This window comes from Pseudomonas poae (genome assembly GCF_001439785.1).
In the GTDB taxonomy this organism is placed as follows: Bacteria; Pseudomonadota; Gammaproteobacteria; order Pseudomonadales; family Pseudomonadaceae; genus Aquipseudomonas; species Aquipseudomonas poae.
This window is the reverse complement of sequence record NZ_JYLI01000002.1, coordinates 112000-168683: the sequence shown is the minus strand read 5'-3', so window position 1 is coordinate 168683 and position 56684 is coordinate 112000. Positions and strand designations below refer to the sequence as shown.

The window sequence follows — 56684 nt, the reverse complement described above, 5'->3', positions numbered from 1 at the left end:
GGCTGCAAAGTTATCCACAGCGTGTACCGGTAGCTTTTTATCCACAGCCGCGCTGGCGATTGCCTGCGACACCGGGTGGTCGGAACGCCCGGCCAGGCTGGCGGCAAGCGCGGGGGCGCTGTTTTCGACGGTGGGGAACAGCGCAAGGTAATCGGTTTGCACCGGTTTGCCGTGGGTGAGGGTGCCGGTCTTGTCCAGCGCCAGGTAGTCGAGCTTGTAGCCGCCCTCCAGGTACACGCCGCCCTTGATCAGAATGCCTTTGCGCGCTGCCGCCGCCAGGCCGCTGACGATGGTCACCGGGGTGGAGATCACCAGCGCGCAGGGGCAGGCCACCACCAGCAGCACCAGGGCGCGGTAGATCCAGTCGAACCAGGCGCCGGCCATGAACAGCGGCGGGATGATCGCCACACCCAGGGCAAACAGGAACACCACGGGGGTGTAGATCTTCGAAAAGCTGTCGACAAAGCGCTGGGTCGGCGCGCGGGCGCCCTGGGCCTGCTCCACGGCGTGGATGATCCGCGCCAGCGTGGAATTATTGGCTGCAGCCGTCACCTTGTACTCCAGGGAACCGGCCTGATTGATGGTGCCGGCGAAGACTTTGTCGCCCACGGTCTTTTCAATGGGCAGGCTCTCACCGGTGATCGGCGCCTGGTCGATGGTGGACTGGCCGGCGGTGACTTCACCGTCCAGGCCGATGCGCTCGCCGGGTTTAACCCGCACGATGGCGCCTAGATCAATACCTTTGACGTCCTTTTCGACCCAGCTGCCGTCCGCCTGCTGCACCGTCGCCTGCTCTGGCGTCATCTGCATCAAGCCGCTGATGGCATTGCGCGCGCGGTCCAGGGATTTGGCTTCGATCAGCTCGGCCACGGTGAACAGGAACATCACCATCGCCGCCTCCGGCCACTGGCCGATCGACACGGCGCCGGTTACCGCGATGCTCATCAGCGCGTTGATGTTGAGGTTGAGGTTCTTCAGGGCAATCCAGCCCTTTTTGTAGGTGGTAAGGCCGCCGCTGAGGATCGAGACCAGGGCCACCAGCGCAATCAGCCAGGTCGGCGCCACGCCGGAAAAATGCAGCACCTCGGCGCCCAGCGCACCGACGCCGGACAACGCCAGCGGCCACCAGTGTTTCTTCGCTGGCGGCTCGGCAACCGGCGCGCCCTCTTCAATCGGCTCGGCCTGCATCCCCAGGGATTTGATCGCTTCGACGATTGGCGCGGTGCTCGGCAGGTCGTGGGTGACGCCAAGGATGCGGTTGATCAGGTTGAATTCCAGCTGTTGCACGCCGGCCAGCTTGCCCAGTTTGTTCTGGATCAGCGTCTGCTCGGTGGGGCAGTCCATCGCTTCGATACGAAAGGTGCTCAGGCGCGAGCCTGCGGTGGGTGCCCCGCTCAGTTGCACCCGCGCCGGGGCCGGCGTGCCGGAACAGCAGGCGCCGCCGTGGTTGTGCACGGGCGTGAGTTTTTGGGGTTCGTGATCGTGGGTGTGCAGGGAGTCGCTCATTCTGTCGCGTCCATAAAGGTGCCTGTTGCCAAGTAAAGACCCTGTAGCCACTATAGGGTCAAGCACCCATTTGGAGATTGCTGCCATGAAGATCGGCGAACTGGCCAAACACACCGACTGCGCGGTGGAAACTATCCGCTACTACGAGAAAGAAGGCCTGCTGCCGCCCCCGGCGCGCACCGAAGCCAACTACCGCGTGTACACCCAGGCGCACACCGAGCGGCTGGTCTTCATCCGCAACTGCCGCAGCCTGGACATGACCCTCGAAGAAATCCGCAGCCTGCTCGGCCTGCGCGACAGCCCGAAGGACCAGTGCGAGAACGTGAATGCGTTGATCGATGAGCATATCCACCATGTAAAAGCGCGGATCGACGGGCTGCTGGCGTTGCAGGAACAGTTGCTCGACCTGCGCCAGCGCTGTGGCGGCGGGCCGGAATGCGGGATTCTGCAAAGGCTGGAGGTGAGCGGGAGTGTGCAGACCAGCGAAGCCGAGCCTTCACATGTGGGACGCAGCCACGGGCACTGATCCAGAACTGCACATCCAATAAAAATGTGGGAGCTGGCTTGCCAGCTCCCACATTCCTTACCAATACATCGCGCTTAAATAGCGACGTCAGCCTTGATGCTCGGATCGGCGTCGTAGCCCACGATCTCGAAATCTTCAAACCTGTAATCGTAGATCGACGCAGGCTTGCGCTTGATCACCAGCTCCGGCAGCTTCTTCGGCGTGCGTGCCAGCTGGGTGCGGATCTGCTCCATGTGGTTGCTGTAGGCGTGAGTGTCGCCGGTGGTGACGATGATCTCGTGGGGGATCAGGTCGCACTGCTGAGCCAGCATGTGAGTGAGCAACGCCAGCGCGGCGGTGTTGTACGGCAGGCCGAGCAACTTTAACCCTTGGACATTCTGCACATTACCGCTAGCTTAAGCTTGTTCCGAGCTGCTTAGCATATGTGAATTATAACTATCTGCACATTTCCTTGCAAGCGTTTCATTGAAAAAATTCATCATCGCCCGTGTAAGGTGATTCGTTTCAAATTACGGTGATTGGAGGTGCGGGTGAAGATAGCTAGCCGGATATGAGAAACCAGTGACAACCCATGATCTTTGCGTTCCCCAACAGGCCCCGCTATGTAGTCTAGATCCCCTCAGATTCACATTTCGATGGAGCGTGAGGCCAAGGGGCTCGCGCGCCCCTCCTAGAGGGACGGCTGTCGTGAACCGGGCCCTACGGGCCTCCATCCTCACTCCTTCGAGCTTGCGGCCTGGCGCTCCGCTTGCCGCCCACTGGCCAACGATCATGGACTACCTCCCTAGGCTTCGGCTAACCTCGTGTAGACAGGTTGAACGGGAGAGAGATGGTTGGCGGTTTCGGGGGCTTGGAAATATCCACTTGCGCTAAACATCGACACCGAAAGCCGACATGTCCGCGCCGACTCAGCCCTCCATGCGCATTCACAGTTCCCACAGAGCACTGGCCCGCCTCCCCCTTTCGAGAGCCTATCTTGAATCAGCACTCCATCTTGGCAATCGGGCCCATCACGGTCGCCAGGTTTCGGAAAAGACCTATGGTTTTTGGATTGCGCACCGCCCTGAAGTCCTTAAGCTTGCCCTAGATCACTTTTTCAGTGATCGGGAATTCACTTTAGGATGAAAACATGCAGAAACCGGGTCTCCCTCGTCAGCTCTTCTGGGTAGCTTTGCTAATCGCCTTCGCAGGCGCCTCTTTGGCGATAGTCAGTCGCTTCCGGCTGGATGCGACCGTCAACACGATCTTCAAGGCAATCACGCTCAACAATCAGAGTCTCATCGAGCATTTCCTTTCATCCCTGGCCTCGTCTGGGATTGCGTTGCTCATGATTGCGCTGTTCTTCGCCAAGGCCAGAAAGCTACCCTTTCGCAAGAGCTTGATTCGCGCTCGGTGGATAACCGGGGTGCGCAGACAGGTTCTACCCCTCATTTCCGAAGTGTTCATCACCCAGTGGCTGGTGGTGCTTGTTTCGATGTACGTAGCAGCATCATTTCGCTGGGAGTACGCCCAGATGCAGACACGTGGCATCTTCCAAGGCGGGCAGTTCTCAATGGACGTACTGGGCAGCGTGGTGTTTTGCGGTGCCGTATGGTTATGCGTGCGAAAAAAGTATGCCCATGCGCGTATGCGCCGCAAGTTATCATTCGCCTGACCATCGCTAACAGATAAATATTAGGGCCCGTCTCTGATGCAATAAGCGTAGTGAAACAGACGGTAAAAGAACTCGCGCTTGCGTACCCCTCCAGGGACGGCTGTCGCAAGCCAGGCCGCCGGCCTCGCCGTCGTCCTGGCCCTTTGGGCTTATATCCTCACACCTTTGGGCTCGGGGTTTGTGCTCCGCTTACCCCACTCATACTCCTTGAACCTACCATTCTCAAGACACGCTTAACTCGCGTAATCAAGGCATCCGCCCCACTATCCCTTAACCACCACAAGCTATCTCGCATCCTCATATTCGATAGCCATTTGCCACACACCAACGTATCTTTTACGTTTCTTTTCAGCCTCACCGCACTGCGGTTTCAGCTACTAATATTACGCCTCCTCGGCTGCCAAGCAGACAGCGCCTGGGCGTCCACACCGGCAGCCGCATCAGATACAAAGGACTGTATGGATATTCTGAGTTTTCAAAGTGAAAACCCCGCAGAGATCGATGCCTTCAAGGGCGCGAGTCATGACCGCGTTGCTACGGCGATCAACAACTATCTGCGAGACCCGAAAAACCACAAGGTAATCGGCCTGGATGGTGAGTTCGGTTCGGGTAAGAGCTCGATCCTGCAGATGCTGGAGAAAAAAATCACAGCCCAAGACCCGGCGACCAGGCTGTGGCTTTTTGATTGCGAGCAAAATTACCAAGGCTCAATAAAAAGTAATTTCATCGAGCTGTTCACAGATCAGGTGCTTGCAGCAATCCCCGCTCGTGAGAAACCTTCGGTAAGAGATCGCGTGCTGAAGAGCAGAGACATCGCGCTCGGTCGACATGTCAGTTACACCAAAGACACCCGAAGCCACATCAGCCTCTGGGCCATCCTACTGATCGCAGGCGGGGTGCTCAGTCCGACACTGCTTCGTGACTACCTCGGGCAACTCCATCAACAGTTACCCCTGGACACCTGGAAGCACTGGGCCTATGCACTCGGCATACTGTTTCCAGGCCTGGTTCTCGGTGCTGCAATGATCGCCAACCGCTGGAAAGGCAATAAAGGCAAAAAGCGGTGGAATCTGTCGAGCATTCTAAAAGGCAGCTCCGATGATCACATCACCGAGACTATCGAGATCAGCAAAGAAGTCAGCCCGCTTGACCTCAAGCGAACCCTTGCTCAACACCTGGCGGCGGTCTCGGGGACTCATTTCATCATTGTGATCGACAACCTGGACAGGCTTCCTCGCGAGACTTTGCGCTCAGTCTGGAGTGACCTTGAGATTTTCACGTCTGTCTCGACCAGCACCAACCTGAGCATCATCGTTCCGTTTTGCTCGACCAAGGTGTCGAAGTACCTCAATGGCGACGAAGAGAAAAGCTACGATTCGAAGGACTTCATTGCTAAAAAGTTCCCTGTCGTGTTCAGGGCACCTCCTGTCATTACATCGGGATGGAAAGATGCCTTCCGCTCTCTTTGGGTACAGAGCTTCGGGTCAGTGTCACTTGATCAAGCTGACGCCTGCAGCTTGATCCTGAAGCGACACAGCCCTATGGCGAACGGCTTGGTCACCCCGAGGCTGCAGAAGCGTTTTATTAACGATCTGGCCACAACCGTTCTTGTGACGGCAGGTGAGCCGAAGTTAGAGGTCATCGCAGCCTACATCGCTGTCTGCAAGTACAACGCGGTGCCTATCGAAACGCTGCTGCGCACAGGGACTGAAAACCTGGCAGCCGATGAGCAGGCCCAGAGCACGGAAAACGATCCTGTCAGCGCCGAGAGCCTGCGCAAGACACGTCAACTCCTTACCAGCCTTTATGGCCTGGATGTAGACCACGGGTGGCCGATTCAAGTACTGCAGGTGCACTTCCAGACTTCAAAAGACATCGCGGTCGCGGAGCTCATAGACCAGCCACTGGCAACTGCGATCGAAGCACAGGACGGTAAGAAATTCGTAGAACTCACCCACTTCTTTGGTTTCATGGATTCCTTCAACCGCTATCTGGAGGGAGATGTCTCTGTCAAAGAATTCCTGCTGACACTGCATCAGGCCTTGCTGGTGGAGGGTTTTGATGCTGCTCCATATTTGGCGAAGGCTTCCATCCGCTTGAGCGGTGATGCCCGCCTGAACACGATCCAAGGCGATGATGCCTACTATTCGGCAATCAAGGCTCTGACAAAGGCGGGGCTGAATAAGGCGCTCTTCAGGGACAAGCTGCAAGCCTTGGCATCAGAATTTGATGCGTTGCACGGATTCACGTATGCCCCAGAAGAAGCGGATGGGATGACCGCGACCATTTCGACCTATGATGCCTACCTTGACGCTCTTGAAGCGCCATTTGAACCTCGAACACTCAGTAACTCCGAAATTCTGTTCCACCTTATCCTCAGTCGTGAGGATCTGAAGGTCATTGATGTTGCAGAGCTTGCGCTCGATGATGATGGGATTGGGGACGCGATCCGCCAGGTCAGCTCAACAGCCGCTATTCCATATGACCTGACACCGCTCGATGACAATGCATGGGAATCCTGCTTCGTGGAGTATTTTGGCCGACTGAAGCTGGAAGGTCGCGACAGGAGTTTCCAATTTGACGAGACCCAAGTACTTCAGATCATCACCCATCTGCCTACAAACATAACTGATGACAGATACTGGGTAGCGTTGGCCTTCTATAGGAAATACGTCATCCAAATTGGCGCTACGGTTGCTGCTCACATCGGGGCCATCAAGTCCACCCGGAGCAAGCTCGCTATCGCGACCATTTTCCTTCGCCAGGGGATGTTCACAGAGTTGGCGGGTATTCCAGGGATCGAGGATGCTCTCTCCAACTCCCCTGACTTTTTCAACGCACTGGTCAGGTCTAACGTGACTAGCGGCGAGCTCATCGAGGCCTGCCTGAAGTCCGAGGTTGTCAACCTGATGGCACCGGTAATGGTACGACAACTGAGGGCAGGCAAGATTGCATGGCCGTATTCACGACCGGTGTACAACCATTATGAGGCGCTGACCAGGATCCTTGACACGTTTGGCTACAGCGAAGGGGACTTTCTCAAATGGTTTGCCGGCAGGACGTTGGCGACAGCTAACCTTCCCGAATTCAAAGATATTGACCCTCTGATCCTCACCAGAATCCTGGATGGTGACTATCCATCGCTGGTGAAAATGCGGGAGTTCGTCTTCGATGAGCGCTTTGCCAAACTTGATGCTGCGGGCTGGAGCAATGTCATCACCGAGGATTTGGCACAAAGAACTCAGGCGTTGGTTCGGATGATTGAGTTGGATTGGCCGTTCAGCACAACCAACCACGCCTACGACGCAATGCTTGCGCACCTTTCGGGTGTCGCCAAGCAAGCGCCCTTCACTGTCCCGCCTTCTCACCAGATTGATGCGCTGCGTCGTGTGTTGAAACTTCTGCCCGAGAATGACCGTGCTGTGTTGGGTACTCAGCTCCGTTCAATATTTTACGAGCCTGAGTGCACTCCGGCGGCAGGGCTATTCCTGCTGGGGTATTTCGGATCACTGATCCCGACATTCACGCCAATCAATGAAGTCGAGGGCGGTCGTTTGCTTCAAGTCTTCAACTTGATCGGAACGCAGGCTCCTTGCAGTGAAGAGGCAGCCCAATTCCTGGATAGTCGTCACCAGCAGCTGACTCTATGGGCCCCCGGAGATCTGGTGGACGCTTACATGACGGTTGTGACCACGCGCAAAGAGGATTTGCCGAATCTGTACGCAGGCTTGGCCAACAAAAAAGGAATCAAGCGGAAAATGAAGCAGATCGCTGCTGCTCTGTTCTCCTGATGGGCCTCCGATGATTTAGTAACAAGGCACCGGGCGGGCTGCCGCAGCTAGTCTTAGATAGACTCTGCGGTCTATGAGGACGATGGGGTACCACGGTGGGTGGTGAAAAACACAGGTGGCGAGTCTAGCAGCGATGAAGGAAACACCTTGTGGCACGAGGGAACGATCCTATCGAAAAACCATGGCAGGATCGTCGTGCTTCCCTATATCAAGGAGAACGGGGAGAAGGTTCAAGGTCACACGAAGAACGCACCGCACGATGGAAACGCGCTGCCTCGGCATCCTGACCAGTACGTCACCCTGCCTTCTGAGATTCTGAACGGCGACCTCATGATTGGACTATTTGGTGAGCTCCACTATGAGTAATGCACCGACTAATCGGACATGCCATTCACCTAAGGAGAGCAGATGATCACGAAGATCAAAATCCAGGGCTATCGGATCTACTCAAGACTGCTCGAACTGCCGGGCAAGGAAACGAAGCACTGCGTGTAAATTCTCAAGCCCTTGCGGGGAGAAGATGCCCGCGCGTGCTCCCGCTTTATGGTACTGCTCGGCGAGATACAGCCCATACTGATCCTTGCTGGGCAATGTACTCAAGCTCAGCTTGTCTTGGACAATCCTGAGACTGTCCTCACCCACAAGGAACTCCAGCGCTCCGGTCTCATAGGCCGTATCAATATCGGCATAAGTAATGACGAGCCGATCAGGTAGGAGATACTTTTTCCGGTATCGCTCACGCTCTTGTCGACCGGCTTTGTCGTCATCTAGGAGAACGATGAATTTCTCGTCTCGCCCCATCAGAAAGCTGATCAGATTCCCAAGCGCACTCGAACCGACGCCAGGGACGATCGTGAATTTTATCGGGATGTCACACGTGACCGATGCCGTTTTGAAGGCGTAGTAATCCGAGATTCCCTCCAAAATTACGAAAGGGGCTGAGCCGACTATCTCTGGAACGACATATTGCAGCCTCTCCAAGACCGGCTGGAAGTGATACGTCCGGCCCGGAAAATTGTTTATGAACTGTTTGTACTTGATCGCGGCGATTTTTGCCGGCAGGAACTCCAGATCATATCCGTCTGCTTCATCATGCTTGGCTGACTGGTTCTCAACGATGTAAGCGCCTGAGAGCCACCTCGGATCGACCATATGATGACTGTGGGTGGAGTAGATGATTTTGTCTCCACTGCCGACCATCTGATCAAAATATTTTAACAGCTCAGCTTGCGCACGGCTGTGCAAGTTGGCGGCAGGTTCATCGAACACATAAATTGTCTTTTGCTTGCTGCTTTCACCCTTGAACTGTGTCAGTAGCAGGAAGGTGAAAAACCATCTGAAACCAATCGAACGCTCACTGACTTTGTAATCGGAGTCTCCATTGCTCACAGCAAATGAAACCATTGCCGTGGGTGTGTCAGCCCCCGTAACAGACCACTGCAGTTCGATTCGTCTTGCTGTCGTCTCGCGCGAAAACACACGCTGCCAGCCACCTATGACCTCAGTTGTCAGCGCTTGCGAGACCTTCTTGAACACTGCGTCGATCTGATTCTTTTCATGGCTTCGATAAAAGGTATCGAGCCATTGAGGGCCATTTTTCTCACGGTACTGCGCAATGCGCCTGTTGATATGTTCGTCTACATCTTGACTTGTAGACGCTATGATCTTTGCTAGGATCTCCCGATAGTGCCGTTGCTCATAACTTTCCCCTTGAAACGGGGCCAGTTCAATTTCCTCAGGCACATTGATCAGGAATGTTGGAAAGTAGGCGACCGTTGGCACACCCTCAACCACCAGCTCGGCGACCCGCTCCCACAAATCCTCGTCAGGTTTATCAGGGTGCGCATAAGGCTCAAACTCAGATTCCCTTGGCCGTTTGGCATTTAGCTCCAAGCCGAGGCTGCCCGTGCTTTCGCCTTTCGGATTCTTCGCAAAGCTGATTTCTTTGGTGATCCGAAACTTTTTGCCCAAAGCCTCTCTGTCGACTAAAAGCCCGAATTCTTCTGCCATCTTCTCGATCGCAGTTATTTCGTCTTCGTCCAGCTGCACCGTGGCAGCGACAGAAACGGTTCCCTTGAACGAGCCCTTCTGGCTGGCGGGAATGAAGGTGAACTCTTCGTTATTCTCAGGACTGAATTCGTAGAGACTGGAGACCGACTTATCGCTGCTGACGAACTGCGATATCGCTTCGAGAATGGTAGTTTTACCACTTTCGTTTAGGCCGATCAGCATCACAATCGGCGTATCACTCTTGCCTGAGAGCTCAATGCGCGTACTGACTATGCCTTTGTAGTTCTTAATCTCAAAATCGAGGATTTTCGACATCAGCAAACACTGCCCTGTGTTAGCACGAACTGAGCCATGCTAGCGTTCACCGCTGAACTTGGCATGCTTGAGCCCTGAGCGTAACGCCAACAGCTTTCGGTAGCCTATTGGCAAATTGGAGCCGGCAGGGTTAGAGTGCTGGCACTCTAGCATTAGTCATCCCGCTGTCAACAGCCATCGGTTTGACGCCAAGATTAGCTGCGTTGTTTCACATAGGGATATTGGGGAACGTAATGTCAGGTTCAGATGGCAAGCTTTTCCGGGACTATATAGCGGGAGCTCCGACAGAGACCGCCTGTGACAGGCTCTACCTTCAGACTCACCTTGCTTCTCCGAAGTCCGATGTGGTTGAGCAGATCAAAGTCGGCGACACCCTGCAAATGACAGTAGGCGTCGCAGGCAGTGAACTTTCCGCCCTTGCTGTCTGGAATGGACACGTTGCAGGAGGTATCGCATCCCCGAAAGCGATTCGGCTGATCGCCTGCATTCAAAACGGTACGCAGTACCGCGCGCTTGTCACGTCCAAAGTGGGTGGCCAGATTGCGCTCAAGATCTCTCCGGTCAAGCAGGAGTGACTTAATGATCAACGTCGTTGGCGGGGTTTACTACGAACAGTGCATGTGCCCCACATGGCAGGAACTCTTCGGCTCGGGCGGTCGAGGCGCTACAGCGATAGCGCGCCTGGGCGGAACGGTTAACCTCACGACCTATGTAGACAGCACCGCAGAGTCGATTCTTCGCCTGAGGTCGGCTTTGGAAGGCTTCACGCTAGAGCCCCATGCCATTGATCGCAGCCTGCAATTCCGCTATACCCACGGACTGTCTCATCCATCTCTACATCCCTCGCCCAAGCAACAGCACAGCCTGCAAGTATGTGCAGCAAACGTCGTACGCTTTGGCTTCCTGGAAGGTGACTGCGTTGTGGATGCACGCCAGGCGGTGTATGACCCACAGAGCGCCACCGCCCCAGCGCCGTTCCATGAGAACGGCTCCAAGGCAGAGCGACTGGCACTTGTCCTAAATAGAAACGAAGCTGAAGCGTTGCATGACAGCAGTGATCTGAGCGCAACTGACTTGGCCCGCGCCCTTGCCAAGTCGCAGCGCGCCGAAATCGTCATCATCAAGATGGGCCCAGCCGGCGCACTGCTGTTGCATGAAGATCGGACACACCACATCCCCTCATTCGTGACGCCTAAGGTCTGGAAGGTCGGGTCAGGAGACGTCTTCGTCGCGACCTTTGCCTACTTCTGGATTGAGGAGGCGCTGCCCCCACTGGACGCGGCGATGCTGGCTTCACGGGCAACCGCCTTTTATTGTGAGTCCCAAGGCTTCGCGTCGAAGGCTGAACTCAGCGCGTACAACCCCGACGCGGCCAGCATGCCGAAGAAGTCGAAAAGCGGTAGAGCCCCTCTGGTATATCTGGCAGGCCCCTTCTTCTCGTTGTCACAGCTTTGGCTGGTCGAAGAAGCGCGGAGTCAGCTCCTGGCGATGGGGCTGAATGTGTTCTCTCCGGTGCATGACGTCGGGCACGGGCCCGCAGAGGAAGTCGTGCACCAGGATCTTGAGGCCATTCATGAGTGCGACCTCATGCTCGCTATCGGTGATGGTCTCGACGCCGGCACGATCTATGAGATCGGCTACGCGCGAGCACTCAAGAAGCCCGTCATCCTGTACGTGGAAAACGAGTCGGAGGAGGATCAGAAAATGATGGCCGGATCCGGCTGTATCATCTCCGATGACTTCGTGACTGCCATTTACCAGACCGCTTGGGAGGCAGCAGAACTATGAAGCGCGCTCTTCTATTGTCAGGTGGCATGGACTCACTCGCCATCGCCTGGTGGCTGCGTCCCGAAGTCGGTATCACGCTGAATTACGGCCAGTTGGCCGCAGAGGCCGAGATCTCCGCCTCCACCACCCTCTGTAAACAGCTCGGTATTGAGCACCATGTCATCTCGATCGATTGCCGCGCTGTCGGCTCCGGCGACATGGCGGGCGACAAGGCTGATGCACATGCACCTGCAAGTGACTGGTGGCCCTATCGCAATCAGCTGCTCGTAACACTGGCGGCGATGAAGGCAATCAGCCTGGGTGTGAACACGCTCTACCTGGGCACTGTGAAGTCGGATGGCTCACACCGCGACGGCACACCGGAATTCATCGCGGCGATCAACCAGCTGATGGTCATCCAAGAAGGTGAGATGACCGTCGAGGCGCCTGCGATTCATCTGAGCACGTTCGAGTTAGTCAAAGAAGCCAACGTCCCATCCTCAATGCTCGCCTGGGCTCATAGCTGCCACAAATCAAACGTGCCCTGTGGTAACTGCCGAGGCTGCTACAAGTATTTTGAGGTTTGGCACGAGATCGAGCATGGACTGGATCACGCTGAGTAGCCCAACCGTAAGGCCAGAGCCAGGGCACTATCAGCCGTACGCCTGGCCTGATGGCCGTTTTCATGCGTTGCCCGAGGTAGAAGGTGTCCGCGAGCGGGACATCTTCTACCTTCTGGAGAACAGACGCACCAGGCGAACGTTCCAGGCCTTGAGCGATGATCAGCTGAGCCAGCTACTGTGGCGCAGTACACGTACACAAGCCATCGCCGAATCCGACTACGGCTTCGATCTGGAGCTTCGGCCCACCCCATCTGCCGGCGCTATCCACCCCATCCACATCCTGGCCCACCTCCCGGGCGCGGCGAACTGGTGCCGCTACGACAGTCGCCGGCACGGCCTCGTTGCGATACCAGGGTCATTGGAGGCCCTCGCAGGATTGACTGAGCAGTGTCAGCAAACCCTGCCCAGCGAGCAGGCGACGCGGTTGCTTCTGGTGGCCGAGCTTGGGAAAACAGCTGCCAAATACCAACACGGCGAAAGCCTGATCTGGCGGGATGCCGGGGCACTGTTAGCGGTGATGGCAGTGGTAGCTGAGGCATTAGACTGCGTGCTCTGCCCACTGGGTATCACGGGGGAGCCCTGGGCCAGTCGACTTGCCCCGCCAGGGGTGCTTACCGGCGTGGGACTTGTCCTAGTGGGCGGGCCGACACTGAGGGACTAGGCTGCCTTCAAGCCGGTCTGGTTCAGCAGGCTGTGCACGACGGAACGCGCGGACATCATCTGGTACCACATCAGCGCGTCGAGCTTGGATGGCCGAACCTCAATCGCTTTGCTCAGCGCAAGAAACTCTGCTTCCAGCTTCAGGTAGTGCCGCTCCACCGTGAGGCCAGGCGTAAAAAAGCCCGCTAACGCCCCTGCGCGCAAAATGTGGATATCCAGGATCGCGACATCGTCGGCATCGAGCCAGTTGCGAGCAATCCAAGAAGCGGTTTTGTAGCCAATGCCCGGCAACTTGAGTAGCCAGTCCCGAAGCGCCCGCCCGGAACTCAAGGGATAGCCCCCTGCGGCCAGAGCAGCGAGCGCAGCGTGCAGGTAACGCGCTTTCTGTTTGGCAAAACGGTAGCGTACCGAGCGGCTACCGATATTCAACGGAACGGTTAGCCACGCCTGCAGCTGCTCCTCACTAGGCAGGCCCCCTTCAAAAGCGCCATGGTTTCTCAGGTGGGCGAATGCTGCCAGTCCGACGTTCGCTGGAATTCCGTGGCCGCCCAGTACGCATGCACCGACCTCCTCTGCCAACGTGGCTCCCAGCTTGTAGTTGAGCGGCTCAGGTTCCTGGTCGTTTGCCCATACTTGATAGGCCCAGTAAGCGGGGGACGGGAATGCTTCGATCAATCCCCACGCAACGCCCGGGAGCACTTCGATCTTGGCATCAGGAAAGTCGCGCTGGTACAGCGTGGACTCAACAAACACTACGCCGCTTTGCATCATCGTGCCTCCTGAGCGGGGCCATAGGTCTGCGCGATCCAGTGCAAGAAATCGTTGCGTTCCACGGACTCCATCGCCGCGATACGATCACGCAGTCGTGACTGACGCCTGGCGATGGTCTGACGCTCCCGGAACGTATCGCCCAGGTAACGGCTATCGTGCAGTTCCTGAGGGGCAGCGTAGTTCATCCATACGCATTCCTCCCGCAGATCCGTGTGCGTTTTGGCCGTAAACGTGACCTTCCTCCATCCATGGAGCATGTCGTTGTACAAGGCGCTGTCGTAGCCGGAGATCATCACCTTGCACGGCACGCTGCACAACGTACACAGCAGCTGTTCATGCTGGCTCTGATCATATTCGTACCGGTAGATCTTGGGGCGACGACGCGTCTCTGTCACATACGGAGGATCAGCATAGATCAGCTCGCTGCCGTCGTAAGTGAAACTGTTCAGATAGCTCGACGCGTCACCCAGGATGAGCTCAAGGCCTTCAATCTGGTGATCAGTCCACGTGTCATGAACGGCAGGATCAACGTCCACCGCGATGTTTCGAGCTGCAGTTTTTTTGTGACGCAGGACTGCGCCCGCACCCAAGTGCGTCTCGATGTAGGTCTGATGCGGAGGCATCAAATTGATCAAGCGCTGATAGCACTTGCCCTTCCCGCCTGGATATCTCATGCCCCCATCATCGTCAAAAGTGACGATGATGTCAATCGAAGGCTTGGGTTGGGCGAGTCTCGCGATTGCGAACATTGAGAAGACGCGCCCTGGTGAGCGCCCGCAGTCCCTCAGCGAATCTTCTCTTCCACAAACCTGTCTTCGGGGAAGAAAGAAGCGATCTTGGTGATCGCGTTGGCCAGGAAAGGCCGAGGATTGGTGTAGTCAAAGCTGTAGCGGCCTGAGCCGTAATTCACGCCCCACACGCCTTTCCTCCCTCCCTTGGGTCGCCACCACATTTCCCCGGCGATCCGGGCTGCCTGTAGGCCTGTCATGCTCGGGTGACCGCGCTTTGGATCTTTCAAATCTTCAGCGACGAACACGCTGCCATCTTTCCCGATCGCCCATATCAGGTTTTTCGTCTTTGGATTTTTGACGACCTGCGGGAATTTCCGCACCAAGGTACGCTCCTGGGCCAGCGGGTCGAATCGCTCGATCGCGGTATGGTTGGCGCCTTTCCCCTCAGCAGTGATTTCGCTTTTCTCCAACCGCTTGGGAGCGCGCAATTTGCCGTAGGTCGTGTTCAAGTAATTGGCGTAGTCCTGGTCTTGCTTGGCCAACACCTTCAAGAACGAGCTGTAGAAATGCTCAACATCGACGTACTGAGCATTGGCCTTCTGATCCCTGAACCACCTAAGGAACAGGGCACCGAACAACAAGTCGTGTTCATAAATCGCTGAGACAGCATCCCCCAAAGGCGTGTCCGTGGCATCGAGCAACACCTTCAACACCTTTCGATCTCCCCAGTACAGGTCAATGCTCCACTGGAGGCGGGCCATTGGTGCGGTGAGGACGCTCAACTTGTGTGCGTTCCAACGCTCGATGGCCTCGGCGGTCGCGACAGGGGTCTCGGCGCCGGCATCAAGGGTGTCGCCTACTTCATAGCCAATGGGTCGACCGGTAATCTCATCCCGAACCTGAGAAATGGACGCCAGCTTGATCGAGTGCCAACATTTCTCAGGCTTGAGTGTTGATTCCTCGCAGATGCCCACCATCCAACGTTCGAGGTGGCTGAGGATGGTTTCTGCAGTCCCGTACGCGTACTTGAAGTCGAGACGGGCCTTTTTGTCAGCCGGAACGATACCGAGGTCAGGTACGAGGATTTCATGTGGCGGCAACCAGTCTTGTGCTTTTTCGCTCCACTGACTGAATTCCAACGCCCAGCGCTCGCAAAGCAACGCCTTCACCTCTTCAGTGGCCACAGAGCCAATGTCTTCTTGAGCCTTGATGAATGCTTGCGCAGGGACAATTTTCGCCCGCGCATAAGGGCCTAAACGGTCATCGTGAACGTAGAGCCATTCTTTGCCGTCTCGGAAGTCATATCCCACCAGCGTCACCGCATGGCCACCTTTCAAGCACATCGGTTGGCAAGTCGAAGTCGTCATTGCGAGCTTCAGTTCTTCGCGCTCAGTTTCGTCGAGCTCATCGAACTCCCCCAACACCTCCAGCGCTTCAGCTTCCTTCATCTGCTTGTCAGCAGCCGTGCTGCTTTCCGGCCCGTACACGACGCCTGCCAGAATGATCGGCAAGTCACTGTCGATATGCGAAGAGGCGTAGCTGTGGAACCAGCCCTGGGTTTCAGTAGTGAGTGTGGTGGAATGGTACCGAAAGCCCTGAACGTCGAGCGATCGCTGGATCTGTTTGTGTGTGAGGTGCTTGTTCGGGAAACCGTTGTGCGAGCCATCCACAAAATTGAGTGCAGCGGTGGTGATCTCACTGCACGATGGGACAGACTTCACATCACGCCCTGGCAGCGCATGCAGCGCAGCCCAGATCGCAGTGGTCGCGCAGGCGGCGACGACCTTGTCCTGCTCCTGGAAAGCAATCGAATTCACATGTAGCTTGATGCCGAACAGATTGACGTCATAGCGCTTGGCAATTTTTTTCTTCGTGCCTGGCCCGGTGCCGTGATCACCGGCAATGCGTAAGCATGTCTTGCCGATGAAGGTCTTTTCGAGCGGTTTGATCACCACAAAGCCGAGGTAATTGTCCTGCAGCGAAGCCCGGGACAGGTCTTGGCGCGCGCTGTCGATCATCATGCGATCAAGCGATTTATGGTCAAGCTTGCAGCTGAAAAAATGAAGCCGCCCGCAGACCTGACCGTCGTTACGGAAACGCTTCAGATAGTAGCGCGAATAGTCTTCCAGGAAGTCACGATCGGTGTACCGAGGCTCAAGCAGGATCGACTTGGCACCGATGTGACAGAGGTAGTTGTAGAGGTACTTCACCTGCTCTTTGTCAAAGATCTGCAGGTATTCGTAGCCAAAGCATTCGCGAATCAGGGCGCTCAGCGTTTCGGCCTGAAATTCCGTGACGAGGTATGGAGTCATTGTTCTATGCGCAAAAAAAAGCAGCCACGAGGGGCTGCTTTCAGGTCAGAAAAACTCAGAGGCTGCAGGTACGAGCAAGCATCTCATCAGTCACGGCTTGGGCTTTGGCTTGCTTGGCTAGGATTCTGGTCATCACGAAGGTACGGGCTCGCGCTTTTCGTAGGCGCTCCTCTTCCGTCGCGCCCATGTGTTTCCTGGCCTTATCATACAAAAGCTCAACGCTCATCTTTCTGTCCTCTTTTTGCCCACGTTCCCGGTGGTGCGGTCTTGCTGACTTACGGACTTTCTTAACGTTAGACACTTACGACGCCGAAGCGGGTACAGCTCGCCATGGTTCGTGAAGGTGCGGATTATACGAATCCGCCATCAACAGCGTGAGCACCCCAAACAGATGTCCGACAGACGGCTTCACTCACTACTTCGACTCAAAGCTTACGATTACGTTCATCTCAAGCACCTGCCATGCAGATACCTTTGCCACGTTTGTTCCGGATTCAGGAAGCGAAACGCCTCCGTCACTACTGGGTGTTGATCGTGAATTCTGCGCCTTTCACGCAGCCGATTTGGAGCGGGATCAACCGGCGAAAATAGCCTAGTGGATTGAGTATGGCATAAAAGAATCATGCAAAGCGATACTCCTTTGTGACATGTCACACGATTCTTCATCCATTTGCTGCGGTGATTCGAGACTCGATTTTGGCGCTGATCAGCGGAAAAAACTTCGCCTAGATCGCTTCGATCTTAGCCTAGCTTAAGCATTCGGATTTGCACCCTCGGATCAGTTTTCGGATCGCAGCGCCCGTTGCTTGTGAGGCTTCATGCTTGCATTACGCTATCACGCCCAGCAAAATCCGCGATCGAAACGGAATTCACAAGGTAGACGTCATGTCACTGTCCGGTATTTTCAGCTCGGCTCATCAGCGCCGTAGCTTCCTGATCGCCAGCTGCACGCTGCTCGCCTTGTGCTTCCTGGCCATCCTGTGGATCGCAAGCATCCCGTCACCCTCGCCCGCGCTAACCGCGTTCAACAGCTTCTTGACGTCTGTGGTGGCGAGTGGTGCATTTGCGATTCTATCCACGCTCTACATTTCGTTTTTCGTTGACCCGAATGAAGTCCAGAAGGCGGCGGTCGTTCTGCCTCAGGACATCTCGCAAAATCTTGATCGCATCGTTGCCGAATCCGTGGACTATCAGATCAGCGTGCGGACGGGCCGGCATTTTCGCGCTGACACCCTTCCGAAGCTCTTGGAACAGGCCAAACGGCATCGCCAACCTATTCGGATTGAAGTCATCTTGCTCGACTTCAGGGACGATGCGCTGTGCGAGCAGTACGCTCGTTTTCGGCAAAGCGCGACCTTCGACAGCAAGCTGTGGAGCGTGAATTACGTTAAGTCTGAAGTACTGGCAACCATCCTCACCATTGCCAGGGCCCAGATGGACTACCCCTCTCTGCTCATCGTGCATCTCTATCTAAGCAAGCGGCTGTCGACATTCCGAATCGAAGGGTCGTCTCAAGAGCTGATCATCACACGCGAAGACCCCAAAGACTTCGCCTACCGCTACCACCGCACCCATCGAGACTATGCGGCGTATGCGCATGAGCTGGGGTTGATCCGCAGAGAGGCCGCCAGCGTGGAGATACCTACTAAGGTCGCCCCTAGCGAGGTACTCCAGTCCATGTTTGGTTTGGGCATCATACCGTCGGACGTGGTGACGGCTGCGGAAGCTTCGGTAAAGGAAAGCTCCCCGTATGTCAGCTGATCTGGACTTTCTCAACCGCCATGATCTTGCCGGTCTCTCAAATGCTTTCATCAAGGACAACTTGAAAGCCTGGATCAACCAGGAGCCCCCCAAATGCCTCAAGCATCCGCACGGCTTCTACGTCATGTTGCTCAAACGCTCGGACGTTGAGCAATGGCGCCTGCATCTCTGGCCCAACGGCGTACGCCAGATCACGGGAATGCCCGCTCGCATCCACCTGCACGATACGCATGTGAGCAGCAGAATACTGGTCGGCACGCTGACTAACATTCAGTACATCAGCACGCCCGTTACCGATGGATCTACTGCGGGCCACCCGGTGTACGAAGTGATCTATGGAGGGAATCGCTACCTTCAACAGACGGCGAATACCCTGCGTAAAACTCAGCTGCGTGAAGCGGTAGTCGAAACACATCGCCTTTACCTTCAAGCCGGCGATACTTACCACATCCCACGCTATAGCCTCCATGAAGCCGAGGTCGCCGCCGAGGTTGCGACGTGTACTCTGGTTTGCATGCACGAGCGTGCGGACGGTGTAGTCAAGCTGATTGGCGTCGATGGATACCCCGAAGAGCTGTCCTTTGTGCGCAAAGAGCACGATGGATCGATCTTCCTCGACTACCTCTAGGCAGCCCTGGCCCCATCGACGCCAGTTCAGCATACATGAGCGTTTCAGAGCCTCACGACGAATCACGTAATGGCCAGCGGAAAAAAGTTCGAAATTTTTGGGGCTCGCTGCGAGCCAAGCGGTATGCAGCTTGGGCTCTACGGCCAACAGGATATACACACATTATCCACAGGGCATGTGTGTCTTCAACGCTTGATAACTGCGCGGAAATCGCTCATCTTGTGGGTGCTGCGCCAAAAACACCCAAGATATGGTGTTTGCAGTACCGTATCCCTATACGGGAGGCGAGTTCAGCGAGTGGTCACGTTAGGTCGCCAAACGTTCCGTGACCCACCCGCTCTCAAAGCCATACGGTTAGTCAACCTGACTTGAGTGAACGCATTACATCGAATTGCGAACTGCCGCGTCAAATAAAGGTGACGCGTGGTTCGATGCGCTAGCGCTGAGTCGGGGCACTTAATCTCTGATCAGAAGGTAAGAATATGAGCTTTAACGCGAAACAAACCAGCAGTTCGATCGCCAGCCTGGCCTCGGCTGTATTGCTTGATTCTAAATCCTCGGCTTTGGCCAAGGAGCTGGCTGGCTCGGCGCTTTCTCAGGCCTCAACTACCAAGCAAACCAGCGCTCGGATGGAGGAGCTCGCCAGCAAAATTCTGGGTGAGTCGGGCCATAGCCAGATGGTGTTGAGCCTGGCCGGCTCCGTGCTCTCACAGGCGAACAAAGAGCGCTGAGTTCGGCGCTGGTAACCACGCCCCGCCCATGCGGGGCGTTTCTCTTTCTCTTGCGGAGACGCAGAACAAGAAAGCTCCGGAGCCCCTGACACTAATGGGGTTCCGCAGAAATGATGCAAGAGTTCAGCGACGCGGGCGAGTGGATGTCCGAACAGCAGCGATTGATGTCGGGCAGAGAGGCCGACACGACTGATGACGATCAGGATCGTATCAACCCAATGGTCGACTAAATGGTCGACTAAGTGTCTCAACGGGACAAGGTCAAAGCCCCAGGTCTGCCGTAAAACGCTGGTCACGGATTGAAGCAGGGGCATGCCCATCGATTATCAGCTTCTGCTGCAGATGGCGTACGAGATGCCAAGCCAAAGGTTCACGGTTTTCCAAGTAACCGTCGAGCTGATGGAAACCATTGGAGCGCTGTGTAACAAGGGCCTCTCGAAGCGCTGTGAAGCCATCAACGCCGATAACCGACCTGTGAACACGGATAGGATTATTCAGCCCAGGACGACGCTCGTAGGCGCTTAATAGCGATCGAAGGATTACAGGGAGATCATCCCCATAGGCTTCGCAGGCAAGAGACCAGAGCTGACCATCAGACAGAGGGGTCATAGGATCCGATGTCGGGCTCGCATTATCCATAAATTGGCAAAATAGCCCCAAGCGCGGCCAGAATCCAGATCAACCTGTAAACCAATTTTTTGACGTGTTAACCGCCGAGGTTTACAGATCAAAAATTTAGTTTACAGATCCGAATTTTCGAAGCGCGCAGTAGGCCACCGAGTGCGTCTTGCTAGAACATTGAAGGCGACGGACGCCAGCCGAGCCTGTTGTCCGAGACGGGTGGAATTTCAGACGGACTGATCCCAGCAAAAAAAACCTATTGGTTTGACGTCAAAGCGTAAGCAGCAGCCTGCGGCTGCAAAGAAAAGCGATTTCTCCTTGGCCCCCGGCCCACCCATTCCAACCTCAAATTCACCTTCAGTCCTCAAAACCGTGTGATCTAGAAGCCGTAAATATCAGATGTAAAAGCCGGCGAAATCCTGTGAGAAAAGCGGTGCCTGGGCCACTGCCGCTTTTATCTTGCTCTCAAATATAAGAACTCCGTCTCGCTTAAAAATTTTCAAGAGGGGGGGGTGAAAATAAAATGGACATTGCCGACGAACGGTAAATAAATTGCCTGTTTGTCAATCTGAGTTTTCACTCAAAAATCCTCGAAAACCTATAAAAAATGCTTTAAAGCAGGCGAAAACGCTAACATTTATGAGTTTCGATTCACCAAATGCGAATTTTGATCGCCTACGAGCGCGCCCAGCAGGTACATTGGCCATGCCGGTCGTTTCTGCCTCTAAGTCATACCAGTCACCGGCTTCAGTCAGAAATGCATCGCTGCGGCGAGTGTAGTTAGATTCCGAGTGCCGAACGACGGCTATTCAACGAGAGATCATTCACGATGGCTGTAAAGGGTTTGAAAATTCGTACGGCAGTAATCACCGACGCAGAAGCCATCCAGCGCATTTATGCTCCCATTGTTCTAAATACAGCGATCTCATTCGAAGAGACCCCGCCAAGCGTTGAGGAAATTGCTCAGCGGATAGCGACGACACTTCAGACATATCCCTACCTAGTGGCTGAAGAGGATGGCGAGATCAAGGGCTACGCCTACGCAAGCCAGCACAGGGCTCGTCCGGCCTACCGATGGGCTGTTGACGTGACGGTGTACATAGCAGAGTCAGCTCGCCGTCAGGGTGTTGGCCGTGAACTCTATGAGACCTTGCTTCCGATTCTTGATAAGCAGAGATTTCGCGCAGCGTACGCCGGAATTGCGCAGCCCAATGAAGGAAGTGTGGGCCTGCATGAGTCGCTGGGGTTCGTCCAAATCGGCACATATCCGGAGGTAGGCTTCAAGCTTGGAAAATGGCACGACGTCGGCTACTGGCGGCTCGGGCTGTGTCCGGCAACTCCTCCACTGGAGCCTATTCTCTTTCCTGAGCTTGAAGTCGCATCACAGTAGGCACACTCGATTTGCGTCGCGAGACATCAGGGTTCGCTAGTGAGATAGCTTTGGACTTGGTTGACTACATCCCGAGCGGTGCGGGTTACTCCGATCAATGTCGCAGAGGCGAGCCCTGTCCAATCGCCGTAACCCACCAGCCACAAATTGGGTGACGCAACACTTCGATTTTCGTCCACAGCCACTTTACCGTCCAGGCCTACAACGCCCAGGCTGCTCAGGTGGTCGAGCGCGGGAGAAAATCCCGTGCACCAGATGACAACGTCCACCTTTGTTTCGTCTCCTGATGACCACACAACGCCTGTCGAAGTGAAGTGCGTGAATGGCCGTACTGCGCTCAATACACCGCGTTCACGAGCGTCTTTCACCGATGACACCATTACGATGTCGCCCAACCCTCCAGCGGGCTGCTCAGGCTCCACACCATCCTGTTGCGCCTTCAATCGAGCAGTAGCTCGTTCGAACAGGACGCGCCCATCAACCTCATCAGGTAGAAACTTTGGGACTTCTTGAGTTACCCAGGTTGCCTGAGCCACTTTGGAAACCTCGGCGTAAATCTGGGCTCCCGAGTTGCCACCACCGACGACAAGGACAGTTTTCCCCTCAAACTCATCCGGCCCAACGTAATGAGCGGAATGAAGCTGCTGCCCTAAAAACAACTCCTGTCCGGGATAGCTTGGGATAAATGGGTGGCTCCAGGTGCCTGTTGCACTGATAACCGCTTTGGCCTCCCAGGCTCTTCCCTCGGCGACAACCCGTAATCCGTCTTCGATTTTCTCGACACGGTTTACCCGCGTGGATCGGATGATGGGAAAGTCATATCGGCGTTCGTACTGAGTTAGATAGTCGACAACATCGTCCCGCCCAGGAGTCCCCTCGGATACTGCTGGCATGGGCCAGCCGGCAATAGAGCTCCAAGCAGACGGCGAGAATAGTCGGAGAGAATCCCACCCATGCCGCCAGGCCCCTCCCGGTGCTGACTCGGCGTCGAGTAATACATAGGAAAGGCCTGTACGCCTCAAGAAATAGGCTACGGTGAGCGCGGATTGGCCACCGCCAATGACCACTACATCAAATTTCGAGTTTTGATTCACCAGCGTCCCCCCAGGCCCATCTGCTTTACATCGGTTTAAACCCTGCGGCCATTCTCATCAATGACGACTTGTCCGTCTTCTTTGACGAAGCTGCCGCGCTGCTCTTGCGGCATAAGGTCGAGGACTGCCTCTGACGGTCGACACAAGCGTGTACCCAAAGGCGTCACGACGATGGGGCGATTGATCAGGATAGGGTGAGCCATCATGGCATCGATGAGCTGTTCGTTCGTCAGCGATGCATCGCCCAATCCCAGCTCTTCGTACGGAGTGCCTTTGATACGCAAAAGAGCGCGCACCTCGATACCCATATCCTTGATCAATCTGACAAGCGTGGGGCGGTCAGGTGGGCTCTGTAGGTACTCGATAACAGTCGGCTCTTCTCCGCTGTTGCGGATCAGCTCCAAGGTGTTGCGAGAGGTGCCACATTGCGGGTTGTGATAGATCGTGATCTGGCTCATACAGTTTCCTCGCACTGACGTTAGATGGAGCGCTGGTTGACGCGTTTGGAAAGCTCTTCGGCGGACTCTTTACGCTCGGAGTACCGATCAACCAAGTAGTCCTGGCGACCCCGCAACAGCAGCGTGAACTTCATCAGCTCTTCCATCACGTCCACGAGTCGGTCGTAGTACGAGGACGGCTTCATACGACCTGCCTCGTCGAACTCGGTAAACGCCTTGGCCACCGAAGATTGGTTTGGGATGGTGAACATCCGCATCCATCGGCCCAGTACGCGCAGCTGATTGACCACGTTGAAAGATTGCGAGCCACCGCAGACCTGCATTACTGCAAGGGTCTTTCCTTGCGTAGGTCGAACTGCACCAATCGCAAGCGGAACCCAGTCGATCTGGGCCTTGAATACTGCGCTCATGGAGCCGTGCCGTTCAGGCGAACACCACACCTGTCCTTCAGACCATTGCATGAGTTCGCGCAATTCCGCCACTTTGGGATGGGTATCCGGAGCATCGTCCGGCAGCGGCAAACCCGAGGGATCGAAGATTTTGGTTTCGGCGCCAAACTCCTCCAACAAGCGGGCTGCTTCCTGAGTCACCAACCGGCTGAATGAGCGCTCTCGCGTTGATCCATACAGTAGAAGAATGCGCGGTCTATGGAGCGAAGGCGTACGCGGCTCCAGTTGTTCCAACGAAGGAATGTCGATCAGGTCGGCGTGGACGTTCGGCAATGTGTCTTGCATATAAACTCCTACAGCGGCGCCTGGTTGGGTGCCGCCTCGGTTGATCTTTAAAGCGAACCGATGCGGTTCAGTTCAGCTTTCAACTGGTCAGTGCTGATGGTCTTCAGTGGCAGCGCAAGAAATGCGCTCACGCGCTCGTGAATTTTGGCTAATGTGGTTTCAAACGCAGCGGTGATCTCGGCTTCCGACCCGCTAGCCTCAGACGGGTCGGCCAGCCCCCAATGCGCCTTCAAAGCTGGCCCGAAGAAGATTGGGCATGCCTCACCTGCAGCCCGGTCACAGACAGTGATCACGATGTCTGGCGGCGAGCCTTCAAAAGCGTCCGAAGCCTTGCTGCTTAAGCCCGCAGTAGAGATACCCGCCGCCTCCAGTGTCTGCAGTGCCCTTTGATTCACCCGGCCACTGGGAAAGCTTCCTGAACTGACAGCTTCTACGCCCTCGGGCGCCAAGTGGTTGAAAAGCGCCTCGGACAGAATGCTGCGGCAGCTGTTGTGGGTGCACATGAACAAGACTTTCATCAGAAGATTCCTTGATTCAGAAACTGAGGCGCAATGCCAGGGCAGACAAGGTGGCGACGAGGATAGGCAAGGTCAGCACGATCCCAGTCTTGAAGTAGTAACCCCAACTGATCTTGATGTCCTTCTTGGCCAGCACATGCAGCCACAGCAGCGTGGCCAGACTGCCAATTGGAGTGATCTTCGGGCCTAGATCGCAGCCAATGATGTTGGCGTACACCATTGCTTGCTGTACGACGCCATCAACTTCGGCGGCATGGATGGATAAGGCACCAACCAGAACCGTGGGCATGTTGTTCATGATCGAAGACAGCAATGCTGTTAGCAGCCCTGTACCCAGGGACGCGCCCCAAACGCCATAACCGGCGAACACGTTCAGGATCTGCGCGATGTGGTCGGTCAGGCCGGCGTTCTTCAGGCCATAGACGACCAGGTACATACCCAAAGAAAAAATCACTACTTGCCATGGGGCCTCTTTGAGCACCTTGCTTGTGTTGATGGCGTGACCACGAGCCGCGATGACATAGAGAATGAACGCACAGACCGCTGCAATGGCGCTGATTGGCACCCCCAACGGCTCAATGACAAAGAAGCCGATCAGGAGTAGTGCCAGCACCCACCAGCCGGCTACAAACGTGGCCCGGTCGTGGATTACCTCGTCCGGATTGTTCAGTTGGTTGAGGTCATAGGTCTTTGGTAAATCTTTGCGGAAAAACCACAGCAGCATGGCTAATGTCGCTGCCACGCTGACGATGTTTACCGGCACCATGATCGAAGCATATTCGTTGAAGCCGATATCGAAGTAGTCGGCAGAAACGATGTTGACCAGGTTGGAAACCACCAGCGGTAAGCTCGCCGTGTCGGCGATAAAACCGGCTGCCATGACGAATGCCAAAGTAGCCGCAGGAGAAAAACGCAACGCCAGCAACATCGCGATCACAATGGGTGTGAGGATCAATGCTGCTCCGTCATTGGCGAACAGGGCCGACACCGCTGCGCCAAGCAGGACGATAAATGCGAACAGCTTGCGGGTGCTTCCGCCTCCCCATCGGGCCACATGCAGCGCAGCCCATTTAAAAAAGCCTGCCTCATCAAGCAGCAAACTGATGATGATGACCGCGATGAAAGTTCCGGTAGCATTCCAGACGATGCGCCAGACCTCGGGTATGTCTGCAAGAGTAACGACGCCTGCCAGCAACGCCACGATGGCACCCAACGTGGCACTCCAACCAACTCCGAGCCCTTTGGGCTGCCAGATGACGAGCACGATGGTGGCGATAAATATCAATACGGCAATCAGCATTTCGTTAATCCGGTTGGGCGTGAATCAGCTGCACACGGCCTGGTTGATCGGACGGTCGTTCATACCGCACAGGCGTTTAGTCTCGGTTTCCAGCCATTGCTGATTGGCGTCTACGACTTCTTTCAAAACCGCAGTTACCCACGCAGGCAAATCGGGGTTCAGGCGGTAGTACACCCACTGACCTTGCCGGCGATCCATCAACAAACCAGCAGAACGCAGCAGGGCCAAATGACGAGAAATCTTCGGCTGGTTCAGGTCGAGTGCCGCCGTCAGCTCGCAGACACACAGCTCGCCTTCGCTCACGACAAGCAGGGAAATTTTGGCTCGGGTGTCATCCGCCAAGCACTTGAATAACGTGGTGGGGTTCATGGGTTCTGTCATAGATCCTCCAGGTGTTTGGTCTTGACCAAAACGAAGAGCTTGATGCGCTCGTGGATGTCGTGGAGCGTGTGGCGAAATGCACCGGGATCATCGTTCGTTACTGGGTCAGGAAAGTCCCAGGCAATGACTTCACCTGCACTGGGCATTGGTAGGCACTCGCTGGCGGATTTATCGCAAAGAGTGATTACGTAATCGAATCGATCAGCTTGAAACTCGCTGATGGACTTGCTTCGCAGGCCCGTCGCATCGACTCCAACTGCCTCCAACGCCTGAATCGTGCGCGGATCAACCTCAGAGGGTTGGGATCCTCCGCTGAAGGCCTCGAAGCGCGGGTCGGTGTGACGCAGCAAAGCCTCTGCAAGCTGGGAGCGGGCTGAGTTGGCAACGCACACGAAAAGCACTTTGATAGCAGGGGTCATGACTAGACTCGATGCATATGGAAAATCGAATATACGCTTTGGCAGATATTCGGTAAAGCGAATATGATGACTACGGCTTCGGCTTGGGCCGTAACAGTCCATGCAAAGCAGCACAAAGGAGATGGAAGGATGGAGTGGGAGATGATGATCCAGGCAACGGAAATAGCCGGTGGGCAATGGCAGCGCTTTCGCGATGCACTGAAATCTGCTGACCTTCCATCAGACGATATTGATCTTCCGGGCCGAACCTTTTTTGAGTTCACGCTGGACAGTAAGACGGTCGCATGGGGAGGATTCGAAACGCATGGTACGGACGGGTTGCTGCGTTCCCTGGTCGTGGAGCCGGCATGCAGATCGAAAGGGGTTGGAGCTGAAATGCTTCGAGTCATTGAAGCGATAGCCGCCGGGCAGGGAATCGCTCGATTTCATTTGCTGACAACAACAGCACCAAGATTTTTTGAGCAGCAGGGCTACGCGCTACACCAGCGAGGCTCTGCGCCGCCTCTGATCTCACAGACGGAGCAGTTCAGGGGGCTTTGCCCTGGCTCGGCTTGCTACATGTGTAAGGCGTTACCATTCGTCAATGGCTGATAGTCTGCCCAACGATAGCCTGAGAGGCCAGATCGGAAAAATGTGGCAGTGAGGCTCGGCGCACAAGACCACGAATCGCACAGCTTCTGGTATGGCGCCCCCACTCGATAGAACGCAACGACAGGCTAGATGGGATTAGGCTCGTATGCCGTGGTCAAGTCGCATAAGCTCACATCCTTGTAGAATTGTTTGAGTTAATTGCTTCTCCATCGAGATGTTTTATGAGCGCTGATTTAACTGAAGAAGAAATGCGTCGTGCCTTGTTTGGTGAGGTTCCGCCTGAAGTGCAGATTTCTGCTCCTCCAGTTCTGGAGTCAGTGCCAAAGGTTGTGTTCACAAAACCGGTGGTTGCTCCAGCAGCCAAGAAGAAAGCGGCCAAATCGTTCACGCCCAGGCTGAGGGTCACGCTACGAGTGGGAAACGAATTTGAGGGGGAAGTGCACGAGTTGATTCACGAGGCCGATATCTTGAGCTCTCTACTTGCCGAACATGATGCAGTGAAGGCGGCTAGGAAAAAGTACAAGTACGTGGACGTGGTTTCGGTCAAACCGATGTAGTCGCTCCCGAGCTCGCTAATCAGTCAGGGCATTTATGAGTGCCCTCAGCGCTGCGGGTAGATTACTTGTTTGGACTGTCACATCCATCCCGATAGCGCTGAGTATCCTGTGGATGACCTTTTACTACTCACCCCCGTCGAGAGGCTGTCGCCGGACTTGACTGTAGACCGGCTTGAGGTTGGTCGGGGTATGTAGTTCGACAACCCGCTAATCAGTAGCCAAAAGTTTTTTAACTTCGGCAATGATGGAGTCAATGTTGAATGGCTTCTCCAACACAGCATCAAACAGATCCGATCTCTGCATACCGATGTGTGCCTGAGCACCGCTCATCAGGATGATCGGCAATTGACTAGCCGAAGGCAAAGCTCGAACGGCAGTGGCGAATTCCAGGCCGTCCATGACCGGCATCATAAAGTCGGTAATGATCAAAGCAGGCCGCTCTCTATCGAGCACTTCAAGCCCTTTCTGACCGTTGCTGGCCGTCACCACCATGAACCCCTCATCCTCCAGCGCGAAACTGAGAATATCAGCGATCAAATACTCGTCGTCGACGACCAAGATGGTGGTCATGTTAAATTCAACCCGCACGAAGGCTTAAGATTTTGAACCGGGCAATGTCTCAGTCGGGACTGAAGGTTCATGTCTTGAGGCCTTTTTCAGGAAAACATCTTGATCACGGATGACGACCTCAAAACGCGTAGGGTCGTAAGAGCTGTCTCGTACTTTAAGAATGGAAAGCGTCCTGCTTAGTTCAGAGTGATTCTCAGAGAACCGCATCAGAACCAAATTGTCGACGATGCTGGAGAGGTCAGAGTTCGGTGCGCTGACCTCTGAGCCAAACAGATCGCGCATTTCCCAGGATGCAAATACCGTAACGCCTCTGGATCGTAGTTCGTTCATCAGAGCACTGAAGAAGTCAGTAATCCGCGCTGGATTTGTCGTGACTCGCGTCATGCCGCTCAGGCTATCGATAAATAGACGTTTGATGCCCTTTTCTTCAACGATGCTCAGCAGTCGGGCGCCAAGCCCATCTAGGAGACCCTCTGTGGTGGGCTGCCAGGCAATGCTCAACGCGCCGCTATCTTCCATGCCTTTGATATCGATACCCAGTGATTGGCCTTTGAGCCGCAGCCGTTGTGGGCTTTCGTAGAAACCAAAATGAAGGCCCGGCGCTTCCACAGTCGACTCGGCCAGGAACTTAAGGCCCAGAGTCGTCTTTCCGATCCCAGAAGGGCCTATGACCAGAGATACACTGGAGCTGTGCAGACCTCCGCCTAATATGTCGTCCAGTGATTTGATGCCACTGGCGATACGCGTCATGTCAGCGCTGTCGGGAGAAGACGGGTGGCTGTAGAGACTTTCGAGTCGCGGGTAAACCACCAAGCCCTTGTCGGTAATTTCACACTCGTGAAGACCGGTCATGGCTCCGCTGCCGCGAGTTTTGCGCAGCTGAATTCGACGCACTGAGCGAGTGCCATATAGCTCTTCGCCCATCTCTATGACGCCATCAACCATGGTGTGCTCAGGACTGCCGTCGTCAAGGCGGGAGCTGGTAAGAAACAGCACCGTGCAACCAGCAAAAGCGGCATGCCCTTGCAGTTCAGAAATGAATTTCTTGGTGTCGATGTGTGAATCAGCTTTTGAGCGCGCATTGAGCAAACCGTCTACCACCATCACTGTGGCTTTCTGACGGCTTATCTCGCGTCGAAGCAGTTTCACAACTTCATCCAAACCTTCGTTTTCCAGCGTGTCAAACGCGCTGACAAACTGAATTTCGGCGCCTACTTTGGAAGAGTCGAAAAAGCTCAGCGTAGAAAGGAACTGAAAGAGACGGTCATGCGATTCGGCCAGCAGCGTGGCGACCAGAACCCGGCCTCCATTGCTCGCATGATGGAACCCAAGCTGGTTCGCTAGGATCGTTTTTCCAGACCCTGGGCGCCCTTGGATTATGTATGAAGAGCCTGCTACCAGTCCGCCCTTGAGCAGAGCGTCGAGCCCTTCGATTCCACTTTCGAGGCGTTTTAGCTTTTCCACAATGCGACCCTGATCTGAAAACAGGCTGTTTAAGCCGAGTGGACGGAATGCTAACGCCATTTTCGTTCTAGAGCCATTGGGCCTAGAGCATGGTTGGCTAAGAAAGTTATCCGTCCGAACCAAGGCAGTCTTTTACTCAAACTTCATCCAGTTAACTCTCTTGTGAAATCAACCTTGCTAGCAGATGACCCTCTGATCTTGCAGTGATTCAAATGCAGCAGCCGGCTGCGTGCATTTACCTCAAACATGCCTGATGCGTACCACGTGCCTGGATTGCTTAGAACCGCTTGAAGCATTGCTGGTCGCTGCTATAGGATGAAGAAAGGAGATGGCATTCCTCCTTTAACCGCCTTCGTGCTGATGATGCCTACGTGAACCCTGGACAGGGTGCGTAGGTGCGTCTCCCTGTCCCCCATTTTAGGACAGGCTATGATCTTACCCTCCGACTTTCCTTTTTCTTTCGGCGCGAGCCGCTTGCCAGTTAGTCCACTCAGGTCTGATGAGGTGGGCTCGCCATGCTGAAGTCATTAATGGTCATCGCCGTTGGCGCTTCACTTGGAGCCTGGTTGCGCTGGATATTGGGCATGAAACTGAATGCTCTGTTTCCTACGATTCCTCCAGGTACTGTGGTCGCGAACATGGTTGGGGGCTACATCATCGGCGTGGCCATCGCCTTCTTGGCCGCTTCTCCTACCCTCAGTCCAGAGTGGCGTCTCCTGATCATCACGGGTTTCTGTGGTGGGCTTACCACCTTCTCTACATTTTCAGCCGAAACGGTTGCCTTGATTCAGGAGGGCAGACTGGTCTGGGCGCTTGGCTCAATTTCGTTGCACGTTGCAGGCTCGTTAGCGATGACCGCTGCCGGGCTTCTGTCCTACCAAATGATTGGTACTCGCTGAGGAGATAGAAATGAAAGGCTATATGGTCGTTTTCTTCACCCAACAAAACCGTCGTTATCAGGGAAAGATGCTAGGCGGGGCTGGGTAGATGACTTGGCCAGACGCATACAGAGCAACGACAGGCTAAATGGGATTAGGCTCGTATGCCGTGATCAAGCCGCATAAGTTCGTCATGGATAATTGTGAATCCCATAGGTGTGTACAGCACCCAGCAGGGTGCCTGACGGCCTGTACCTACCACAGATCTTACAAGCCATCGCTGCGCCTTCTTTCGGCTTCCAAACACTTCAAACGCGATTGAGAAGACCTGCTCGTAACGCGCCCGACAGCAACGATGTCTAGCACTCCAGCAGCCGATTGGGGAGCGAACGCATTGCCCGACAATCTTAAGCGCATTCATGCTTTACCCTCTTGTGATACTGGTCTGGTCGCCCCTCGTACACTGTGCAGGGGCATCCCGGCCCCTGTACAACGGCTTCAACACTTCAGCGATTGTGCCGGACAGCCATGATCTGCACGCATGCGGTCTAGACACACTCATTGTCCTGGCTTGGCTGTTGATTGAAGTCATAGTGGTGTGCATCGGAGCGACCCTGATACACATCCGGGGCTACCAGCGCGCTTTCAAACCTCGTTCTAGGCATAAGCCTCCCCACCCACTGACCGTTCGTACGCATGGACAGGGCCACCTCGTGGCGCGGCCCTTTAGCTCAGACGCAACGCTTACCATCGAATTGAGGATCTGCTAGCAGCTACGTATCACTCAGCACTGATTGTGCAAAATGGGAAAGATTGGAAGCCCCGCCTCCATTCCTGCGCAACAGGTAACCCTTGATACCGACCAGGGCAGGCCCATCCCGATCACACCTTTCTGAGTCGCCAATCATGACGATCCGTCTCTTACCACTGAGCTCATTTTCTGGCCGGACATTAAGCAGATCGCAGGTGTGCTGGTAGATGCCGGCTTGCGGTTTCATAACACCAATGCGATAGCTGAAACCATAGGCCCCAAGGTGCGGGAAAATCCTTTCCACTACGGGGCCGTAGGCCATTGCCAGATTTGAACATACGGCCAGTCTCACCCCTGCAGCTTGCAGTAGCCCAACGGCCTCAACCGCGTCTGGATAAGGCTGAATGCTTGCCAGCTCTTCCTCCAAGCATTGATCAAGAAATGCGAGTTGGGTGGGCGAGATCTTGATACCAAAGGCCAGCGCAGCCTCGCTTAGAGAAAGGCAACGGGTCATGATCGTTCGAATGTCATCAGCGCGAGGCAAGCGGCCTTGGCGTCGCCCCTCTCGAAGCAACTGTCGAAACGGATGTGTCGGCTGCTGTATCTCTACCAGCGTTCCGAAGGCGTCAAAGATTACGGCACAGGTCTTCATCTGAGTTTCCTTCGCTGGTCACCGTCAGCGAGACAGCCAGCCACTCTAACGAGAATCAAGTTCAACAACCAAAAAACCAAGCTACCGAAGAGTAACGCCAAATTTTGAAAATTCATCCACCAGCGTTTTTCGACCCAGCATTTTCGGAAGCTTGAAGACGTTCCTGTACCCATACCACAAAAACATAGGAATAATGACAAGCCCAACTCCAAAGGTTGCCGTTGCAGCAATAATCCCAGCTGGAACCGCTGCTAGCGAAATAACCACACCCTTTACCAAAGTCGACCTTGCAATAATTCGCAGATCATCCAAGTCGCACTCAACTTTCCCACCAGCCTTCTCAAAAGCGACAACAATTATCGATTTCTTTGAGGCATGCTTATAGTACCAAGTTCGCGGAACATCAGTCGCCAAAGCACCATGTTTCACAAGGTACTTCAGCATCACAACCTCTTTGAAATAGAGAGTAGCGCCGTGCTCATCTTCATATCTAACACGTCGATAGAGAGCGTCTAGATCACCGCTCCCTTGAGCATCATAGTTCTTAACAGTCAATGTCAGTTTCTTTAACTCGGACATGCTTCTTCCCTTAAACACACATTAACTATTAATGGATTAGATGACGGTGGGGCCTAATTAAGTAGGCTGAGACAGCGGCCTCGACAACGCGGGGGCACTCAAGCGGCGGCAGGCAATCGGCTGACCATGACGTAATGATCGTTGCCTGACACTGTCCGCAATAACGCCATGCCTTCGACCTCCGCTATCACCTCACTAGGGGGTGTGACAATTGTCATCCCATCAACCAGTTGCCCTGAAAGATCGCCATACACATACGCAACGAAACGATCGCCAACTTCAGCTGCATCTACCAAGTACGCGTCCACTAGCGCACCCCAATCATGGGCCTGCGCAATCGCCAACTTAGCTGACACCAGACTGGGCAGTCGTATTACGCCCTCAACCATCCAGCCCTGGGAATTCAGACAACTCATGGATTCTCCATCACGTTCGAATTTGAAACCTACTCACTTACTGAAAAAGCTAAACGACGGCAGCCCAATCAGTCTTCATACACTGACAACTAGGTCTGGCCGAAAGCCAGTTTCTTCGGTGGGATAACCACGAGGATTACTCACAAACCGGACGCCATTAACAACCTCATCCACAGCTTCGTGGGTATGGCCAAAGATCCATAGATCGATCTTGAAATCCATCAGGCCATCCCAATTGTTGCCATAGGCTGCTCGCAAGTGAGGATCGGCTCCTTGGTCACTCACGAACTTCATAAGGGGCGGATGGTGAGTCACAACTACACGCTTACCGTTGAATGGCAGCGACAGCTGAGCCTCTAACCACTCCTTCGTCTCTCGATTTCTCGCGATCAGGTCATCAGGGCGCAAACGCCGATACTGTTCACCGACACGGATAGCGCGAAAGTCATTCAGTGAGTCACGAGCACACCAAGAAGCAGCTACTGGGTCTCCGGTCGCGGCCAGGCTTGTCCAAGCCGTAGCACAGAGAAACTGCACATCACCGTACTCTAAAACCTGATTTTCCAAGACGTGGACGTGCGCCTCAGCAGCGTCAAGCAGCTTGCTGTGAGTTCGATCTATATTCCCGCTGTAGTGCTCATGATTGCCCATGGCGTAGACGACAGGCGTGCTGAAGGCCAGGCTGGCCCATCTGGCCCCCCTGGACTTCACATGGATGTCGCCGGCTAATACGACCACGTCACAGTCCACCACAGGGGGGACGAAATCGGCGAACTCACAATGTAAATCAGACAGTATGTGAAGCTTCATCCCTAGCCTGCTGACGTCGACTTTCTAATAAATTGATCACTCCCTGGCCGGTCGCCCGGACGCGGCGAGGCTGTCATCTGTAGGCCCACGATAAACGATGAGCGCCATTATTGCCAGCTTTCGATATTTATCGACGCATGGCGCTGTGGCCCTATTCTTCGTTTTGAGCGCTCAGCATGCAGAACGAGATAGCAGCAATAGTCCGAGCTCTGCGCGACCTTAGAGGATCGGCCCAGGAGGAGCTCGCCGAGATCAGTTCCCAAGCCAATCTGTCGCGATTGGAGCAAGGGAAAACGCAGGTATCTTTGGTCAAGCTGAGCAAGATCGCGCTGAGCCTGGACTTCGACCTCGTGGCTCTGGTCGCACTGTGTCAGGCCCTCCAGGATGGGTCATCACCTATCGATGTCATGGCGAAGGCTTCGAAGGATTTGGAGGGCTTCATAGCCGAGGGAGGCTTGCAGGGCCTGAAGAGGCACTGGGACGCTGGTGAAGGGCTGGTAAAGCGCACGCGAGGCAAACCCAGCAGTCCAGACCGAATCCGAGCTGTACTAGAGCTCAAGGCCAGTGGCATGTCGAAGGCGGAGGTGAGTCGAGCGCTTGGTTTGCCTGAAGCGACTGTCAGGCGTTACTGGCTCAAAGAACTGCCTGGCTAAAAAGGGAATTGCGGGTAAGAGCAGAGAAACCCTCCGCTTGTCCGATTCGATTTAGCGCGGCGGCAGATCCGTGAAGCGCAGCCTGGGATAGATCCGCCTTTCCTCAGCGCATTTGGAAATCTGGAAGAACGCTGACAGCAGTGCATCTTCCGAAGGGCAGTGGCGGGTCATGACCTCGAACTCGTTGTAATCGAACGCGAGGACGCGGACACCGACCTCATCCATGAACTTCAAAATCATGGTGGTGTATTCATCGTAGTTGTCGATAAAAAACTCTCTGACCACGACAACTCCCACCAGGGGTCGTGCAGCAAGATCAATGTCCAAGGGCGTGCCGTCCACAAGCGCCAAGGCTGGATTGCCTTCTCGCTTGATCGTTGAAATAGCGCCACGTAGTTGCTGAAGGCCGTTCTTCAACTGACCTATGGCCTTCTTTCGCTTTCTCTCAAGCGTTGTGTTCAACGTCGCTGGGGTATTGGGACTGTCCTTCGCCTGCAGCAGTAAAGTCACTTCATCGCCCATTACCACTACGTCAGCCAGCTCCTCGCCATCGGAGACCTTCAAGGGGCCATGGATGATCCGCTCGGAGGTATATGCCCGCTGGAGCAGATAGATGATATCCAGTTCCTGAAACGTACCCGGCTCAGTGCGCTCCAACTGTGTATTGGAAAAGCCTTTGGAGCCTCGAAAGTCCTGGCGGGTAAGGTCGGTGATCAAATAGTCCGAAGGGAACAGATCCTCTTGTAGGAACACCGTTATGGCACGAGCGTCGTCCTCATAGGTCGTGAGGCTGAACCATCTGTCCGCCTGCTCATACATCTTGGGCCAGTGATCTGCTTCAATGGGGCTGAGTGTACCGAGCTCCTTGCGGAGCTGACCAAGCTTCGCCTGGGCCTTACAACTGAACAGCTCACGGTTGTGCTCGTCGAAAAAGCACACACTGAACTCGTCAGGTAAACTCTGCAGTGCCTCGGTGAGAGGGTCACCAGGGATGAGTGGGGTTTTGATCAATAGCGGGCTTTGTGGGTCATCAAAGCAGGCTGTGAGAAGCGTAAGCCCCGTCGTCTCGTCTGCCTTGTATGGCGCGAGGTAAAGCTTCAATTCACGCCTTTGCTGAGCGGCCAGGATCAGCTCTTTCCCTGCCTTGATTACAAGCACGAAGCCTTCAGGGCCTTCAACGATCCACAATCCACGGGCTAACACCGCGATTTGCTGAAGCGCTTGTGGCTTCATGATCGTGAGGTACATGTGAACTCCTTGGCGGTTGCCTGATTGCGTCCTGCATAACCTGAAGCCTACGCTGGAGGTCGCCCGAGAGATAGCAGCTCACTGGTATATCAAGATCGAAGTAGCCACTTGGAGCAGGCCTGCCCGGCTACCGCCATTGATCCTCAGATCTGTTGGACGGAGACAACGTCGATGTACTTGTACTTCTTCTTACGCGCCGCGTTCTTGGCCTCCAATTCAGCGACCAGTCGGCTCAGTGTGTTCGATTCATAAACGAAAACGTCCATATGCCCTTCGAACACCTTGGTGACGTGAAGGGTAACCCGCAATTTACTTGGACGAGGTTGCTCAGAGGCCTTCGGTGCTGCAGGGCTTTGCCTAGGTTTGAAGCTGCTAGGTGGTAAGCCGCTGAAAAGCGCGTCCCGCATCTGCTCTTCTGTGAGCACTTCAGACATCCACAAACCTCCAGTTCGCTGGGCAATGACAGACAACATGTCCTGACCTGCCTGGAGATAGGTTCGGCAGGAAGGTGCTTGGATCAAACGGTTTTTAAGCGCTTCCAAGGCCGCAGCAGGAGCGACGTCTAAAGCGATGAGGCTAGGCCTGGTCTTCCCCACCGATATCCCATCCTGGCCAACCAAGATTTGGCTAGCCAGGCATTGACTCAGTTAGATCGATACAGGAGCGGGGATATGAGGATGTGGGTCATAGCCCACAATCTCAAAGTCTTCAAATTTGTAGTCGTAGATGCTCTCTGGCTTACGCTTGAACACCAACTTCGGAAGAGGGCGTGGCTCACGAGTAAGTTGCAGCTTTACTTGCTCAATATGATTCAAGTAAATATGCGCATCACCCATGGTAACTACAACTTCGCCAACTCCCAAATCACATTGCTGTGCGAGCATATGAGTTAGAAAACTAACCCCAGCCAAATTGTAGGGATTGCCAAGCAATAGGTCACTAGACCGAATATATAAGTGCGCGGACAACTTATTATTTGCCACATAGAATTGATAGAGCAAATGGCATGGTGGCAGTGCCATCTTCCCGTTCCGCGCATTCTCTTGTGGGCTTACCGACTCATCCGGAAGGTACTCAACATTCCACCCGTGGAAGAGAATGCGACGACTATTTGGGTTCGTTTTGAGCGTGTTGATGACGTAGTCAATCTGATTGATGGTCTTGCCGTCCTGGGTAGGCCAGGCCGTCCACTGCTTGCCGTAGATCGGGCCGAGGTCACCGTCTTCAGTCGCCCACTCATCCCAGATGCTGACACCGTGCTCCTTGAGCCATTTGGTGTTGGTGTCACCATTCAGGAACCAGATCATCTCGTTGATGATGCTCTTGAAATGCAGCTTCTTGGTGGTGAGCAGCGGGAAGCCATCTTCCAGGTTGTGGCGGAATTGGCGACCAAAGACACTCAGCGTGCCTGTGCCGGTGCGATCGCCTTTCTCGACGCCATTGCTTAGCACGTCAGCTAGCAGGTCTTGGTATGCTTTCAATTCGCTTTCTCCGCGTTTTCGGCCTCCAGGACGGCAATGACGTCCCGGAGCCGCTCAATCTCGTGTTCAAGAGATCCAATTTTTGACAGGTGTCCATTGGAATCCTGTAGAGCCATGTCTCGTGCATCACGAACCTTAGCCAAACGGGCATCCAGCACAGCAGCCGTCTCTTGAGAGTCTCTATACTTATTGAACCAGTATACAACTTCTAGACGACTTTTTTCTAGACGGTCTTCCAAGATACTGACTGGATCTTGGCGTTTAACTTTTTTACGCGCAATTGCTAACTTCTTTAGAGCGCGTTGCTCTTTAATAAGTGCAAGCTTGTCCAGAGGAAACTGACGCAGGTATATCGTATTGCGATGGACTCCAGAAATCCTGCTTAACTCAGAAACAGTTGCCTTAATTGAGCCATCTCTTGAAATAAGGGCCAGCGCTTCTGTTAGAACAGCTGTGATCCGGTCGTAATCGGCGGAATTGCGCGCATCAAATGGTTGACTGCTCATACTTCAAGCTCCGTAGCTTCGCCAAGCCAATCCAGTACCCCTTTGGCCTCGTTAATGACTTCATTGATTTGATCCAAGCGATCCTGATAGAACGGGTCAGTGAGCAACGCGCGATTCTGGGTATAAATCTCTCTCCACTTTGGAGCATGAGCCTTAGTAATCACAGAGTTGGCGCAGCGGTTAGGATTACAGCGAAGCCCACCGATACAAGGCAAGCTTTCATCAAACTCTTCAACACGACCTCCGTAGCACATCCCCATACCCACGTTCACTACTGCGATGCCTTGGGCTACAAGGGCATTGATGACTTCATCGTAGGTGTAGCCCGCGTCTTCGTACATTTTAAAAATCGCCTTGTTCTTCGCTTTGTGCGCAGCGCCGTTTGCCCCAGCATATGTGCCCTCCGGATCGTAGTGAAGCCGCACTACTTCCCTCTCTGCCATAAACCGGTATTTGTTGCTCTTGCCGGCCTGACGACCTCCCATCTCGATTAAATCGCCAATATGCCCATAAACCAAAGTGACAGCACTAAAACCCCGATTATAATAGCCACCGATAATATCGCCAAAATGCTTTAATTGATGGCTGATGAACGGCAACCCTACCTCAGCACGGTATAGCTGATAAGCCAGGGTGTGGCGCAACATATATGGATAAAAACCAAGCGCCTTATACTCATCCTCAGGAAGAATATATTCAAAAAAGGACATCAAGTGGTACTTCATTCCCACACTGCTGACCTCTACCGGTTTCGCGCCTGGCGCTACTGTATCTGTAGGAGCAAATAGGAAAGGCGTCTGCTTATATTTAGCCAGAATTTTGGCTGCAGCCACCGCATCGCGAACAATCGGGATAGCCACCCAAGTATCATCGAACAACTTTCCGTAGGCGTTGCGGTGCTTTACGACATGACTATTGAGCACCCAGTACTGGCCACTCTCAGAAAGCGCACGTTCAAAGGTGATTTGAGACAGCTCTGAGGGCCTCATACCTGAGTACTGGGCCACAATGTAGCAGCAGCTGTAGTAGACCTGGTCAAGATACTTACGAAGTGTACGATTGATTAGACCGCCCGCGATCTTTTTCACTGTCGAAACGGAGATCAGTGATGCACCCTCCTGTTGAAAAGGCGACATCAACTCATCCGGTACCTCGCCCATGACCGATGAGATAGTATTCTCCGGATAGCCAGCCTGTTTGAGACGCATAAGCGTGTACATGTTGAGCAAGCGAGGGGTCAGCTCATGCTCGTCTGCACGGTTGAATGCCCTGGCGTCACGACGCCGAAGGCTATCGATGTCCACTACCGATTCACCAAGTGTCGCCAAGAAATCCACAATCAACATGGAGGCTGTTAACGAAGAGTGCTCGAAGACTTTGTTCGACAGCACCTCACTTACCACCTTGTCGGTCGCCCCAGATGCCTTTTCTGTAGCGATATGCGCCCACTGAAGCTTGTTCAGATCGACATGTGGCAGAAACCCGCCGAACACGTTTTCAGCAAAATACGGGGCACGAATAACGTTAAAGAACACTTTCAAGGCAGAGTTAAAGATAAAGTCGTATTGTTTTGCGGCTTCACGATAAGAAAGGGTGTCAAACCCCCGCACGCCGGTCTCAATACGCTGGACATAGTCTCGCCCAAACTCCTCTTGATCGCAGAGAGACATTTGATCCAGAAACCTCATGCCCGCTGAGAAATTCATGATGATCGAAGTGGCTTTCTTGTTCTTAGATTTTCGGCCACCATAAACATGCGACGGGGCTAGGTAATAAAGATAGAACGCGACTTTCATCTCAAGCAGTACCAACGCGCTTACTGCAGTATACTTAGACCAGTCCATTCGTAGCGCCGCCCCTCTAACGCTACGGGGAGAGTTGGGATAATCGCCATTGAAATCCCAGACCATATCCTTAATCAACGAACGGACTCCAGTTTCTGGGTTCGGCCTCGCTACCGGCAGCATCAACAATGCCTCATAGTACGCGGCGGCATCCACTCCACTCGTGGCCGCTAACGTCTCGTCTGCAGCCCGCTGCCTGAACACTACTCCTGTAGAGTCAGCGTGAGGAGCGAACCAAGAGCGCAAAGAGCTGAACTTTGACAGCAAATCAAAATGTGCTTCGTTCATTGGAATGTCCCCTCAACCATCACGCTCGTTTCAATGTATTCCGACAGCTGCTCTGCCTCTGCCAGCTCTTCAGGCGTAAAATCTGAGAACTTTGGATCGAGGATCTCTTCGAGCAATGCCAGGTTCTCCAAAATTACTGCACCGTAAGGAGTGTCCAGGACTCTCGATGACTCAATGGCATGGAGATAATCTCGACGCATCGCAAAAAGATCGGGCAGATTCGCTTTCGTGATGAGTCGGTTATCGCAACCCAGGCACTTGTTATAGAGCGAACAAGGTCTGCCCGGAATATAGCTTTTGAGCTTCTTGATGAAGTCAGGAGGGTTCAGGATATTGCGACACCCACCCAAAGGAGTTTTGAAGATAATGACATCTGACGGCGTCGCACGCGGCGCGGCCATCGGCTCGGTATTCACCGTTCGCTTGTGGATGTCTCGCAGGGCTTCGTCGAGCACCTTACGCGCCATGCGATTGAGATCGAGCCTGTCCAGATACACCACAGTGGTACGCATGCTTTTATGACCAAGTAGCACCTGGATCTCGCGCAGACTGACACCCTTTTCGATTAACCCACTCACAAAGCTTGGACGCAGCCTGGAGGCGGTTAGTTGGAGAGGCTCCCCCTCATCGGTGAGCAAGCCATGACTTTTCGTGAAATGGTTAAACATTTTGTTTAGGATCGTTGGGCCAGCCCCATCTAGCGCTTTGATCTGGTCGCGCCCTCTCGTTGATCCATCTCGGAAGATGAAAAGGCGAGTCGCCACCTCAGGGCTTGCCTCGGCACGCAGCTGCGCAGTAAGCGCCATCACGTCTGCAAAGATTTTCCGGACTTCTCGACCCTGCGAGGATGTGAGCCAGGAGATTTCCGCTTGGAAAATGTCGAGCGGATATTCTTTTGCACCAGTGGAGCGCTCCTTCCAATATCTGAGGCACGGTCGATTAGAAAGGCGATGGCGCTCTTCGAAGTCCTCACAGTCCAACCCAAGCAGTGAGTCGGCGTTAAGGCCTGTGACTTGGGCCAATCGGGCAACATAGGGCGCCAGAGTGTTCGCGTTAAGCGTGTAGAGCACTCCCCAGCTTTGGTAAATGTCGTGAATCGACTGATCCGACCTATTGATGATGCGAACAAAGGCAATCTGATAACGGTCTTCGCTACCCTTTAAATTGAAACCGATAGGTTTGCAATCCAGCTTGTTCTCAAAGATCCACCGCGCGTTCTCCAGCGTGCCATAACCCCGCCTCACATGACCCAACACATCAAGAGGGTCTTCCCCTCGACCACTCGGCTCATAAGGCCGCACCAGCGCGTTTGTATGATCAATCGCACGGGCCAGAGACTCGCTGATACGATTCCTCTCGTTTGGGGTGTAGGGGCGGTACCGATCAGTTTCAGCAGCCTTTTCAAACTCCGAAACCGGAATGTATGAAACGATTCCTAGCCCCTCCGTATGCTTTGCAGTCTCCATGACATTCCTCGCACTACTCAAGATCGTATTGCACGTGAGCGTGGCGAGCCTCCCCTCGATAAGCTGGGTTTCAAGGTACTTTTTGAACCTTGCGAGCGAGTAAACACCGACCATCTCGGTGAGCAGTTCGTGTCCCTCAAGACCCGACTCCAAGAGGCTGGCGCGGTAGTGTGAATATGCAAGGCGATAGTTCGTGACCCCGGAGTCGCGGTGCGATCCCAACGAGGCAACGGAAAAAAGGTGCAACAGGGGTGAGAATGGCTGACCGTCCGTGGGCGCCAAGTCCGCACTACTTTCGACCAGCATCTTGCGGTAGGCATACATACGCTTCAGCGTCGATGATTCCTCAGCCTCCGCATCTGCCACTGCCTCATCCGCGAGACGCTTCTCTCTGTCGCGCTCAGCGACGGTTTTGTACTCGCTCGCGAGAACGCCGAGGGACAAAAGATCAGTTGTGATCTCGTCCATAGTGATAGCGATCAAGGGAAGCTTCCAGTTGCCCTTGAGATTGGCGAACTCTTCAATTTGATCAAGGTAACCCTTCCGCTTGATCTTGTTGGCAAATGTGGGGATGGCGCGCTTTTGCTCCTGATCCAGCCCCTCATACCAGCGCAACAACCGTCTGCGCCCGTCACACTCAAACGAGCTGTGGCCAGGGAAGACGATCAACTGCTCGGCCATGGCTTGAATGACGCCTTCCGTAAGGTGTCGTTGATTTCTTACGGCGGCGGCAGACACGCCAATCTGCTCGGCAACGAAATCCACCAGTATCCGAGGCTCACCCTCACGCGGAACCAAAGGAATCTGGAGCAGCAAATCACGGCTTGCACTGACTTCGGCAACCCACTCTTGAATCAGCTCAGCGATCGCAGCCGAGTTCTTCCTCCGGCCAGGGAAGCTTTCTGGGATCTCAGCGCCTTGGAGCTTCAAGACCTGAGTAGAAATGTCCTCCCAGGTAGACATAAACAGCTCAGAATCACGCCCGCGATACATACCAGGGCCAGCGTTCTCAACCGCACCCGCGAACGCGATTTTCCCGTTGATAAAAGGCAGATTTCGCTTATCGTCATCTGAGAGCGGTTCAAACCAATTCAACAACCTCCGACGCAGCTCGTTGTCTCGGATGGGGTACGACTCGATAACGATATTTTCGGCAACCATGGCCTGATAAACGCACGCGATAGAGGGATCCTGAGTTGATAGCAGCAACGGATCTACCCCCAAGACCTCGGAGACGTACTTTGTGGAAATATTTCCGAGGCTCCGAGGTTGCAGCATGACCTGCAGGAGAGCTTGGCGGTCATCTACCACCGATTCTGCCCAGTCACGGAGCTTGGCGCTCACTGCCTGTAGCGCAGCATCCTTCGCACTGAGCTCGGGGAAAGCCGGATTGGTACTTACGATACTTTCAGAGATTTTCAGTTGTTCACACATGAATTCATCATCCACAGCGGCACCACAGCCCTATAAAGGGCGCTGCCAAATATTCGGGAGGAGGATGCGATCCTGGTCTCAGCGGTCAGGAAGCAAGGAGGCTGAATTGTCCCGTCCAAGCCTTGAGCGTCGTGAAAGCTAGGTGGATCGCATCAACTCGATCACTTCCGATCGGACGGGCGTATTCGAAGCCAGGTCTTTACGATCAACGCTTCCATTTCCTGCGCCCGAGTCACTGTTATCGCGTTGTCATCGAGTAATTTTCGATAGAGATCCATCGCGATTTGGTTGTACTTCTCGGTCGTAGATAAATGAGCATGACCCAGGCTTTTACTGGTGATGGTTAGACGCTCTAAGTAATCCGTGCCCAGGTCTGGGCTTGAAAGGATTGCGTACGCGTTACCGTGCCTGAGCTTGTGAGGAGAGATGGGACGGGCGATGCGGTTGGCCGCTAAGGCGCGCTCACAGAGCCTTTCAAACAGACTGCTGATGGCTCTGGCACTGAAGGCCTCGCCGTGTGTGTTGAAAAAGGCAGGCGTGTCTTCAGGCTTGCCGTATTTCCGGGAATGGGTGCGGTATACCAACGAATCGTGGTAACGCTTGACCCTCTCCAGCGTGGCGCGACTGACAATGCTGTATCGCGCCTTACGTTGGTTGCCACGCCCCTTACTGCCGCTGATCCAAATGGGGCAGTAATCGACATGCAGAGGAAACTCCTCGTCCTGAGAGATGAACTTAGCCTTGCTGAATTTCAGGGCATCAAGGACGTTCTTCAAGCTAACAAACTCAACCTCGGAACGTCGCAGCCCCACATCGAAAATGAACTGCACTAGGCACCGTTCCCTTTCGTAGGGAGTGGACTCAATGAGCGCCATCAGCTCTTCGGTACTGCAGCCTTCGATGAGTTTCGACTTCGGGGAAGGAGTGAACATCCCTCGGTCATATGGGTTGCTCTGGCGCAAAGGAGCTCGCCCATCCACTGATGCGCAGAGGTAGTTAGCCATGAATGACATGAGGGTGGCATCACGGTTCCGGGCTGTGGCGCTTTCCAGGTCACTCTCTTCAATAAGAGATCGGAAGTACTCACGATAAATATGCGTGCCTGCGTCGATGAAGGCTTCATCAAGCTTGCAGGATTGCAGTTCAGGACGCGACTGCAGGAAGTCATAGATGTAGCCAAGGTTATGGCCGTAGGTCTTTACGGATTTGATGGAGAGGCCATCCGTAGACGCTCGCTCGGAAAGGAAACAGGAGACGTGAGGCAAGAGACGCTCATCATCATCGAAGACGCCACAGCCGGTAACACGAACCACTCCCTCTGTGGTCAGGCTCACCTCGTTCAGCAGGGACTCTCCAAGATCCAGGACTTCAGCCCTAGCAGCTACTACCTTCATTTCCATCTCTCTCCAAGCCCTTCACACACCCTAAACGGAATGTGCAGATTTGACTAGTCACTTTAAAAACGCTCGGAAAGGATTTGGCTCTACGCAACCATTGCGTAATGTGCAGTTTCTTCGAGGGGGTATAAAAGGAACACGTCGGAGCTGCGGATATACAACTGCATCGACAGGTGGCCGTCATGCACGAACGCCTGATACAGCAGGTGGCACGGCGGCAGGGCCTGCTTGCCGTTGCGCGCGTTTTCCTGGGGGCTTTTGGTTTCGTCGGGCAGGTACTCGACGTTCCAGCCGTGGAACAGGATGCGGCGGCTGTTGGGGTTGGTCTTGAGCGTGTGCACCATGTAGTCGATCTGGTTGATGGTGCCGCCGTCCTTGGTCGGCCAGGCGGTCCACTGCTCGCCGTACACCGGGCCGAGGTCGCCCTCTTCGGTGGCCCATTCGTCCCAGATCTTTACGCCGTTCTCGTTCAGCCACTGGATGTTGGTGTTGCCGCTCAACATCCAGATCAGTTCGTTGGCGATACTTTTGAAGTGCAGCTTCTTGGTGGTCAGCAGCGGGAAGCCGTCGGCCAGGTTATGTCGATACTGACGGGCGAACACGGCTTTGGTGCCGGTGCCGGTACGGTCGCCCTTGGTCAGGCCATTGGTCACGACGTCGTTCAGCAGTTCGAGATATTGCTTCATGTGCTTACCTGTATCGTTGAAGCCGAGGCGCGCCTCGGCATTCGTGTTTAAAGCGCGGCGTTCTTGATGCCTTGCGGACGATTGTAGGCCCACCACAGCATGCCCAGGCCGGCAATGATCATCGGCAGGCTCAACACTTGCCCCATGGTCAACCAGCCCCACGCCAGGTACCCCAACTGGGCGTCCGGCACCCGCACGAACTCGACGATGAAGCGGAAGATCCCGTAGAACAACGCGAACATCCCCGAAACGGCCATGGTCGGGCGTGGCTTGCGCGAGAAGATATAAAGGATAAGGAACAGTGCCACACCTTCCAACGCGAACTGGTACAGCTGCGACGGATGGCGCGGCAGTTGCGCCGGGTCGCTGAAAGGCGGGAACACCATGGCCCACGGCACGTCGGTCGGCTTGCCCCACAATTCGGCGTTGATGAAGTTACCGATGCGCCCGGCGCCCAGGCCGATCGGCACCATCGGCGCGACGAAGTCCATCAGTTGGAAAAACGACTTGCCGTTGCGCCGCCCAAACCACCAGGCGGCGATCATCACGCCGATAAAGCCGCCATGGAACGCCATGCCGCCCTTCCACACCTCAAAGATCAGCGTCGGGTTGGCGACGTACGCCGGCAGATCGTAGAACAGCACATAGCCCAGTCGCCCGCCGACGATCACGCCCATCGACAACCAGAAGATCAGGTCGGAGAGCTTTTCCTTGGTCCAGGTCGGGTCGAAACGGTTCAGGCGACGGGACGCCAGGAACCAGGCACCGCCGATGCCGACCAGGTACATCAACCCGTACCAGTGGATTTTCAGCGGACCAATGGCCAGGGCCACCGGGTCGATCTGCGGGTAAGGCAGCATTGCGACTCCTCGTTAAACAGTTAGTCATGACGCACCGGACCATGCCGATGCGCGATTAAGCCTGCGTTACAGCGGCCAGATCAAATCAGGAAGTTCACATACACGCCCAACAGCCCGGCATGTTAACGGATGGAAGGTGCACGGCCCAACTGCGTTGTCATGGAACGGCTGCGGTTGTGTGGGTAGAGTGGCAAAAAACACAAAAGAGAATCGCCCGATGTGCTTGATTGTCTTTGCCTGGCGGCCCGGCCATGCCCAGCCGCTGATCGTCGCGGCCAACCGTGATGAGTTTTACGCCCGCCCCACGCTACCGCTGGCCCAATGGCCGGATGCGCCCCACGTTTACGCCGGCCGTGACCAGGAAGCCGGCGGCACTTGGCTGGGAATCAGTGCCGATGGGCGCTTTGCCGCCCTGACCAATATCCGCGAGCCGCACCAGCCGCCGGCACGTACGTCGCGCGGAGAACTGGTGGCGCGGTTTCTCAGCGGTTCGCTGCCCATTGACCAGTATTTGGCCGAGGTTAACGGCCGTTCGATTGAATACGCCGGGTTCAACCTGCTGCTGGGTACGCGAGACGAGATGTGGCACTACAACGCCCATGAGAGCCAGCCGACCCGCTTGAAGCCTGGGATTTACGGCTTGTCCAATGCCACGCTGGACACCCCCTGGCCGAAGTTGCTCAAGGCCCGGGCAGCGCTGGGCGAGGTGCTGGAAGATCCCCAGCCGCAAGCCTTGCTGGCGATCATGAGCGACCCGCAGACCGCACCGTTTGCGCAGTTGCCGGATACCGGCGTGGGGTTGGCCACCGAGAGTCTGTTATCCAGCGTGTTTATCGCCAGCGCCAGTTATGGAACGCGAGTGAGTACGGCGCTGATTGTGAATGCCGACGGTACGCGGCGCATGGTGGAGCGCAGTTTCGGGCCGCAGGGTGGGCGGTTGGGTGAGGTGGAGCTGAATATTTGAGGGTGTCTGGACTGGCGCCATCGCAGGCAAGCCAACTCCCACAGTCGGAGTGCATCCACCTGCAAAAGCTGACTTTCCCCCCCTTTGGAATGCATTCACCTGTGGGAGCTGGCTTGCCTGCGATAAAGGCGCCTCGGTTCAGAGCGTCTTGGCAGAACCCGGGTTGATCATCCGCGTCAGCCCCAGGTTTTTCAGCGCCAGTTGCAACGAGCTGTGGATAACTTGCGGATTATCGATGGTCATCAGCTCGGCCAGCAGCTCCCTGGCCATGCCCAACTCAACCTGACGCAGCATCCACTTCACCTTCGGCAAGTTGGTGGCGTTCATCGACAGGCTGTCAAAGCCCATCGCCATCAACAGCACCGCCGCCGCCGGGTCGCCGGCCATTTCGCCGCAGATGCTCACCGGCTTGCCTTCGGCATGGGCGTCGCGCACCACATGTTGCAGGGCTTGCAGCACCGCCGGGTGCAGGTAGTCGTAGAGGTCGGCCACGCGCGGATTGTTGCGGTCCACGGCCAGCAGGTATTGGGTGAGGTCGTTGGAGCCGACCGACAGGAAGTCCACCTGCCGCGCCAGCTCCTTGGCCTGGTACACCGCCGCCGGGATTTCGATCATCACGCCGATCGGCGGCATCGGCACGTCCGAACCTTCGTCGCGCACTTCGCCCCAGGCGCGGTGGATCAGGTGCAGCGCCTCTTCCAGCTCATGGGTGCCGGAAATCATCGGCAGCAGGATGCGCAGGTTGTTCAGGCCTTCGCTGGCCTTGAGCATGGCGCGGGTCTGCACCAGAAAGATTTCCGGGTGGTCAAGGGTCACGCGGATGCCGCGCCAACCGAGGAAGGGGTTGTCTTCCTTGATCGGGAAATACGACAGGGATTTATCGCCGCCGATATCGAGGCTGCGCATGGTCACCGGCAACGGGTGAAACGCTTGCAATTGCTCGCGGTAGATCGCCAGCTGTTCCTTCTCGCTCGGGAATCGCTGGTTGATCATGAACGGCACTTCAGTGCGGTACAGCCCAACGCCTTCGGCACCGCGCTGTTGCGCGCGGGCAACGTCGGCCAGCAGGCCGGTGTTCACCAGCAGCGGCACGCGGTGGCCGTCGAGGGTCACGCACGGCAGTTCGCGCAGCGAATCGAGGCCCAGGGCCAGCTGTTTCTCTTCCTCCACCACTTCGGCGTACTGCTTGCGCAGCAGCTCGCTGGGGTTGGTGAAGACTTCACCACGATGGCCATCGACGATCATGTCGATGCCGTCGACTTTGGAGTAAGGCAGTTCCACCAGGCCCATCACCGTCGGGATACCCATGGCCCGGGCCAGGATCGCGACGTGGGAGTTGCCCGACCCCAATACCGAAACCAGGCCGACCAACTTGCCCTCCGGCACTTCGCCGAGCATGGTGGCGGTCAGTTCTTCACTGATCAGGATGGTGTTGTCGGGGTAGACCAGGTTGGTGGTGCGGTCTTCCTGCAGATAGGCCAGCAGACGGCGACCAAGGTCGCGCACATCCGAGGCGCGTTCGCGCAGGTAGGCGTCGTCCATCAATTCGAAACGGTTGACGTGATCGGTGACCACCTGGCGCAGTGCGCCCTGGGCCCACTGGCCGGTCTTGATCACTGTCTTGACTTCGTTACCCAGGGACGCGTCATCGAGCATCATCTGGTACACGTCGAACAGCGCACGCTCTTCGGGGCGCAACTGGGTAGCCAGCTTGGTCGACAGGTTGCGCATGTCGGCGCGCACGCCTTCCAGAGCGGTCTTGAACAGTTTGATTTCGGCGTCAATGTCCTTGACGGTCTTGTCCGGCACCACATCGAGGTCGGCCGGAGGCAACATGACCACAGCCGTACCGACCGCCGCGCCCGGCGAACCCGGCACGCCAATGAACTTGGCCTCCTGGATGCCCTTGCCCTCGCGGCCCAGGCCACGAATCGAGCCCGTCGCCTCGGCGTGGGCGATAACTCCGGCGAGCTGCGCGCTCATGGTCACGAGGAAGGCTTCTTCACCTTCGTCGAACTGACGACGTTCTTTTTGCTGGATGACCAACACGCCGACGACGCGGCGGTGGTGAATGATCGGTGCGCCGAGGAAGGACGCGTAGCGCTCCTCGCCGGTTTCGGCAAAGTAGCGGTAACGGGGGTGATCGGCTGCGTGTTCAAGGTTGAGAGGTTCTTCACGCGTCCCCACCAGGCCCACCAGACCCTCATTGGGCGCCATGCTGACCTTGCCGATTGAGCGCTTGTTCAAGCCCTCGGTGGCCATCAGCACAAAACGGTTGGTCTCGGGGTCCAGCAGGTAAACCGAGCAGACCTGGCTGCCCATGGCTTCCTTGACGCGCAACACAATAATCCCCAACGCCGCCTTGAGATCCTTAGCGGAGTTAACTTCCTGGACGATCTTGCGCAGCGTATTGAGCATGGCTCGGGGTCGAACTCCGTCGTCAGTCGCGCGATAAAAGGCGCGGGGCAAGCTCTTTGAGCGCGCGACGATACACTTCGCGCTTGAATGTCACCACCTGGCCTAACGGGTACCAATAGCTGACCCAGCGCCAGCCATCGAACTCCGGTTTACCGGTCAAATCCATCCGCACCCGCTGCTCGTTGGAGATCAGGCGCAAAAGAAACCATTTCTGCTTCTGGCCGATGCACAGCGGCTGGCTGTGGGTACGCACCAGGCGTTGCGGCAAACGATAGCGCAACCAGCCACGGGTGCAGGCCAGAATTTGCACATCTTCGCGTTCTAGGCCCACTTCTTCATTCAACTCACGGTACAAGGCATCTTCAGGGGATTCGTCGGGGTTGATTCCGCCTTGAGGAAACTGCCAGGCATCTTGGTTGATTCGGCGAGCCCATAGCACCTGTCCGGCATCATTCGTAAGAATGATCCCGACATTAGGACGGAAACCATCGGGGTCGATCACGGCAACAACCTCGCAAACGCATGTCGCCGCATTGTTCCACAAAGGTTGATCAAGCGGCAACGAGGCTTCTTAGCTTATGTGCACTCTTGTGAAAAGTCCGTATTCTGGACGCCTTTTTACAGACTTTTCAGCGAGTAACTGCAATGCGCCTGGCTTTATTCGACTTGGACAACACCCTTCTCGGCGGTGACAGCGACCACGCCTGGGGCGATTACCTGTGCGAGCGCGGGATTCTCGACGCGGTGGCCTACAAGGCGCGTAACGATGAGTTCTATCAGGACTACCTGGCCGGCCGGCTCGACAATGCCGCCTACCTCAACTTCAGCCTGGACATCCTCGGCCGCACCGAGCGGGCCCAGCTGGACGAGTGGCACCGCGACTTCATGCGCGACTGCATCACCCCGCTGATGCTGCCGCTGGCGGCACAACTGCTGGCCAGGCACCGCGCCGCAGGTGACAAGCTGGTGATCATCACCGCGACCAACCGCTTCGTCACCGCGCCGATTGCCGAACTGCTGGGGGTCGAGACGCTGATCGCCACCGAATGCGAAGAGCTTGAAGGGCGTTACACAGGGCGCAGCACCGACGTGCCGTGCTTTCGCGAAGGCAAGGTGACGCGCTTGAACCGTTGGCTGGAAGAGACCGGCTACAGCCTGGAAGACAGCTACTTCTACAGTGATTCGATGAATGATTTGCCGTTGCTGGAGCAGGTGACACACCCGGTAGCGGTAGACCCGGACCCGAGTCTGCGGGCTGAAGCCGAGAAGCGCGGTTGGCCGGTGATTACCCTGCGCGGCTGATATGGCTCCTGTGGCGAGCAGGCTTGTCCTAGTGCCGTTCAGTTAAGCGCAGATTCCCTGTGGCGAGCAGGCTTGTCCTGCGTTGGGCTGCGCAGCAGCCCCAAAACCAGGCCCTGAGCCGTATCAGGTACACCTCGTTTTGCTGGAGTGGGGGCGCTTCGCACCCCAACGCGGGGCAAGCCCGCTCGCCACAAAAAAGCTCAAACCGGCTTGGCACCCATCAACCCGGCAATCGCCACAAACCCCACCAGGCTGACCACCGCCAGCACCAGCGTAAAGTTCAAGCTGCCACCCTCGCCCCTGCGCAGGCGATTGAGCCGCGCCACCAGCCAGAACCAGGCCAGCGCCGCCACGGTATACACAATACCCGAGCCCAAAATCCAGGTTTGCCCCAGCGGCCAGCCCGTCAGGTGCGCCAGCCACCAGCCGGTGAACGGCATGCTCACAAGGCACACACCCATCAACAACCACACAAACACCCACGGACGCTGCAGGGTCACCGCCGGACCCGCGCTGCGTTTACGCCAGGCCAACAGCGCCAGGCCTATACCGCTGAGCAACAGCAACGCCGTGGCGGCAATGTGGATAACTTTCAGGGTGATCAGGGTTTCCATCGCTCATATTCCTTAAAAGGTCGCGCCTGCAGAGTAGTCGCTAACCGAGGAAGAGTGTGTAGGCCGGGTTCTCGCTTTCATCCCAGTACGGGTAGCCAATCGCCTCAAGAGCCGCCGGCACCAGGTGGCGTTCGTCCGCCGGCACTTGCAAGCCGGCGACCACACGGCCGTCTGCCGCGCCGTGGTTGCGGTAGTGAAACATCGAGATGTTCCAGCGCCCGCCCAGCTTGTTAAGAAAGTTGAACAAGGCTCCCGGCCGCTCCGGGAACTCGAAACGGAACACCAGTTCATTGCTGACATGCGCCGCATGCCCGCCGACCATATGGCGAATGTGCAATTTGGCCAGTTCGTTTTCGGTCAGGTCCAGCACCGGAAAACCCTGCTGGGTGAGACTGGCAATCAGCGCGCTGCGCGGGTCGTTTTCCGGGTGGGTCTGCACGCCGACAAAGATGTGCGCCTCGCTGCCGGAGTGGTAGCGGTAGTTGAATTCGGTGATCTGCCGCTTGCCCACGGCTTCGCAGAACGCCTTGAAGCTGCCCGGACGTTCGGGGATGGTCACGGCGATGATGGCTTCGCGGCCCTCGCCCAGTTCGGCGCGCTCGGCCACATGGCGCAGGCGGTCGAAGTTGACGTTGGCACCGGAGTCGATGGCAACGAAGGTCTGCCCGCTGACGCCACGGGTCTCCACGTATTTCTTGATACCGGCCACGCCCAGCGCGCCGGAAGGCTCGGTAATGGAGCGGGTGTCGTCGTAGATGTCCTTGATCGCCGCGCAGATTTCATCGGTGCTGACGGTGATCACTTCATCCACATAATCCTTGCAGATCTCGAAGGTGTAATGGCCGATCTGCGCCACCGCCACGCCATCGGCAAACAGGCCCACGGTCGGCAGCACCACGCGTTCGCCGGCGGCCATGGCCTCTTGCAGGCAGTTGGAATCGTCCGGTTCGACGCCGATGACCTTGATCTCCGGGCGCAGGTATTTCACGTACGCCGCAATGCCGGCAATCAGCCCGCCGCCGCCCACCGGTACGAAAATCGCGTCCAACGGCCCTGGGTGCTGGCGCAGGATTTCCATCGCCACGGTGCCCTGCCCGGCAATGGTGTGCGGATCATCGTAGGGGTGGATGTAAACGTAGCCTTGTTCGTCGACCAGTTTGAGCGAGTAGGCCAGGGCCTCCGGGAAGGAGTCGCCGTGCAGCACCACGATGCCGCCACGGGAGCGCACGCCTTCGACCTTGATCTCGGGGGTGGTCTTGGGCATCACGATAGTGGCTTTGACCCCCAGCACCTTGGCCGCCAGGGCCAGGCCCTGGGCGTGGTTGCCCGCCGACGCGGTGACCACGCCACGCGCGCGCTCCTCGCTGCTGAGCTGGGTGAGCTTGTTGTAGGCCCCGCGAATCTTGAACGAGAACACCGGCTGCAAGTCTTCGCGCTTGAGCCAGACCTTGTTGCCCAGCCGTTCGCAAAGCTGGGGGGCGATCTGCAACGGGGTTTCTACGGCAACGTCGTAAACGCGCGAGGTGAGGATCTTTTTGACGTAGTCTTCAAGCATCGGCGGCAATCACTGGGCGAGTGGGACAGGACCGGTGAGTCTAACCCGGCCTTTGACCGTACGACCACACGAATCCCGAGGTTTTGTTGGGTTATACTCGCCGCCCTCGATAATTCCCCGCCCGCTCCGGAGCCCGCATGACCCAGGATCAACTCAAACAGGCAGTGGCCCAGGCCGCCGTCGATTTAATCCTTCCCAAACTCGACGACAAGAGCATCGTCGGTGTCGGCACCGGCTCCACCGCCAACTGCTTTATCGATGCGCTGGCCCTGCATAAAGGTGCGTTCGACGGCGCCGTGGCCAGCTCCGAAGCCACCGCCGCGCGCCTCAAGGGCCATGGCATTCCAGTGTACGAGCTCAACACCGTGAGCGACCTGGAGTTCTATGTGGACGGCGCCGATGAAAGCGACGAGCACCTGAACCTGATCAAGGGCGGCGGCGCAGCCCTGACCCGCGAGAAGATCGTCGCGGCCGTGGCCAAAACCTTTATCTGCATCGCCGATGCCAGCAAGCTGGTGCCAGTACTCGGCGCCTTCCCGCTGCCGGTGGAAGTGATCCCCATGGCCCGCAGCCACGTGGCCCGCGAGCTGGTGAAGCTGGGCGGCGACCCGGTGTACCGCGAAGGCGTGTTGACCGACAACGGCAACATCATCATTGACGTGTTCAATATGCAGATCACTGATCCGGTGGCGCTGGAAACGCAGATCAATGCAATTGTCGGCGTGGTCACCAACGGGCTGTTCGCTGCTCGCCCGGCGGATGTGTTGCTGCTGGGCACCCCTGAAGGCGTGAAAACCCTCAAAGCCTGACATTGCCTTGCTGTTGTTTTATGTGGGGGCTCAGGGATTGGGTTTCTTGAACACATAAAACAGGTTCGGCTCGCTCACCAGGTACAGGCTGCCCTGGTCGTCCATGGCGATCCCTTCGGCCTGGGGCACGCGTTTCTTCAGGCCGTGGCGTCCATTGAGCAACGACAAGGTGCTCAATGGACGACCGTCGATATCCAGTTCCAATACCAGAAACGACTCATCCGACAGTGCCAGCAGATGGCCGCTGCGCTCGTCGTATTGCAGGCTCGACAGGTCACGCACGAACAGCCCGGCATCGCGCTTGGGGTTGTTGATCACATGCACCGAGTAGGTTTTTTCCGCTTTGAAATGGGGAAACCCGTGGACCTCGTAGATCAGCATCGGGTCGCGCTCCTTGGCGACGAACAGGCGCTTGCCCACCGAATCGTAAGCCAGGCCTTCAAAGCCCTTGTTGCTGCCCATGTGCACGCCCAGGGTCATCTGCTCGGCGTCGGCCGCGTCGAGAAATTGTGTTTCATCGTCCACGTGCACCTTGATCAGCCGTTGCTGGCGCTCATCGCTGATCACGTAGATGTTGTCACTGATGAACTCTACCGCCTCGGCATCGCCAAATCCCACCAGCGCAATGCGCCGCAGGATTTTGCCGTCCAGGGACAGCTCGATCAGTTCGGCGTTTTTGTTGGTCACGGTAAACAGGCTTTTGCGCACCGGGTCGTAGGTGAGCGCAGAGACATCATCGTCCAGGCCCTCGATTTTCTGCGCTTCGAGGGTGACCTGGTAATCGGCCAGGCCGATGGAGCGCTGGTCGGCCGGCTGGCGCCACACTTGCCAGTTGAACCAGGCCCGTTCGAACAGGCGAAACTGCTGGGCGACGATGACGCCGGCCACGAGGGCGACCAACAACAGGATGAGAAAAGCAGGTTTGGGACGGGCAAGTCGACGCATCGGGACGGGCTCGGAGAAAAAAACTGGCGAATAGATATCAAGGTCGCCTGAATTTAAACTTAAACGCGCCCGGCTGTCTGGCGAATGCCGTTTACGGGGATCAAACCGACGCAATCCGCCGGTTATTTATGCTTTTCGAAACGGTAGAACAGGTTGGGCTCACTGACCATGTAGAGGTTGCCCTCGTCATCCATGGTCACCCCTTCCGCGCGGGGGATGGTGTTTTTCAGGCCATTGAAACCACCGAGCACGGTCATGAAGCTGACTTGCTTGCCGTGCTCGTCCAGTTCCAACAGCAGGTGCGAGTCGGCCGACAGCACCAGCAGGTGCCCGGTGCGCGGGTCGACGGCCAGGGCCGAGAGGTTGCGTACGTCCAGTTCGTTGCTGGTCAGCTTCTGTTTGTCGCCAACCAGGGTCTGGCTGCCGTCGCTTTTCCAGGTAAATAACGCAGGCGGACGCTCTTCGCCGAGTACCAGTTGCTGGTTGCGCGGATCCCAGGCAACGGCTTCAAAGGCTTTGTTCTGGTCCCTGGACGGGCCCAGATCGTAACTGGGGAAATCGGCTTTGTTGAGCGCGGTGGTGCTGGCATCGACCTTGACGATGGTGAGGCTGTGCTGACGCTCATCAACCACGGCCATCAGGCCGTTTTCCATCACCGTCAGGGCTTCCGGGTTGTTCCAGCCATTGAGCGGCATCTTGCGCAGCACATCGCCTTGCAGGCTCAGCTCGACGAGAAACGGGTTCTTGCCCATCACCGAAAACAGCGTTTTGCTTTGGGGGTTGTAAGAAACGTCCGAGGCCTCATCCCCTTCCATGCCGGGCAGCAACTTGGCGTCGATCACTGCGTGATAGTCCGGCAGCCAGATACTTTGCTGGCGTTCTGCCGGGGACTCGAAGCGTTCCAGCACCCACAGCACACCCCGGTCGTCCCAATGCATGGCCCAGGCCACGCCATACAGAACCGCAGCGGCCAGGAATACCCAGGAATACCAGCGCATGAAACGGCGGGGGCGAAGCGTAGGTTTGGAGGTAGGCAGGGGCACGGCCATGGGTCGCTTTTCCGGAAAGTCAGCGGTAGGGAATAGCACAGGATGCGAAGAGCTGCGCGTTGGAAGCGCGGATTATCCAGACGGGGTGTGAAAAAAATGCAAAGACGGTAGGGCACGCTGTGGCGAGCAGGCTTGTCCTGCGTTGGGCTGCGCAGCAACCCAAAACCAGGCGCTGAGCCGTATCAGGCACACCGCGTTTTGCTGGATGGGGGGCGCTTCGCACCCCAACGCGGGGCAAGCCCGCTCGCCACAACAAGCCCGCTCGCCACAACGGGCCCGCTTGCCACAGAGGCTCCAGTTTGCTGCGCGACAACGCTTGCGGAGCCTCCCACAGTTTTTAACCGCGTCCTTTCAGCGAACGACGCTTTCGAAGCGGGTGCCGCCCGCCAGTTCCAGCACCAGTTCATCGCCCACATTCAGCGGGCCCACGCCGGCGGGGGTGCCGGTGAGGATGACGTCGCCGGCCTGCAGCGAGAAACAGCCGGCCATGTGCTGGATCATCGGGATGATCGGGTTGAGCATCAGCGCGCTGTTGCCGTCCTGGCGCACTTCGCCGTTGATGGTCAGGCGGATGCCGATGTCGGTGACGTCCGGGTACGTGCTGCTCACCACGAAGGGGGCAATCACCGCCGCACCGTCGAACGACTTGGCGATTTCCCAGGGCAGGCCCTGGGATTTGAGTTCGGCCTGCTTGTCGCGAAGCGTCAGATCGAGGGCCGGGGCGAAGCCGGAGATGGCGTCCAGCACTTCTTCACGGCTGGGATTGTTCGACAGGGGCTTGCCGATCAGTACCGCGATTTCCGCCTCGTAGTGCACCGAGCCACGCTCGGTGGGAATGGCGAAACCGCCCTCCAGCCCGACCACACAGCTGCCCGGTTTGATGAACAGCAGCGGCTCGGTGGGCACCGGATTGTTCAGTTCCTTGGCATGTTCGGCGTAGTTACGCCCGATGCACACCACCTTGCCCAATGGAAAGTGGATATTGGTGCCGTCGATATACTTGTGCTGGTAGCTCATGGAACGACTCCTTCAGGTGCGTTTAAACAGCGAAGATCTTGCCGGGGTTCATGATCCCGTTTGGGTCGAATACCGCTTTCACGGCCTTCATGTAGTCGATTTCAACCGGTGAGCGGCTGTAGGCCAGGTAGTCGCGCTTGGTCATGCCCACGCCGTGTTCGGCGGAGATCGAGCCGTTG

Annotated in this window: 53 protein-coding genes, 4 pseudogenes and 1 riboswitch (2 of these 58 only partly in view); of the genes and pseudogenes, 20 read left to right on the top strand and 37 right to left on the bottom strand. The window is 55.9% G+C overall.

Annotation, left to right across the window (positions count from 1 at the left end):
- Positions 1-1506, bottom strand: the 5' portion of a protein-coding gene (locus tag TU75_RS02440) for a heavy metal translocating P-type ATPase (protein WP_060548118.1). 720 nt of this gene lie to the left of the window's left edge; 1506 of the gene's 2226 nt are visible here — the first part of the coding sequence; it begins with the start codon at positions 1504-1506; the stop codon falls past the left edge of the window.
- 85 nt (positions 1507-1591) lie between these two features.
- Between TU75_RS02440 and cadR the strand changes: the two genes are divergently transcribed.
- Positions 1592-2032, top strand: a complete 441-nt coding sequence (gene cadR, locus TU75_RS02435; RefSeq protein WP_060548117.1) for a Cd(II)/Pb(II)-responsive transcriptional regulator — start codon at positions 1592-1594, stop codon at positions 2030-2032.
- 74 nt (positions 2033-2106) lie between these two features.
- On the opposite strand, the pseudogene thyA (TU75_RS02430) reads toward cadR, so the two are convergent.
- A pseudogene (gene thyA, locus TU75_RS02430) lies at positions 2107-2388 on the bottom strand (thymidylate synthase); the annotation flags it as partial.
- A 773-nt stretch (positions 2389-3161) separates the two neighbouring features.
- Here thyA (TU75_RS02430) and TU75_RS02425 point away from each other — a divergent pair.
- The 3 genes and pseudogenes from TU75_RS02425 to TU75_RS27965 form a co-directional block, all read left to right on the top strand.
- Complete coding sequence (locus tag TU75_RS02425) at positions 3162-3686, top strand: hypothetical protein (RefSeq protein ID WP_060548115.1); 525 nt, start codon at positions 3162-3164, stop codon at positions 3684-3686.
- A gap of 458 nt (positions 3687-4144) precedes the next feature.
- Positions 4145-7477, top strand: coding sequence for a P-loop NTPase fold protein (locus TU75_RS02420; protein ID WP_060548114.1), 3333 nt, complete (start codon positions 4145-4147; stop codon positions 7475-7477).
- 72 nt (positions 7478-7549) lie between these two features.
- Positions 7550-7843 (top strand): annotated as a pseudogene (locus TU75_RS27965) (hypothetical protein); the annotation flags it as partial.
- 81 nt (positions 7844-7924) lie between these two features.
- On the opposite strand, the gene TU75_RS02410 reads toward TU75_RS27965, so the two are convergent.
- Entirely contained in the window at positions 7925-9802 is a 1878-nt protein-coding gene (locus TU75_RS02410; RefSeq protein WP_060548112.1) for an AAA family ATPase, read from the bottom strand.
- A 233-nt stretch (positions 9803-10035) separates the two neighbouring features.
- On the opposite strand from TU75_RS02410, the gene TU75_RS02405 reads away from it, so the two are divergent.
- Genes TU75_RS02405 through TU75_RS02390 form a run of 4 tightly spaced genes read left to right on the top strand, consistent with a single transcriptional unit; the run spans position 10036 to position 12853 of the window.
- The gene (locus tag TU75_RS02405; RefSeq protein ID WP_069665435.1) at positions 10036-10377 is read left to right on the top strand and encodes a hypothetical protein; all 342 of its coding nucleotides are present in this window, start codon (positions 10036-10038) and stop codon (positions 10375-10377) included.
- A 4-nt stretch (positions 10378-10381) separates the two neighbouring features.
- Complete coding sequence (locus TU75_RS02400; RefSeq protein ID WP_060548111.1) at positions 10382-11590, top strand: PfkB family carbohydrate kinase; 1209 nt, start codon at positions 10382-10384, stop codon at positions 11588-11590.
- Positions 11587-12192 (top strand): 7-cyano-7-deazaguanine synthase, encoded by a 606-nt coding sequence (locus TU75_RS02395; RefSeq protein WP_060548110.1) that lies wholly within the window; start codon positions 11587-11589, stop codon positions 12190-12192. The genes TU75_RS02400 and TU75_RS02395 overlap by 4 nt, the downstream gene beginning before the upstream one ends.
- A complete protein-coding gene (locus tag TU75_RS02390) occupies positions 12170-12853 on the top strand; it encodes a nitroreductase family protein (RefSeq protein WP_058410829.1) in 684 nt (227 codons plus the stop codon). The genes TU75_RS02395 and TU75_RS02390 overlap by 23 nt, the downstream gene beginning before the upstream one ends.
- On the opposite strand, the gene TU75_RS02385 is transcribed toward TU75_RS02390, so the two are convergent.
- Genes TU75_RS02385 through TU75_RS02375 form a run of 3 tightly spaced genes read right to left on the bottom strand, consistent with a single transcriptional unit; the run spans position 12850 to position 16666 of the window.
- Positions 12850-13623, bottom strand: coding sequence for an 8-oxoguanine DNA glycosylase (locus TU75_RS02385; protein ID WP_228385891.1), 774 nt, complete (start codon positions 13621-13623; stop codon positions 12850-12852). The two genes, TU75_RS02390 and TU75_RS02385, sit on opposite strands and share 4 nt — an antisense overlap.
- The gene (locus tag TU75_RS02380) at positions 13620-14372 is read right to left on the bottom strand and encodes a DNA adenine methylase (RefSeq protein ID WP_228385892.1); all 753 of its coding nucleotides are present in this window, start codon (positions 14370-14372) and stop codon (positions 13620-13622) included. The genes TU75_RS02385 and TU75_RS02380 overlap by 4 nt, the downstream gene beginning before the upstream one ends.
- A gap of 35 nt (positions 14373-14407) precedes the next feature.
- Positions 14408-16666, bottom strand: coding sequence for a hypothetical protein (locus TU75_RS02375; RefSeq protein ID WP_060548109.1), 2259 nt, complete (start codon positions 16664-16666; stop codon positions 14408-14410).
- Positions 16667-17551: 885 nt separating this feature from the next.
- Here TU75_RS02375 and TU75_RS02370 point away from each other — a divergent pair.
- From TU75_RS02370 to TU75_RS02350, 4 genes are all read left to right on the top strand, one after another.
- Complete coding sequence (locus tag TU75_RS02370) at positions 17552-18427, top strand: hypothetical protein (RefSeq protein WP_060548108.1); 876 nt, start codon at positions 17552-17554, stop codon at positions 18425-18427.
- A complete protein-coding gene (locus TU75_RS02365; protein WP_060548107.1) occupies positions 18417-19055 on the top strand; it encodes a hypothetical protein in 639 nt (212 codons plus the stop codon). The genes TU75_RS02370 and TU75_RS02365 overlap by 11 nt, the downstream gene beginning before the upstream one ends.
- Positions 19056-19537: 482 nt before the next feature.
- Positions 19538-19786 carry a hypothetical protein gene (locus tag TU75_RS02360; protein WP_058410833.1) on the top strand — a complete coding sequence of 83 codons (249 nt, stop codon included), beginning with the start codon at positions 19538-19540 and terminating at the stop codon, positions 19784-19786.
- Between the two features lie 1450 nt (positions 19787-21236).
- Positions 21237-21797, top strand: coding sequence for an arsinothricin resistance N-acetyltransferase ArsN1 family B (locus tag TU75_RS02350; protein ID WP_060548105.1), 561 nt, complete (start codon positions 21237-21239; stop codon positions 21795-21797).
- 26 nt (positions 21798-21823) lie between these two features.
- Here the strand turns inward: TU75_RS02350 and TU75_RS02345 are convergent, their stop codons facing one another.
- The 7 genes from TU75_RS02345 to TU75_RS02315 are packed head-to-tail and all read right to left on the bottom strand — an operon-like array spanning position 21824 to position 26701.
- Positions 21824-22894, bottom strand: coding sequence for an ArsO family NAD(P)H-dependent flavin-containing monooxygenase (locus TU75_RS02345; RefSeq protein ID WP_060548104.1), 1071 nt, complete (start codon positions 22892-22894; stop codon positions 21824-21826).
- A 32-nt stretch (positions 22895-22926) separates the two neighbouring features.
- A complete protein-coding gene (gene arsC / locus TU75_RS02340) occupies positions 22927-23349 on the bottom strand; it encodes an arsenate reductase (glutaredoxin) (RefSeq protein ID WP_060548103.1) in 423 nt (140 codons plus the stop codon).
- A gap of 20 nt (positions 23350-23369) precedes the next feature.
- Complete coding sequence (arsH, locus tag TU75_RS02335; RefSeq protein WP_060548102.1) at positions 23370-24083, bottom strand: arsenical resistance protein ArsH; 714 nt, start codon at positions 24081-24083, stop codon at positions 23370-23372.
- A 47-nt stretch (positions 24084-24130) separates the two neighbouring features.
- Complete coding sequence (locus TU75_RS02330; RefSeq protein ID WP_033902850.1) at positions 24131-24601, bottom strand: arsenate reductase ArsC; 471 nt, start codon at positions 24599-24601, stop codon at positions 24131-24133.
- A 16-nt stretch (positions 24602-24617) separates the two neighbouring features.
- On the bottom strand, positions 24618-25901 hold the full coding sequence (locus tag TU75_RS02325) for an arsenic transporter (protein WP_060548101.1): 1284 nt from the start codon (positions 25899-25901) through the stop codon (positions 24618-24620).
- 24 nt (positions 25902-25925) lie between these two features.
- Positions 25926-26282 carry a metalloregulator ArsR/SmtB family transcription factor gene (locus TU75_RS02320; RefSeq protein ID WP_032856860.1) on the bottom strand — a complete coding sequence of 119 codons (357 nt, stop codon included), beginning with the start codon at positions 26280-26282 and terminating at the stop codon, positions 25926-25928.
- Positions 26279-26701 carry an arsenate reductase ArsC gene (locus tag TU75_RS02315; protein WP_033902852.1) on the bottom strand — a complete coding sequence of 141 codons (423 nt, stop codon included), beginning with the start codon at positions 26699-26701 and terminating at the stop codon, positions 26279-26281. The genes TU75_RS02320 and TU75_RS02315 overlap by 4 nt, the downstream gene beginning before the upstream one ends.
- Before the next feature lie 141 nt (positions 26702-26842).
- Here TU75_RS02315 and arsN2 point away from each other — a divergent pair, with 141 nt between their 5' ends.
- Together arsN2 and TU75_RS02305 are read left to right on the top strand one after the other, a co-directional pair.
- On the top strand, positions 26843-27292 hold the full coding sequence (gene arsN2 / locus TU75_RS02310) for an arsenic resistance N-acetyltransferase ArsN2 (RefSeq protein WP_231981892.1): 450 nt from the start codon (positions 26843-26845) through the stop codon (positions 27290-27292).
- Between the two features lie 221 nt (positions 27293-27513).
- Positions 27514-27849, top strand: a complete 336-nt coding sequence (locus tag TU75_RS02305; protein WP_060548099.1) for a hypothetical protein — start codon at positions 27514-27516, stop codon at positions 27847-27849.
- 207 nt (positions 27850-28056) lie between these two features.
- On the opposite strand, the gene TU75_RS02300 is transcribed toward TU75_RS02305, so the two are convergent.
- On the bottom strand, positions 28057-28419 hold the full coding sequence (locus TU75_RS02300) for a response regulator (protein WP_060548098.1): 363 nt from the start codon (positions 28417-28419) through the stop codon (positions 28057-28059).
- Positions 28420-28443: 24 nt separating this feature from the next.
- A complete protein-coding gene (locus TU75_RS02295; RefSeq protein WP_169851211.1) occupies positions 28444-29886 on the bottom strand; it encodes an ATPase domain-containing protein in 1443 nt (480 codons plus the stop codon).
- Positions 29887-30198: 312 nt separating this feature from the next.
- Positions 30199-30260: riboswitch (Fluoride riboswitch) on the top strand.
- Positions 30261-30398: 138 nt separating this feature from the next.
- Between TU75_RS02295 and crcB the strand changes: the two genes are divergently transcribed.
- Entirely contained in the window at positions 30399-30782 is a 384-nt protein-coding gene (gene crcB / locus TU75_RS02290; RefSeq protein WP_060548097.1) for a fluoride efflux transporter CrcB, read from the top strand.
- A gap of 10 nt (positions 30783-30792) precedes the next feature.
- A pseudogene (locus TU75_RS28450) lies at positions 30793-30890 on the top strand (DUF190 domain-containing protein); the annotation flags it as partial.
- Between the two features lie 25 nt (positions 30891-30915).
- Here the strand turns inward: TU75_RS28450 and TU75_RS28445 are convergent.
- From TU75_RS28445 to TU75_RS02270, 5 genes are all read right to left on the bottom strand, one after another.
- Complete coding sequence (locus TU75_RS28445; protein ID WP_082630272.1) at positions 30916-31182, bottom strand: antitoxin Xre/MbcA/ParS toxin-binding domain-containing protein; 267 nt, start codon at positions 31180-31182, stop codon at positions 30916-30918.
- Between the two features lie 352 nt (positions 31183-31534).
- Positions 31535-32164 carry an HAD family hydrolase gene (locus TU75_RS02285; RefSeq protein ID WP_060548096.1) on the bottom strand — a complete coding sequence of 210 codons (630 nt, stop codon included), beginning with the start codon at positions 32162-32164 and terminating at the stop codon, positions 31535-31537.
- An 81-nt stretch (positions 32165-32245) separates the two neighbouring features.
- Positions 32246-32743 (bottom strand): hypothetical protein, encoded by a 498-nt coding sequence (locus TU75_RS02280; protein ID WP_060548095.1) that lies wholly within the window; start codon positions 32741-32743, stop codon positions 32246-32248.
- 98 nt (positions 32744-32841) lie between these two features.
- A complete protein-coding gene (locus TU75_RS02275; protein WP_060548094.1) occupies positions 32842-33159 on the bottom strand; it encodes a hypothetical protein in 318 nt (105 codons plus the stop codon).
- 75 nt (positions 33160-33234) lie between these two features.
- A complete protein-coding gene (locus TU75_RS02270; RefSeq protein WP_060548093.1) occupies positions 33235-33969 on the bottom strand; it encodes a metallophosphoesterase in 735 nt (244 codons plus the stop codon).
- A gap of 176 nt (positions 33970-34145) precedes the next feature.
- Here TU75_RS02270 and TU75_RS02265 point away from each other — a divergent pair, with 176 nt between their 5' ends.
- Entirely contained in the window at positions 34146-34622 is a 477-nt protein-coding gene (locus tag TU75_RS02265; protein ID WP_060548092.1) for a helix-turn-helix domain-containing protein, read from the top strand.
- A gap of 51 nt (positions 34623-34673) precedes the next feature.
- Here the strand turns inward: TU75_RS02265 and TU75_RS27960 are convergent, their stop codons facing one another.
- From TU75_RS27960 to lgt, 9 genes and pseudogenes are all read right to left on the bottom strand, one after another.
- Complete coding sequence (locus TU75_RS27960; protein ID WP_231981891.1) at positions 34674-35870, bottom strand: hypothetical protein; 1197 nt, start codon at positions 35868-35870, stop codon at positions 34674-34676.
- A 143-nt stretch (positions 35871-36013) separates the two neighbouring features.
- Positions 36014-36304: a hypothetical protein gene (locus TU75_RS02255; RefSeq protein WP_060548223.1), complete on the bottom strand. Its 291-nt coding sequence runs from the start codon at positions 36302-36304 to the stop codon at positions 36014-36016.
- 213 nt (positions 36305-36517) lie between these two features.
- Positions 36518-37351, bottom strand: coding sequence for a thymidylate synthase (locus tag TU75_RS02250; RefSeq protein WP_060548091.1), 834 nt, complete (start codon positions 37349-37351; stop codon positions 36518-36520).
- Positions 37348-37857: a hypothetical protein gene (locus TU75_RS02245; RefSeq protein WP_060548090.1), complete on the bottom strand. Its 510-nt coding sequence runs from the start codon at positions 37855-37857 to the stop codon at positions 37348-37350. Before TU75_RS02245 ends, TU75_RS02250 begins: the two co-directional genes overlap by 4 nt.
- Positions 37854-39989: a site-specific integrase gene (locus TU75_RS02240; protein ID WP_060548089.1), complete on the bottom strand. Its 2136-nt coding sequence runs from the start codon at positions 39987-39989 to the stop codon at positions 37854-37856. The genes TU75_RS02245 and TU75_RS02240 overlap by 4 nt, the downstream gene beginning before the upstream one ends.
- On the bottom strand, positions 39986-42904 hold the full coding sequence (locus TU75_RS02235) for a tyrosine-type recombinase/integrase (RefSeq protein ID WP_141719155.1): 2919 nt from the start codon (positions 42902-42904) through the stop codon (positions 39986-39988). Before TU75_RS02235 ends, TU75_RS02240 begins: the two co-directional genes overlap by 4 nt.
- A gap of 146 nt (positions 42905-43050) precedes the next feature.
- Positions 43051-44283, bottom strand: coding sequence for a tyrosine-type recombinase/integrase (locus TU75_RS02230; RefSeq protein ID WP_069665438.1), 1233 nt, complete (start codon positions 44281-44283; stop codon positions 43051-43053).
- 110 nt (positions 44284-44393) lie between these two features.
- A pseudogene (gene thyA, locus TU75_RS02225) lies at positions 44394-44972 on the bottom strand (thymidylate synthase); the annotation flags it as partial.
- Between the two features lie 47 nt (positions 44973-45019).
- Positions 45020-45832, bottom strand: a complete 813-nt coding sequence (gene lgt, locus TU75_RS02220) for a prolipoprotein diacylglyceryl transferase (RefSeq protein WP_003234701.1) — start codon at positions 45830-45832, stop codon at positions 45020-45022.
- A gap of 217 nt (positions 45833-46049) precedes the next feature.
- On the opposite strand from lgt, the gene TU75_RS02215 reads away from it, so the two are divergent.
- Positions 46050-46796: an NRDE family protein gene (locus TU75_RS02215; RefSeq protein ID WP_060548086.1), complete on the top strand. Its 747-nt coding sequence runs from the start codon at positions 46050-46052 to the stop codon at positions 46794-46796.
- Between the two features lie 138 nt (positions 46797-46934).
- Here the strand turns inward: TU75_RS02215 and ptsP are convergent, their stop codons facing one another.
- Together ptsP and TU75_RS02205 are read right to left on the bottom strand one after the other, a co-directional pair.
- Entirely contained in the window at positions 46935-49214 is a 2280-nt protein-coding gene (ptsP, locus tag TU75_RS02210; RefSeq protein ID WP_003234704.1) for a phosphoenolpyruvate--protein phosphotransferase, read from the bottom strand.
- A 22-nt stretch (positions 49215-49236) separates the two neighbouring features.
- A complete protein-coding gene (locus TU75_RS02205; protein ID WP_003234706.1) occupies positions 49237-49716 on the bottom strand; it encodes an RNA pyrophosphohydrolase in 480 nt (159 codons plus the stop codon).
- Between the two features lie 143 nt (positions 49717-49859).
- On the opposite strand from TU75_RS02205, the gene TU75_RS02200 reads away from it, so the two are divergent.
- Positions 49860-50516, top strand: coding sequence for a histidinol-phosphatase (locus tag TU75_RS02200; protein WP_003234707.1), 657 nt, complete (start codon positions 49860-49862; stop codon positions 50514-50516).
- A 200-nt stretch (positions 50517-50716) separates the two neighbouring features.
- On the opposite strand, the gene TU75_RS02195 is transcribed toward TU75_RS02200, so the two are convergent.
- Together TU75_RS02195 and ilvA are read right to left on the bottom strand one after the other, a co-directional pair.
- A complete protein-coding gene (locus tag TU75_RS02195) occupies positions 50717-51130 on the bottom strand; it encodes a DUF2269 family protein (protein WP_060548085.1) in 414 nt (137 codons plus the stop codon).
- A gap of 40 nt (positions 51131-51170) precedes the next feature.
- Entirely contained in the window at positions 51171-52685 is a 1515-nt protein-coding gene (gene ilvA, locus TU75_RS02190) for a threonine ammonia-lyase, biosynthetic (RefSeq protein WP_003234711.1), read from the bottom strand.
- A gap of 137 nt (positions 52686-52822) precedes the next feature.
- On the opposite strand from ilvA, the gene rpiA reads away from it, so the two are divergent.
- Positions 52823-53494, top strand: coding sequence for a ribose-5-phosphate isomerase RpiA (rpiA, locus tag TU75_RS02185; protein ID WP_003234713.1), 672 nt, complete (start codon positions 52823-52825; stop codon positions 53492-53494).
- Between the two features lie 30 nt (positions 53495-53524).
- Here rpiA and TU75_RS02180 read toward each other — a convergent pair whose 3' ends face one another.
- The 4 genes from TU75_RS02180 to TU75_RS02165 form a co-directional block, all read right to left on the bottom strand.
- Positions 53525-54439, bottom strand: coding sequence for an SdiA-regulated domain-containing protein (locus tag TU75_RS02180; RefSeq protein ID WP_060548084.1), 915 nt, complete (start codon positions 54437-54439; stop codon positions 53525-53527).
- A gap of 122 nt (positions 54440-54561) precedes the next feature.
- On the bottom strand, positions 54562-55488 hold the full coding sequence (locus TU75_RS02175) for an SdiA-regulated domain-containing protein (RefSeq protein ID WP_003234716.1): 927 nt from the start codon (positions 55486-55488) through the stop codon (positions 54562-54564).
- Between the two features lie 351 nt (positions 55489-55839).
- Complete coding sequence (locus tag TU75_RS02170) at positions 55840-56505, bottom strand: fumarylacetoacetate hydrolase family protein (RefSeq protein ID WP_003234718.1); 666 nt, start codon at positions 56503-56505, stop codon at positions 55840-55842.
- 22 nt (positions 56506-56527) lie between these two features.
- Positions 56528-56684 carry the 3' portion of an FAD-binding oxidoreductase gene (locus tag TU75_RS02165; protein ID WP_003234721.1) on the bottom strand. It continues 1238 nt past the right edge of the window, so 157 of the gene's 1395 nt are visible here — the last part of the coding sequence; the start codon falls outside the window, past its right edge; its stop codon occupies positions 56528-56530.

Coding starts and splice junctions, on each gene's coding strand:
- cadR (WP_060548117.1), top strand. CDS start 1,592: ATGAAGATCGGCGAACTGGCCAAACACACCGACTGCGCGGTGGAAACT.
- TU75_RS02425 (WP_060548115.1), top strand. CDS start 3,162: ATGCAGAAACCGGGTCTCCCTCGTCAGCTCTTCTGGGTAGCTTTGCTA.
- TU75_RS02420 (WP_060548114.1), top strand. CDS start 4,145: ATGGATATTCTGAGTTTTCAAAGTGAAAACCCCGCAGAGATCGATGCC.
- TU75_RS02410 (WP_060548112.1), bottom strand. CDS start 9,802: ATGTCGAAAATCCTCGATTTTGAGATTAAGAACTACAAAGGCATAGTC.
- TU75_RS02405 (WP_069665435.1), top strand. CDS start 10,036: ATGTCAGGTTCAGATGGCAAGCTTTTCCGGGACTATATAGCGGGAGCT.
- TU75_RS02400 (WP_060548111.1), top strand. CDS start 10,382: ATGATCAACGTCGTTGGCGGGGTTTACTACGAACAGTGCATGTGCCCC.
- TU75_RS02395 (WP_060548110.1), top strand. CDS start 11,587: ATGAAGCGCGCTCTTCTATTGTCAGGTGGCATGGACTCACTCGCCATC.
- TU75_RS02390 (WP_058410829.1), top strand. CDS start 12,170: ATGGACTGGATCACGCTGAGTAGCCCAACCGTAAGGCCAGAGCCAGGG.
- TU75_RS02385 (WP_228385891.1), bottom strand. CDS start 13,623: ATGATGCAAAGCGGCGTAGTGTTTGTTGAGTCCACGCTGTACCAGCGC.
- TU75_RS02380 (WP_228385892.1), bottom strand. CDS start 14,372: ATGTTCGCAATCGCGAGACTCGCCCAACCCAAGCCTTCGATTGACATC.
- TU75_RS02375 (WP_060548109.1), bottom strand. CDS start 16,666: ATGACTCCATACCTCGTCACGGAATTTCAGGCCGAAACGCTGAGCGCC.
- TU75_RS02370 (WP_060548108.1), top strand. CDS start 17,552: ATGTCACTGTCCGGTATTTTCAGCTCGGCTCATCAGCGCCGTAGCTTC.
- TU75_RS02365 (WP_060548107.1), top strand. CDS start 18,417: ATGTCAGCTGATCTGGACTTTCTCAACCGCCATGATCTTGCCGGTCTC.
- TU75_RS02360 (WP_058410833.1), top strand. CDS start 19,538: ATGAGCTTTAACGCGAAACAAACCAGCAGTTCGATCGCCAGCCTGGCC.
- TU75_RS02350 (WP_060548105.1), top strand. CDS start 21,237: ATGGCTGTAAAGGGTTTGAAAATTCGTACGGCAGTAATCACCGACGCA.
- arsC (WP_060548103.1), bottom strand. CDS start 23,349: ATGAGCCAGATCACGATCTATCACAACCCGCAATGTGGCACCTCTCGC.
- arsH (WP_060548102.1), bottom strand. CDS start 24,083: ATGCAAGACACATTGCCGAACGTCCACGCCGACCTGATCGACATTCCT.
- TU75_RS02330 (WP_033902850.1), bottom strand. CDS start 24,601: ATGAAAGTCTTGTTCATGTGCACCCACAACAGCTGCCGCAGCATTCTG.
- TU75_RS02325 (WP_060548101.1), bottom strand. CDS start 25,901: ATGCTGATTGCCGTATTGATATTTATCGCCACCATCGTGCTCGTCATC.
- TU75_RS02320 (WP_032856860.1), bottom strand. CDS start 26,282: ATGACAGAACCCATGAACCCCACCACGTTATTCAAGTGCTTGGCGGAT.
- TU75_RS02315 (WP_033902852.1), bottom strand. CDS start 26,701: ATGACCCCTGCTATCAAAGTGCTTTTCGTGTGCGTTGCCAACTCAGCC.
- arsN2 (WP_231981892.1), top strand. CDS start 26,843: ATGATGATCCAGGCAACGGAAATAGCCGGTGGGCAATGGCAGCGCTTT.
- TU75_RS02305 (WP_060548099.1), top strand. CDS start 27,514: ATGAGCGCTGATTTAACTGAAGAAGAAATGCGTCGTGCCTTGTTTGGT.
- TU75_RS02300 (WP_060548098.1), bottom strand. CDS start 28,419: ATGACCACCATCTTGGTCGTCGACGACGAGTATTTGATCGCTGATATT.
- crcB (WP_060548097.1), top strand. CDS start 30,399: ATGCTGAAGTCATTAATGGTCATCGCCGTTGGCGCTTCACTTGGAGCC.
- TU75_RS28445 (WP_082630272.1), bottom strand. CDS start 31,182: ATGAATGCGCTTAAGATTGTCGGGCAATGCGTTCGCTCCCCAATCGGC.
- TU75_RS02285 (WP_060548096.1), bottom strand. CDS start 32,164: ATGAAGACCTGTGCCGTAATCTTTGACGCCTTCGGAACGCTGGTAGAG.
- TU75_RS02280 (WP_060548095.1), bottom strand. CDS start 32,743: ATGTCCGAGTTAAAGAAACTGACATTGACTGTTAAGAACTATGATGCT.
- TU75_RS02275 (WP_060548094.1), bottom strand. CDS start 33,159: ATGAGTTGTCTGAATTCCCAGGGCTGGATGGTTGAGGGCGTAATACGA.
- TU75_RS02270 (WP_060548093.1), bottom strand. CDS start 33,969: ATGAAGCTTCACATACTGTCTGATTTACATTGTGAGTTCGCCGATTTC.
- TU75_RS02265 (WP_060548092.1), top strand. CDS start 34,146: ATGCAGAACGAGATAGCAGCAATAGTCCGAGCTCTGCGCGACCTTAGA.
- TU75_RS27960 (WP_231981891.1), bottom strand. CDS start 35,870: ATGTACCTCACGATCATGAAGCCACAAGCGCTTCAGCAAATCGCGGTG.
- TU75_RS02255 (WP_060548223.1), bottom strand. CDS start 36,304: ATGTCTGAAGTGCTCACAGAAGAGCAGATGCGGGACGCGCTTTTCAGC.
- TU75_RS02245 (WP_060548090.1), bottom strand. CDS start 37,857: ATGAGCAGTCAACCATTTGATGCGCGCAATTCCGCCGATTACGACCGG.
- TU75_RS02240 (WP_060548089.1), bottom strand. CDS start 39,989: ATGAACGAAGCACATTTTGATTTGCTGTCAAAGTTCAGCTCTTTGCGC.
- TU75_RS02230 (WP_069665438.1), bottom strand. CDS start 44,283: ATGAAGGTAGTAGCTGCTAGGGCTGAAGTCCTGGATCTTGGAGAGTCC.
- lgt (WP_003234701.1), bottom strand. CDS start 45,832: ATGCTGCCTTACCCGCAGATCGACCCGGTGGCCCTGGCCATTGGTCCG.
- TU75_RS02215 (WP_060548086.1), top strand. CDS start 46,050: ATGTGCTTGATTGTCTTTGCCTGGCGGCCCGGCCATGCCCAGCCGCTG.
- ptsP (WP_003234704.1), bottom strand. CDS start 49,214: ATGCTCAATACGCTGCGCAAGATCGTCCAGGAAGTTAACTCCGCTAAG.
- TU75_RS02200 (WP_003234707.1), top strand. CDS start 49,860: ATGCGCCTGGCTTTATTCGACTTGGACAACACCCTTCTCGGCGGTGAC.
- TU75_RS02195 (WP_060548085.1), bottom strand. CDS start 51,130: ATGGAAACCCTGATCACCCTGAAAGTTATCCACATTGCCGCCACGGCG.
- ilvA (WP_003234711.1), bottom strand. CDS start 52,685: ATGCTTGAAGACTACGTCAAAAAGATCCTCACCTCGCGCGTTTACGAC.
- rpiA (WP_003234713.1), top strand. CDS start 52,823: ATGACCCAGGATCAACTCAAACAGGCAGTGGCCCAGGCCGCCGTCGAT.
- TU75_RS02180 (WP_060548084.1), bottom strand. CDS start 54,439: ATGCGTCGACTTGCCCGTCCCAAACCTGCTTTTCTCATCCTGTTGTTG.
- TU75_RS02175 (WP_003234716.1), bottom strand. CDS start 55,488: ATGGCCGTGCCCCTGCCTACCTCCAAACCTACGCTTCGCCCCCGCCGT.
- TU75_RS02170 (WP_003234718.1), bottom strand. CDS start 56,505: ATGAGCTACCAGCACAAGTATATCGACGGCACCAATATCCACTTTCCA.